We start from the raw sequence: 47693 nt of genomic DNA on the forward strand, positions 1-47693 counted from the left end.
GCCGATGGTACTGCACTCGGGAGGGTGTGGGAGAGTAGGACACCGCCGCCATTATTATTGGATCTAAGGCCCCCACTTCGGTGGGGGCCTTAGTCATATCAGCTGCAAGCTTTTCGGTTGCAGTACCTGACTGCCACCATGATGGTTCTTTCCCTGTCCATTTTCAGCGGCCGTCCTGCCGGTGGAGGATGATCCTCGTCTTGCGGCTTCCTGGACGGGAGCTTGCGGTGTTCGAGTCAACAGCCGCATATGATTTCATGGACGGCCATCATGAACTAATCTTGTATATGTCGCGTGCCGTATGGGCCGCTTTTTGAGAATTGAATGAGTGGAGATCTCTAATGTCCAACAATTTTGAAGACGGCTCTGAAGACCGTCGTAGCTCCTGGCAGTCGGCGTCTGATCGCCGCAAGGGATCCCGCTCAGGCGGCTCCGATCGGTTCAAGGACGATCGCGGAGGCCGCAAATACCAGGACCGCGGTGGCGACCGGCGCTTCAATGATCGCGATGATCGCGGGCCACGCCGTTTTAACGATCGAGACAATCGCGGTGGCGACCGCCGTTTTAACGATCGAGATAACCGTGGCAACGAGCGTCGGTTTAATGACCGTGATGATCGTCGTGGTGGCGGGCGCTTCAACGACCGTGATGATCGTGGTGGGCGTAAGTTTGACGATCGTCGTGGCGGGGGTCGCTTCAACGATCGCGATGATCGTGGACCTCGTCGTTTTGACGACCGCGACAATCGTGGTGGCAACGAGCGTCGGTTTAGCGACCGTGATGATCGTCGTGGTGGCGGGCGCTTCAACGATCGGGATAACCGAGGCGGCGAGCGTCGTTTCAATGACCGTGACGATCGCGGGCCTCGTCGTTTTGATGATCGTGATAAGCGGGATGGCGATCGTAGGTTCAACGACCGTGACAATCGTGGGCCTCGTCGTTTTGATGATCGCGATAACCGTGGTGGTAACCGTCGGTTTAATGATCGCGATGATCGTGGTGGGCGTAAGTTTGATGATCGTCGTGGCGGAGGACGCCTCAACGACCGCGACAACAGGGGTGGCGAGCGTCGTTTCAATGACCGTGACAATCGTGGGCCTCGTCGTTTTGATGATCGCGATAACCGTGGTGGTGACCGTCGGTTTAGTGACCGCGATGATCGTCGTGGCGGTGGGCGCTTCAACGATCGCGATGATCGTGGCGGGCGTAGGTTTGATGATCGTCGTGGCGGTGGGCGCTTCAACGATCGGGATGATCGTGGCGGGCGTAAGTTTGATGATCGTCGTGGCGGAGGACGCTTCAACGATCGGGATGATCGCGGTGGTCGGCGCTTCGATGAGCGGGATGGTGGTGGCAGTAGGCAGCATGCACCTCGTGCAGGTGCCGGTCGTCAGGACCGTGAGCCGGAGCCGTTTATCCCTGAGGAGATCACTGCAGAGAACCTCAGCAAGGAAGCACGTCGTCACCTTCTGTCTCTCAACAAGGATAATGCTGACCGTGTCGCACGTTTCCTTGTCATGGCTGGCTCGCTCATGGATGACAACCCCGAGCTTGCTTACGAGCACGCGAAGGCAGCTTACCGTCGTGCTTCCCGTATCGATATTGTCCGCGAGGCCCTTGGTCTCACGGCATACGCAAATGAGAAGTACGGTGAGGCTCTCCGTGAGTTGCGCACCTACCGCCGCATGTCCGGCGACATCTCCCATGCCTACCTTGAGGCAGACTGCGAGCGTGGCATGGGTAAGCCCGACCGTGTCGTTAAATACCTGGAAGACATCAATCTCCAGGAGCTTGAGCCGGCCGCACAGATCGAGCTCGCACTTGTCGTCTCGGGTGCCTACGCGGACCTTGAGGAGTCCGAGAAGGGCCTCAAGCTCATCGAGACACTGAAGGTCGATACTTTTAGTGAAGAGATGAGGGCCCCGGTTGAGCTGGTGCGTGCAGAGCGTTTGCGTGAGCTTGGCCGCGAGGAGGAAGCCGTCGCAGTAGAGGCACGATGGTCTGCGCTGTGGGATCAGGAAACCATCGAGGTGCTCACCGAAGCGATTGAATCAGAGGCTTACGCTGAGGATTCCGACGAGGACTCGTACGGCGCTGGCGACTGGGACGACTCGGCAGACTCGAGTGATTCGGCACGGTCGGTTGAGTCCGCACAGTCCGCCGATGATGCCTGGGATGATGAACGGGCCGACTCCAGCGATCGTTTCGCTGACGATGCGGCTTCCGAGGACCAGGAATCAATGGATGATCCGAAGGATGTCGAGTTTGACGAAGAGAACGTCGAATCTGACGAGGTCCTGGACGATGCCGATGTTGCCGACGATTCGGAGGACACATCCGATCTCGACGAGTCGGTTGATCCGGTCTCCACAGAGGGTGGCGACGCGAATGAAGACGAAGCGGGTGAAGCTACGGAATCCGACGAGCCACTCGATGGTCTTGAGCCCGAGCTGTTCGCGGAGGCTGATGCGGATGCTGCTGAGGATGTTGTGGAGGACGAGGTTGCTGTCGCTGAGGTAGCCGAGGAAGCCGAGACTGTCGACGAGTTTGAGCAGGATGAGGCGAACGTGGGTCCGGACGAGGTCCTGGATGATGCTCGGGACGTTCTCGAAGACACCGATGAGTCGGACGCTCGCGAGGGTGAGGATGACGATAACCTGGTACTACCCGGTCTGGAAAACCTGACCGGGGATGCCCCTGAGCAGGACGACCTGTTCTCCGAGTTCGACGAAGGTGAAACTAAATGACTCTGAAGTCATCGACCGCCCCGCTGTCGCAGGCCTACGATGCTGCGATCTACGACCTTGATGGCGTGTGCTATCGCGGTCAGGAACCGATCGAGTACGCCGGTGAGTCAATCACCGCTGCCGTGTCCGAAGGTCAAAAGGCGGTCTACCTGACGAATAATGCGGCACGTACGCCCGCGTCGATTGGTGAGCACCTGCGTAGCCTCAACATTCCTGCGAATGACTCCGAGGTATACACGGCTGCCATGGCAGGGGCTGAGCTTGCCGCGGGGGAGATCCCGGCCGGCTCGAAGGTCTTCGTTATCGGTGGAGAAGGACTCGTGTGGGCGCTGACCCAGAAGGGCTTCACCGTCGTTGACTCCGCGGACGATGATCCGGCCGCCGTTGTCCAGGGCTTTCACGCGACGGTTGGTTGGCAGGTCATGTCCGAGGGTGCGCTAGCGATCCGGAAGGGCGCGGTCTTTATTGCAACCAACCTGGACGCGACACTTCCCCAGGAACGTGGCTTCATGCTGGGCAACGGTGCACTCGTCAAGGCAGTTGAGCACGCCACGGGCGTGGTTCCGCTCGCCACCGGCAAGCCGCTACCGAGGGTTTTCGAGCAGGCAGCAAATGCTGTCGACGCGAAGAATCCGATCGCTGTCGGCGACCGTCTCAACACCGACATCCGTGGCTCCGTTGCGGCAGGCGTTGACTCGTTGCATGTTCTCACGGGCGTGAGCGATGCTCGGGACGTTGCCCTTGCCGTTCCCGAAGAGCGTCCCACGTTCCTCGCGAAGGATCTGCGGGGTCTCAACGAGGCGCACGAGGCACCGGTGACCCAGGATGGCCGGGCAGAGCTTGGCTCGGAGTGGGCAGAGGTTGTTGACGGCAAGCTGACGACCTCCGGTTCGCTGCCTGGGGCGTCGATGGATCTCTACCGCTGTGTCGTTGCCGCTTGTTGGGCGGCGGTGGACGACGGGACCCGCCGAGAGGATCTCTTCGATCAGCTGACAGAACTCGTGGTCGAATAGACGCATGGAAACGACTCCTGGACGCGACCTCGAGGCGATTGTAAACGACCTGACTCCTGAAGAGCCGGTCGATTCTGAGAGCCTCGAGGCCAGCGCCCAACGCTTCGACGAGATCGCGCGTGTGCTATCCGATGCTCTGAGCAAGGCTCAGGGCTGATGGGTCGCCTGCGGCGGATCGACGCGGAACTTGTTCGTAGAAAACTGGCGAGTTCACGCGAAGAGGCGAAGCAACTGATCGAATCGGGCAGGGTCCGTCTCGACGGCGCCGAGGTAACAAAACCCGCACGTCAGATGGACCCGGCCCAGGCTATCGTTGTCGACGATTCCGACCTGGACCACTATGCATCCCGTGGTGCCTACAAGCTTGCCGGTGTTCTCGACGTGCTTGGCGATCGGGCGCCCGTCATCCAGGATCGACGAATCATCGATGCTGGAGCCTCCACCGGCGGCTTCACGGACGTTCTGCTGCGCCGCGGTGCGAAAGAAGTTCTCGCGATCGACGTTGGTTACGGACTTCTCGCGTGGCGATTGCGGGAAGATCCGCGGGTGACCGTCATGGAACGCATGAATGTGCGCGCCCTCACTTCCGAGGACGTTGCCCCGGCGCCGGACATGGTGGTGGGGGACCTGTCGTTTATTTCCCTCACGCTGGTTCTCCCAGCCCTCGTGGGCGCCGTTCGTGAGGACGCAGATTTCCTGCTCATGGTGAAGCCCCAGTTTGAGATCGGCAAGGAACGACTCGGTCACGGTGGGGTTGTCCGAAACCTTGACCACCACGAAGAGACCGTGGGAACCGTTGCCAGGTGCGCACTGGAGTTAGGGCTTTCCATTGCCGATGTTGCGGCTTCGCCGCTTCCCGGACCCGCCGGGAATGTTGAATACTTCCTGTCGATGCGACGCGACCATCCGGACCCCGTTTCGGATATGACCGAGGCGATCCACAGCGCCGTGATGAATGGGCCAGCGCCCGGCCTTTTCGGTAGAGTCTGAGCGAAGGAGGCAGGATGACACGCGAGATCTACGTCGTTGCCCACAAATTTCGGCCCGATGCCCAGCAGTCGGCTGCGATGATGGCCGACCAGTTGGAAAGCCACGGATTCACGGTCCGCAAGAGCGGACCCGTTGGCGACGCCGAGATGGTTGTTGTCCTGGGCGGCGACGGAACGATCCTGTCCGCCGCTGAACTCACCCGGGGCGCGGAAATCCCTATCGTTGGTATCAATTACGGGCACGTCGGATTCCTGGCCGAAGTGGAACCCGAGGGGCTGCCTCGCGTTGTCGAACAAATCACCGAACGCCAGTGGACTCTCGATCGGAGAATGACGATCGATATTGAGGTCATGCTTCCCGATGGTTCGCGGGCCACGTCCTGGACTCTCAACGAGGCTGCCCTCGATAAGCACGGTCAGCCAATGATCGAAGTGAGCCTCGGTGTCGATGGTCGAGGAGTCTCGTCCTTTGCCTGCGACTCGGTTCTGATGGCAACGCCAACGGGGTCAACCGCATACACGTTCTCTGCCGGCGGACCGGTCGTGTGGCCCGACGTCGAGGCCATGCTTCTCGTTCCCGTTGCGGCACACGCTCTCTTTACTCGCCCCCTGGTCGTGGGGCCAAACTCTGAACTCCAGGTCGTCCTCGACTCCGATGGTGCGAAGCTCGTCTGCGACGGTAGGCGGGAGCTTCCGGTGGCCGCGGGCAGCATTATTTCCGCACGCAAGTCGGATTATCCCGTGTACCTGGCTAGGCTCAACGACACACCGTTCTCCGGCCGCCTCGTCAAGAAGTTCGATTTGCCGGTGAGAGGTTTTCGGGATCGGGGCCGTCCGTGATCGATGAGGTTCGGATCGAGAACCTCGGTGTCATCGAGGATGCAACGATCGAATTCGCTCCGGGACTCACGGCAATCACCGGTGAAACCGGTGCCGGTAAAACAATGCTCCTCAACTCCCTGGGGCTCCTGCTTGGTAAACAGTCGGACGTGTCGAAGGTCCGAATCGGTGCCGAACGCACGGTCGTCGAAGGAATCTTCGAAGTATCCGAATCCGCCAATGTCGTCGACACGGTTCGCGACAGCGGGGGAGACGTTGACACCGAAGGTGAATCGGCAGGGATAACAATTTCCCGCCAAGTACCCGCCGAAGGAAGGTCCCGATGCTTCCTGGGTGGGCGGAGTGTTCCCCGTAGCACCCTGGAATCGCTGGGCGAATCCCTCGTCACGATCCACGGGCAATCCGAGCAGATGAGGCTACGCTCTGCGGCAGCTCAGCTGCGCGCGCTCGATAGCGCAGGCGGGACGAAGGCCGCATCCGCTCTCGCCACCTACGGGGATGCATGGAATGAGTATCGCGAGGCCACGGCCACGCTTGAAGCCTTCCGACAATCCGCACGTGACATGGCGTCGAAGCGACTCGCACTGACGGCGCTCGTGGAAGCCGTTGATGAGGTGGAGCCGGAAACCGGTGAAGAAGATTCGCTGCGCGAACGCATTGAACGGCTTGACTCGATTGAGGAAACACGGAGCGGCCTGGCCGAGGCCCTCGGTGCACTATCGGGCGACGGTGAAATGATGCCCGGGGCCGCGGACCTCGTGGGGCGGGTAGCTTCAGCGATGTCTGGGCTAAAGGAGCCCGGTGCGGACGATGTTCGCAAGCGAGCAGAAGCCGCCGAGGCGGAACTGAAGGATCTGGTCCAGGTGGTGGGCGGGATGCTCTCTGGGCTTGAGACGGGGGAGCCTCTCAATGATCTGCATGCTCGTAAGGCTAAGCTCCGTTCCCTATCCCGCAAGCTCGGCATGTCGGTCGACGAAGCGATCGTTGAAGCCGAGCACGCCCGGGAAACTCTTGCCGATCTCGAGGACCCCGAGGCACGGGAGGCACAGCTAGAAGAAGAGCTCGCTGCCGCGAAAAAGAATGTCATGACGACGGGCTCTGCTTTGCGGAAGATCCGCCAGGAAACGGCCGAGGTTTTTGCGAAGCGAGTCAATGAGGAACTTGCTCAGCTAGCCCTGGGCAGAGCCGAGATCTCGGTAGCGGTGGAACCAAACGAGCCACGGGCTGACGGGATCGACAAGGTGACATTCATGTTCCGTCCGGATTCCCACGCCCCGCAGGTGCCGCTGGCCAGCTCGGCTTCGGGCGGCGAGCTGTCCCGCATCATGCTCGCCATTGAGCTTGTCTTGGCGAAGCTGGCACCCGAGGTGCCGCCAACCTTCGTGTTCGACGAGATCGATGCTGGCGTGGGCGGTGAATCGGCGAAGGCCATTGGTGCTCGGTTGGCCGGATTAGCGGAACATGCCCAGGTGATAGTCGTCACCCACCTTGCCCAGGTGGCCTCGTGGGCGGACCGACAGGTGGTCGTTGCCAGGGGCGCAACATCGACGGAAGTTCGCGCCGTTTCTGATGATGAACGGGTGCTTGAACTCGCACGAATGCTGTCCGGATCAGCGGACTTGGACTCCGCGCGTAGGCACGCCGCTGACCTACTTTCCGAGTCGACCGTGGGACGATAGTCGAGTGAAGTGGAAATTTCGTCGACGACCTGAGACAACCGAGCTGGAAGGGCTCGGGGGTTTTGCGAAGGTTGATTCACGGACGAAGAATCTGACGAAGCGCCTCGACGAGGGCGAGATCGCCGTGATCGATCACGAGGACCTCGACCGGGTCTCCGCAGAAGCCCTCGTTGCCTGCAAACCCGCTGCGGTTCTCAATGCTGCAAAGTCCACGTCCGGTCGCTACCCGAACCTCGGCCCGGGAATTCTTCTCGCTGCCGGCATTCCCCTTATCGACGATCTCGGTTCGCAGATCATGGACGTACGGGAAGGACAGCAGCTCCGCATCGAGGACGATGGGACCGTCTACACGGGCGACGTGCTTCTTGCCGACGGTGTATGGCAGACCACCGAACTGAACGAGGCCGCTATGGCGGAGGCGTCGGAGGGTATCTCCACCCAGCTGTCCGCTTTCGCTCATAACACCATGTCGTACCTCGAGCGCGAACACGACCTTATACTGAATTCCGTCGGTATCCCCGACGTCCGTACCGACTTTGACGGTAAACAGGTCCTGATTGTGGTGCGCGGCTACCACTACAAGGACGACCTCCAGTCGCTGAAGTCCTACATTCGTGACTACCGGCCCGTTCTTGTTGGCGTGGACGGTGGCGCGGATGCGATGCTTGAGCTTGGGCTTTCCCCAGACGTCATTGTTGGCGACATGGACTCGGTATCGGACACCGCGCTGACGAGCGGCGCGGAGATTATCGTTCATGCTTACCGCGATGGTCGGGCTCCGGGCGTGAAACGCGTGGAAGACCTGGGTGTTCCCTACATTGTGTTCCCTATGACGGGAACGAGCGAGGACGCCGCCATGATCCTCGCGGATTCGAAGGGCGCGAAGCTTCTTGTCGCTGTTGGTACCCACTCCTCGCTCATCGAGTTTCTTGACAAGGGCAGGGAAGGAATGGCATCGACCTTCCTGACGCGGCTCAAGGTTGGCGGCCGCCTCATCGACGCGAAGGGCGCGTCACAGCTTTATCAGTCCCGGATTTCCAACTGGCAGCTCATTGCCCTCTTTGTGGCCGGCGTGTTCGCGTTCGTCGCGGCAATCACCACGACGGACGTGGGGCAGACCATTTGGGGTCTTTTCCAGGCATGGTTCTCCGATGCTTGGAACAATGTGTTCAGCCTGTTCGGTTGAGTGAGGAAGTGTCATGGTTGATTTTCGCTACCATCTTGTCTCGCTGATCGCGGTCTTCATGGCCCTCGGCGTGGGTATCATCCTCGGTGCGGGCCCCCTGCAAAACTCGATCGGCTCGGTCCTGACGAACCAGGTCGATTCGCTACGGGAATCCCGAAATGAAGCGTGGGCGCAAGCGGAAGAAGCGGAACGCGAATCCCAGGCGTACCGCGAAGGCCTGGAATCGCTCACCACCGACATGATCACGGGGAGCCTGGACGGCCAGGCCATCGTCATTGTTGCCCTTCCGGGCGCGAGCGACGACGCAATTGCCGCACATTCCGAGAACCTGATGCTCTCCGGTGCCGAAATCCAGGGCGTTGTCGAGATCACCGATAATTTCTTCTCCCCGGCCACCGCTTCCTACCGGAACGCCCTTTCCGGTCAGCTCGGCTCCTACGTTGAGACGTCGGACAATCCGATGGAGACCCTCGTGGCCGGCTTGGAACTGATTCTCATGGCGGACGATGAGAGCGCGGGGGCTGCGACCCTTCTCGAGCTTTACCAGTCCTCCGACAATCCGCTGATCGAGGTCCGTGAATCTCTTGCCAGCCCTTCCGACGCGATCCTCGTTGTGGGCCCCACAGAGGTGGAGGTCCCGGTTGAGGGCGAAGAGGACCCGGATGCAGAGACGATTCTTGCGAACAAGGTCGAGTTCATGACCGCCATCGAAACCCCCGCTGTTCTCGTGTCGACGGGCGATAGTGGAACGCTTCTCGATGCGGTGCGGGCCGACGACAATGGCGTGTCGACGGTGGATTCCCCGGAAGACTCAACGTCGTTTATCAATGTTCCCTTTGCATTGACCCAGGAGCTGTCCGGGGCAACTGTCGCCTGGGGTATTACCGACAGCGCCGAGCTCGTGCTCGGTGAACGTGCAGAACTCGAGAACTTTGCAGCAGCCGATCCCTCCGAGTCGGAGGAAGGTGTCACCGAAGGTGAGGCTACCGAGGGTGACTCGGTTGACGGCGATGCTCCAGTCGATGGTGAAACTGTCGAGGGTGAGGCCGTTGACGGCGGCGAAGCCGGAACCGAGGGCGAGGGCACCCTCGAAGGTGTTCTTGGCTCCGAAGATCAGCAGACCGATGGCGATTCGGCCGGCGAGGATCAGCCGGCGGACGGCGAATAATGAAGAGGCTGGCTGCCGGGGTCGCAGGGTTCCTGACCTCGCGTATCCCCGGACCGTCTGGAACCGAGTGGCAGCGAACGAACTTTGCCGGTGATCCGGTGGCTCTTGCGGGTGGCGTTCGTGCCGCGGCCGGTGCGGGCGTTGCAGCTCTGGTGACCGGGGGCCGCGTTGGCGCGGCTGGTATCGCCGCGGTAACGGCGGGCGCGGTTGCCGGTTACGTCGATGATCACCGGGAAGAAGAGTTCGAAAGCGGCAAGGGGCTCACCGGCCATCTCAAACAGCTTTCGCAGGGCAATGTCACGACCGGTGTCCTCAAGATCGGTCTGATTGGCGCCGGCGCCGGAGTGGCCGCCCTTCTTCTTTGTGACCGAAGGTCGGTAACCGACTGGGTGGTTCGCTCCGTTGCGATTGCGGGAACCGCAAACCTCATTAATCTTCTTGACCTGCGTCCCGGACGTGCGCTCAAAGTGGCGGGCGCCGGCGCTTTGCTGGCGATGCCGAGGTCTGGACCAACTGCGCCGTTGCTCGCCGGCCTTGCAACTACGGTTGCGGGAAATGCTGGGGAGGACCTGGCAGGTCGGACCATGCTGGGAGACCTGGGTGCGAACGCCCTCGGTGCCGGGCTTGGTGTTGCGATGGCGGCTCACCCGAACCGTGCGGTACGGACCGTTGTTGCTGGCGCCACCGTTGGCCTGATTCTGGCTTCGGAGAAAGTGTCGTTCAGCAGGGTGATTGACAATAATTCCGTGCTGTCGGCAATTGATCGCTGGGGGCGGTAGGTGAAGGCGAGGTCGCTGATGGCGTCGGCTGCAGGAGCGGCCGGCGTTATTGCTATCCTCACTTTGCTTTCCAGAGTTGTTGGTTTTGGTCGGACCGTTGGCGAATCCTGGGTCCTTGGCGCAACACCGATGGCCGATGCATATTCGACCGCCAACAACGTTCCAAATGTGCTCTTCGAAGTCGCGGCGGGCGGTGCTTTCGCGGGTGTTGTCGTGCCGCTCCTGTCGCGGTGCATTGCTCGTAAGGACGCGGAATCAACGAATCGGGTGGCGTCGGCGCTTCTCACGTGGGTGATGGCGGTGGGGGTGCCGATCGCGCTCCTCGTCGTGGTGCTGGCCGACCCGCTTGCTCACGGGCTCCTGGGTGCGCGGGATCAGGTTGTTATCGATACGGCGGCGTTGCTGCTGAGGATTTTTGCGGTCCAGGTGCCGCTGTACGGCATGTCTGTCGTGCTGAGCGGGATCTTGCAGGCCCACCACAAGTTCGTCATGCCGGCGTTGGCGCCGATGCTGTCGTCGATCGTGGTCATCGGCGCGTTCCTCATGTTTTGGCAGACGGGTGGCAGTGACAGCGGTGACCCGGCTGAAGTCCCGGTGGCGGCTCTCATGTGGCTCGGATGGGGAACGACGGGCGGGGTTATTGCCTTCACTTTGCCGCAGCTGATTCCCGTCCTGAAGGTCGTGAAGCTGCGGCCCACGTTCCGGTTCCCGGACGGGATGGGACGCCAGGCGCTCCGCATGGCGTCCGCGGGCTTTGGTGGGTTGCTTGCCCAGCAGGCCGCGATCGTCCTTATCATGATCGTTGCGAATAATGTGGGCGGTACGGGTGCGTACCCGATCTACAAGTATGCGCAGGCTCTCTACTTCCTGCCGTACGCGATCCTTGCGGTGCCGATCGCTACGGCTTTGTTCCCGCGGGTCTCCGAGAAGGCGGCCCTGCCGGGTAGGCCGGGTCTTGCCGAGATTGCGTCGGGTTCAATCCGTCTGATTGTGATTGTGTCGGCGATCGGTGGTGCCGCCCTTGCGGCAGTTGCACCCGCGGCCGAGGAGATCTTCACGGTCGTGTATGACATGCCGGAGCTGGACCGGGTTGTCAGCGTCCTTGCTATCGGCGTGATCGGCTACTCGCTTCTCTACCACACGTCCCGCGTCCTCTATGCGGTGGGTGAGCCGGGCAGGGTCCTCAGGATTACGGTGTGGGGCTGGATGCTGGTCTGCCTCGGTATTCTCTTTGCTATCCCGCTTGCCGATAGCCGGATGGAGACTCTCGACATCCTGAGCCTCGCAACCGCGGTTGGTATGACAGCGGCGGGGATTGCAGGGGTTGTGGAATGTCGGAAGTCAATCGGTGAGGGTGTCACCGCCGGTTTGCTGAAGACGGTCACTATTGCTGTCTCAGTTTCGCTGTGTTCGGCGATTGTTGGCCGCTTGGCCTGCGGTTTCATCCTAGAATTGGGTGAAGGGGTCGCATCTGCCCTCGGCGGCGCCATTCTCGGCGCCCTTGTGGCAGTGGCGGTCCCCGTGCTCATCACGTTCCGAGCGGACCGTTCCGCGTGGAAGGTGGGGGCCTGGGTCGCGGAGGACTAAAGGGGGTGTCATGCATATTGTCCAGATCGTCCTGTCGGGTGACGGGGCTATGGCAGCCCACGTATCTCGACTTTCCTACCAGCTGAGGCTCGCTGGACACGACGTTGTCGTCGCCGCGGATGCTGGCGTTCTTGAAAGCTATGACATGGGGGATTCGATCGAGATCCCTGCCCGCCTGTCGGGTACCCAGGTGCGCCTCATTAAACGCGTTGTCCGCAACTGCGATATTGTCCACGCCCACGGAAACAACGGCGGCCTGCTCGCAGCCACGCTCCTGACGGAACGTCACCGTCCAGGTTTCATTATTTCCTGGCATGCTCGGCCGAGCGAACGGTCGTGGTTGACTGCGCGCTCCGCCGATTCTTTCGGGGTTCGAATTGCCGATGGAGTATCGGGTACCTCGCCTGACCTTGTTGCTCTGGCGAGGCAGGTGGGGGCTAAGCAGACGTGGCTGTCCTACGTTCCCAGCCCCGGCATTCCGTCCCTTCTTGAAACCGGGCGGCTTAGCGCAACCGATAGGCATAATCTTCGTACCGAGTTGCTCTCATCCCTTCCCGACGCGGCAAGCCCAGGCAGGGATATTGATCCGAAACGGCCCATGGTCCTCACCGTCTCGTCCCTGATCCCGCGGAAGAACGTCATGACGACGCTGGAGGCTGCCACCGCACTGCGGGAAGAAGTGACCTGGGTGCTTGTGGGCCGTGGAGACATGTCTATCGATGATCAGCTGAGACTCGGTGCTATCTCGTCTCGGGCGCCCCTGGTGCTTGCCGGGGAACGCTCCGATGTGGACAGGTGGCTGGCTGCCTCCGACGTGTTTGTTCTGCCATCTGTGTGGGAATCGCGTCCGCTCGCGGCCCAGGAAGCGATGGCGGCTCAGGTGCCGGTCATCGCTACCCGCACCGGAGGCATACCCGACCTCCTGGAAGGGGCGGGCCTACTCTTCGACGTCGATGATGTTGCGGCCATGGTCTCGAACGTACGCACGATCCTCTCCGACGAAACCCTGGCCAAGAGGCTCACGCGCGTCGCACGGGAAAGAATCAGTACCCAACCCCAGTCCCCAGACATCGCCCAGATCTGGATCAGCAGATACCAGATGGTGACTAGCGCACGGGAGAACACCGGATCCACATCGATCCAGTCGTAGAACAAGACGAACTCCGTAAGGCAGGTGCTGCTTTGATGACTTGGGCCAGCGGGACGTGCCCGAGGATCGGCATGAGCCTGTCGATGATATGAACCCGAGGAATGGCATAGGTCCGGGGACCGGCACGGTTCTGACGGGTGATCGGCGGGTACCGGCAGGAACGGTATACCAAGCTTGATGCCACGTGCTTGCGAGACGGTGGTGCGCCGGGCAAATGGTCGGGCGTTAAGCTGGAGTCGGATATAACAGCCACACGGCAGGAGACGACGTGACAGACCGCAAGTATGACGGACACACCCTCATAAATTCCGAGACCATCTATGAAGGCAACGTCTTCTCATTCGTTTCAGACGAAATCCGGCTCACCGGACAGGACAAGGTTCTCCGCCGCGAATACATTGCACACCCCGGTGCGGTTGCCATCGTTCCCCTCCGGGAGACCGAGAACGGACCGGAGGTGCTCATGCTCTCCCAATACCGCCACCCCGTGGGCGCGATCCTCTGGGAAGTCCCCGCCGGTCTTCTCGACAAAGAAGGTGAAGACCCACTCCTTGCGGCGCAGCGCGAACTCGCAGAAGAAGCAGGGCTCGAAGCCAAAACCTGGCATGTCCTCATCGACCAGTTCTCCTCACCCGGTTGCCTCTCCGAATCCCTCCGGATCTACCTCGCCCGCGACCTCACCGAGTCATCACTCGAGTACGAGCGAACCGAAGAAGAAGCCGATATGCAGTATCGCTGGATTCCGCTCACGCAGGCAGTGGCAGAAATCCACGCCGGGTACATCCACAATGCCACCACCATCAACGGAGTCCTCGCCGCCGCATCAGCCCTCGCCGGCTACGGGGAACTTCGAGACCCGTCAGCGTCCTGGCTACGCTAGGCCAACGCGCCACGCAAACCACCTCGCGCGGTAGCTTTCACGTGATCAACCCGTTGTCCCAGGCACGGGCTGACAAGAGATGAATTGCTGACACGCAGGCGAATCGGCCGGGGTGTAGGAACGTCAGCCGGGCAGGAACATGCAGTGAGGCATCGGGGTAGAGGACGAGACGCCGTAACTTAACGACGCGGTGCCGTTACCTCTGACTTCGCAATTGCTGCGTCTTCCCGACGCACTGCGGACGATCGAGATCCATGGTGAATTCGGTTGCCGCTAACGAAAAGAAGTCGGTCGAGAATGTCCTTAAGAATCCTCGACCGACCGTAGTGATCCGCACGGGGATTTACCGCACGGGTGTTGACCGCACGAAGGACTCTGTTACGAGTACTAGCTGTTCAAGAGAACGCTGTTGGCAATAAGCATGTCAATGCGCCGAACGTCGATCTTCTTGCCAACGCTGATCTTGATATGTCCCGCCCGGGTCCACAACTCAATCTCGGCATTCATGTCTAGTCGCCCGGCGTTCTCGGTCGACCACATATTGATGGACGAATAGGGAACGGAATAGATCTCAACCTTCTTACCCGTCATGCCCTGAGAGTCACGGACAATAAGCCGCTTAGACGTAAAAATCGCGGAATCACGGAAAGTCTTGAAAGCTGCATATGGCTCTTCCCCCTGCACAAGCAACGACGCAACGTCCGAAGGGATCGGAACCTCCTCAAAGAAAGTCCACTGAGTAACCAGAGCAGCATCCATAATAATCTCCTCATATCGAAAATGAACGTAAGCAAGACCGATCATAAGTGATGGAAGCGATCAAAAATTTACCGCACGATCCCTGACCTGCCTACGGCTCATGCAAATCCGCAGCTAATGGAGCCAAGAGCGTGACGATTGCTGAGGCGAAATGCTCTTCATGATCAGTCGCGATCCTCCGCGGTGAGCCGGAGCGTTACCCACTCTCCATCAACCACATAGCCTAGGTTCTGATTCGCCTTGAGAATTGCCGTATTTTCTTCGGCACCTCCGGTACGAAATACCCTGACCCCATCCTTCATAAGCGCAAGAACGCAAGCGGCCTTCACGGCAGACCCCAGGCGAAGCCCCCGAAATTGGGGCAGGACGACCGTAAAGTCTGTACCGGCAGAACTACCGTCGATATCAACATAGGTGACCCCCAAAGCTCTCCCTTTGTCGTCAAAAATCCCCAAGCCCCGTCTAACCGAGCTGACTTGAGCAGTGGATCCGGTGAGCGGAGTATGTGATGTTGCAGTGCCCCCGGGGTAGTCCCCAAGCGTCGCCGCGTCAAGCTCCAGAACAGTCTCAACATCGAAATCAGTAATCTCGCGGATGAGACCGTGCCCGGCGCTCCGCGCCACCGCACGATCCACGACATCCATGTCAGCGCTCGCGGCATCGAGAGATGCAACCCATGAGCGAGCAACCATGACCCACCCCTCAACCTCAAGCTTCGCGCGACGTGGGTTGTCGGCCCGCAACACAATGTCTTCTCGGACCTGATGCGGTTGAGCTTGTTTAGTCGATGGGCTGTGATCTGCCACGCCACTGGCCACCAGTGGCTCAGTCATCGTCCTGGAAGTGCTCTGTCTTTCTGGCACGCTGACCGCTCTCCCGGTCCCTCCGATGTTGCTCTCGGCCACGTGGACTTCTCACCCGGTTCTTTCGACCCAATTATCGGCTTCCTTGTTGTCACCCTGCGCCATATCAACGTCACTCACGATCGTTGTTTGTTGTGCCGATCTGGATGTCAGCGTGGGCCCGGGAATCATGAACTTCCAGGAGACCCAGTTCCTGGCTTTCCCATTCTTCCCAGTGATCCGACCAGTCGTACGGATCGCGTCGAGCAACGCGCTCGCGGCGAGTATCTCGTGGAGCATCGAGCCAAATGGCCAGATCGGAGTGGATCTGGCCAGAGCCGGAGCCGACCACGAGAATGACAGGCTTGGGCTTAAGAACGATGGGGTCCTCGAGCGTTTCCGTCCACCAGTTCCAGGTTTGGGTTTCGGTTGGGCCGCTCTGAAGCCCTTCGACAACGTCGTTGACGCGGCGGACTCCGCCAGCGAGATCACCCCACCCACGCGCCCACAGCTCGACCTCGAGGAGGAGGGTGCCGTAGCCGCGGCCGCGGCTGTTGAGCTCTCGTGCTATTCCTTCGGCGAGACTGGTTTTACCGGAACCGGAGAATCCGTCGACCGTGACAATAGTGGGGCGGTTACCCTCACGCGTGGTCAGTTCCGCAATATGGTCGACGATCCCGATCTTCATAGGCGATAGCCTAGCCTTGGATCAGTCAATCGAAGGAGTTGGAAATGGGCGTTGCGCTTCGGGTTATCCCGTGCCTCGATGTATCTGCCGGTCGAGTGGTCAAAGGAGTCCACTTCGAGAACCTGGCGGATGCTGGGGACCCGGTCGAGCTAGCCAAGGTCTATGGCGAGCAGGGTGCGGACGAACTCACGTTCCTCGACGTCTCCGCGTCGGTTGAGGACCGGGGGACAACCATGGAGGTTGTGACCCGCACGGCCGAACAGGTCTTCATCCCCCTCACCGTGGGTGGCGGCGTCCGCAGCGTCGAGGATGTTGCCCGCCTGCTCGGCGCCGGTGCCGACAAGATTTCCGTCAACACCGCAGCAATCAACCGCCCCGAGCTGCTCCGGGAAATATCGACGGAGTTCGGCAATCAGGTGCTGGTCCTGTCGGTGGATGCTCGCCGCGTCCAGGAGGATGGTTCTTCCCCTTCGGGCTACGAGGTGACCACCCACGGAGGGCGCCGCTCCGCGGGCCTCGATGCTCTGGAATGGGTGAAGCAGGCCCAGGATCTTGGGGTTGGCGAAATCCTCCTCAACTCGATGGACCACGACGGCACAACCAAGGGCTTCGATCTGGAGATGACACGCGCGGTACGCGAAATCTGCTCCGTGCCCCTCATTGCTTCCGGCGGAGCCGGAACCGTCGAGGACTTCGTCGCCGTCGCAAAAATCGGCGTGGATGCGGTTTTGGCGGCTTCCGTGTTCCACTTCGGCACTCTCACCATCGCCCAGGTCAAGGACGGCTTGCGTAGCGCTGGGATCGAGGTTCGATGATCGTCTACAACGATGCGGGACTGGTGCCCGCCATCATCCAGGACCACGAATCGGGGCGGGTGCTCATGATGGGGTGGATGAACGAAGAGGCATACACTCGAACGACGGAAACCGGCCGGGTCTGGTTCTGGTCCCGTTCCCGCCAGGAATTCTGGCGCAAGGGCGACACCTCCGGCCACAGGCAGTACGTGCGCGGTATCGAACATGACTGCGATTCCGATACTTTGCTCATCCAGGTGGAGCAGGTGGGGGCAGCGTGCCACACCGGAACCCGCTCCTGCTTTGACAATCGAACCATTGAGGCGGTGACTGACCGTGACGACACGAATCTCTGACTGGGGTGAGATCTTCCCGGGGAGGGAAGACTTCGTAACGCTGGCAGCAACAAGGCGCGTTGTGCCCGTGGCTGTGCGATTACTCGTTGACGACACATCCCCATCCAGCATCTACCGAAAGCTGGCCAAGGGCCGACCGGGCTCCTTTATCCTCGAGTCCGCAGAACAGGACTACTGGTCCAACTGGTCATTCGTGGGAGTGTCCTCCTCGGCATCCCTGACGGCACGCGACGGCCAGGCATCCTGGTCCGGAGATGTTCCCGACGGCCTGCTGACCGAAGGCTCGACCATCGAGCTCCTGTCAGACGCTCTTGCGCAACTCAAGTCGGAACCACTGGATGGCATGCCGCCCCTGACCGGCGGACTGGTCGGCGTTCTCGGATGGGATGTTCTCTATGACTGGGAGCCGACCCTGAAGAAAAACGCTCCGTCCGAGCACGGCACACCCGACGTTGCCATGTGCCTGACCGAAGAGCTCGTCGCCATCGACCACCGCAGGGGCGTCGTCTGGCTGATCGCCAATGCGGTTAACCGCAACGGACGTCCCGAAGGTGCCGAGGCGGCCTACGACCGGGCTCTCGTAAAAATCGAGGACATGAAGGCAGCGTTACAGGCTCCCGTGCCGGCGAGGGCGTACGGACGGGGTTCCACCGCGCCAGCAGAACCCGTCATGCGAGTGAGCTCCGAGGAGTTCCAGAACGCCGTCCGCCAGGGCCAGCAGCACATTACCGACGGTGATGTCTTCCAGGTGGTCCTATCGCAGCGCGCGGATATTGACTGCACAGCGGATCCGCTCGACGTTTATCTCGTCCTGCGTTCCATCAACCCGTCGCCGTACATGTACTACTTCAACCTCGAAGACGATCGCGGGGGATTCTCCGTCGTCGGTTCGAGTCCGGAGACGCTGATGGCGGTGCGGGAAGGCGTTGTGCGTACCTTCCCGATCGCCGGATCGCGCCCCCGCGGAGCCACGCCGGCAGAAGACCGGGAAATGTCCGAGGAACTGTTGAAGGATCCCAAGGAGATTTCCGAGCACGTCATGCTCGTTGACCTGTCCCGCAACGACCTGGCGAAGGTTTCGAAGCCAGGCACGGTTGAAGTCACCGAGCTCATGGATATCGCCCGCTTCTCCCACATTATGCACATTACCTCCACGGTCACAGGAGAGCTGAGGGACGGCGTGAGCGCCGTTGAGGCACTGGCCGCAACGTTCCCGGCGGGAACCCTGTCCGGTGCTCCGAAGACCCGTGCTATTGAAATCATTGACACGCTCGAGCCGGCACGGCGCGGGATCTACGGGGGAGTGGCAGGCTACTTCGACTTCGCGGGTAACGCAGATCTGGCGATCGCAATCCGTACCGCGATCATCGAAAACGGTCGCGCCTCGGTCCAGTCCGGTGCGGGAATCGTTGCCGACTCCGTACCGAAGACGGAAGACATCGAGACGAGGAACAAGGCGGCTGCCGCCGTGCGTGCCATCCAGATCGCTAACACGCTTGTCTCATAGGCGTGGCGCAGTGGCGACAGCCGAATAAATCCCCGCTAAGCTAAGTTCAGACACCGACAAAGGAGCATGATGTCGACCATGAGCGAGAACGAGACCTACACCCTGCCCCCTGCCGTTCCCTACGAGAACCACGGCCGCACGAAGGCCGGATGGACGATGGCGTGGGGCTGCTGCATCGCGGCGCTTGTTATTGGACTTGGCGTCATTTTCTCCGAGCCGCTCGCCTGGGCAGGCGTTGGCGTCCTCGTTCTTTCTCTCGCCCTTTCCTACGTTCTCCTGAAGACGGGCAAGGGCCAGCCCCGTTCGCTCACAGACACCGCCAAGGGCGGCGCCTGGTACGAAGACTGAACCGAGGCACTGCAGGGGCGCCTCGGCGCCCCTCATTTTTTACTGAAAGGTTGTCATGACTGTTCTTGACGAGATCATTGTTGGCGTGCGCGAAGACCTCGCCGTACGAGAGGCCGAGATGCCCTTGGAGCGGGTGAAGGAAGCCGCACTGGCCGCTCCGCCGGCACTCGATGCGAGGGCGGCCCTTCTTGCCCCCGGTATCTCCATCATTTCCGAGGTTAAGCGCTCCAGCCCCTCAAAGGGCGCTCTTGCCAATATCCCCGAGCCGGGGGACCTGGCAGTGGAATACCAGTCGGGCGGCGCAGCGGCAATCTCCGTCCTGACCGAGAAGCGCCGCTTCGGCGGATCGCTTGGCGATCTTGACCGCGTACGCCAGAAGGTCTCCGTACCGGTTCTGCGCAAGGACTTCGTTGTCACCGAATACCAGATCTACGAGGCCCGGGCCCACGGGGCCGATATTGTGCTTCTCATCGTTGCGTCGCTGACCGACGAAGAGCTCACCTCCTTCCTGGCACTCACCCAGGAGCTGGGCATGACGGCGCTGGTTGAGGTGCACGATGAGGAAGAGGTTGAGCGCGCACTCAAGACGAACGCCAAGGTTATTGGCATCAACGCCCGCAACCTCAAGACCCTCGATGTTGACATGTCCGTATTTGAGAAGCTTGTGTCGCTCATTCCGGACACGATTATCAAGGTTGCCGAGTCCGGTGTTTCCGGGCCGGAGGACGTTCTCGCTTACGCGAAGGCCGGTGCCGATGCTGTTCTGACCGGCGAGGCACTCGTGAAATCCGGTAACCCCCGCGAAGCGGTTTCCGAGATGATTCGGATCGTGGAGGAAGCATGAAGGCAAGCGAACTGACCGGCCCCTACTTTGGTGAATTCGGCGGCAGGTACATTCCCGAGGCGCTCATGGCGGCGCTGGACGATCTGACCGACGGGTGGGAGAAGCTCAAGGCTGACCCCGCCTTCCTCGAGGAGCTCGCCGAGCTCCAGAAAACGTACACGGGACGTCCCTCGATCATCACCGAGGTGCCGCGCTTTGCCGAGCACTGCGGCGGTGCCCGCGTCATCCTCAAGCGCGAGGATCTCAACCATACGGGTTCGCACAAGATCAACAACGTTCTTGGCCAGGCCCTTCTGACCCGCAGCCTCGGCAAGACCCGTGTCATTGCGGAGACCGGGGCCGGACAGCACGGAGTTGCCACGGCAACTGCCGCCGCCCTTCTCGGGCTTGAGTGCACGATCTACATGGGTGCCGAAGACATTCGCCGCCAGGCCCTCAACGTCGCCCGCATGCGACTCCTCGGCGCCGAGGTCGTTTCTGTCCACCAGGGTTCCTCCACGCTGAAGGACGCAATCAACGAAGCGTTCCGCGAATGGGTGGCTAGCGTCGATACGACCAGCTACATCTTCGGTACGGCCGCAGGCCCGCACCCGTTCCCGGCCCTCGTCCGCGATCTGCAGAAGATCATTGGCGAAGAGGCACGCCAGCAAGTTCTCGACCTGACCGGATCCCTGCCGGATGCCGTTCTGGCGTGCGTCGGTGGCGGCTCTAACGCCATCGGCACCTTCACGGCATTCTTGGAGGATGAGGATGTTCGCCTCATCGGTCTCGAGGCCGCCGGTGAAGGCATGGAGAGCGGCAGGCACGCGGCGCCGATCACCGTCGGTGACGTGGGCGTTCTGCACGGCGCGAAGACCTACCTGCTTCAGGACGAAGACGGTCAAACGCTCGCGTCCCATTCGATTTCCGCGGGTCTCGACTACCCGGGGGTCGGCCCCGAACACTCCTACCTGGCATCCATCAAGCGCGCCGAGTACGAGCCGGTGACGGATGCTGAGGCGATGGAAGCCTTTGCCCTGCTGTCTCGAACCGAGGGAATCATTCCCGCCATCGAATCCGCACACGCCTTGGCCGGAGCCATTCGCTTCGGTAAGGAAAACCCGGATTCCACGATTCTCGTCTGCCTCTCGGGCAGGGGAGACAAGGATGTAGCTACGGCCGCTGACTGGTTTGGGCTGGACGGTTCCGCGACGCGAGAGGTGCACTGACATGAGGGCAGCAGAGAAAATTGATGCCGCCAAGGCAAAGGGCGGGGCAGCATTCGTCGCCTATCTTCCGACCGGATATCCGTCAGTTCAGGGAAGTGCCGACGCGGCCATAGCCGTTGTCGAATCCGGTGCCGACATCATTGAGCTTGGACTGCCGTACTCGGATCCGAGCATGGATGGCCCGATCATTCAGAAGACCACCCAGGAAGCCCTCGCAAACGGCTTCAAGGTCAAGGACCTGTTCGGAGTGGTCGAGCAGGTTGCCGCCACGGGCGCAGCCGTTGAGGTCATGACGTACTTCAACCTCGTCCACCGCTACGGCGTCGATAGGTTCGCGCGTGACTTCAAGAACGCCGGCGGAGCCGGCCTCATCACGCCCGACCTCATTCCCGAGGAGGCGGGGGAGTGGATCGCAGCCTCGGACGAATACGGCCTCGACCGAATCTTCCTGGTCGCACCATCCTCGCGTCCTGAGCGCCTCAAGCTCACAGCCGATGCCTCGACCGGCTTCGTCTACGCCGCGTCAACGATGGGTGTGACGGGCGCCCGCGCGCAGGTCGATGATCGGGCACGCAAGCTGGTCGCCGATACTCGCTACGCAGGCGGGGAACGCGTCTGCGTGGGCCTTGGTGTATCGACGCGAGAGCAGGCGGCCGAGATCGCCGAATACGCGGATGGTGTTATTGTGGGCTCCGCACTAATCCATGCGCTTTCGGAGGACCCGAGCCTTCGGAAGCTCCGCGATCTGGCAACGGAACTCGCTGCCGGATCCCACCGCGAAGGGTGAGCATGCTTTCACTATCAATCCCGTCCCCGTCCGAAGGGGTGTGGATGATCGGTCCGCTACCTTTGCGGGCCTACGCCATCGCCATTCTCATTGGCATCGTTGTCGCCTGGTGGGTGCTGGAAAAGCGCTACCGCCGCAAGGGCGGCCCGGCCGAAGTCAGCCTCGATGTGGCTGTGTGGATGGTGGTATTCGGAATTGTGGGGGCCAGGCTCTACCACATCTTCACAACGCCCGACCCGTACTTTGGTGAGAACGGCGACCTCACAAAGATCTTTCGAGTCTGGGAAGGCGGGCTCGGTATCTGGGGAGCCGTCGCACTCGGTGCCGTGGGAGCCTGGATTGGGCTGAAGCGACGCGGTCTGCGAATAGCTCCCTTTGCGGATGCTCTTGCCCCCGGTATGCTTCTCGCTCAGGCGATCGGCCGACTCGGAAACTACTTCAACCAGGAGCTCTACGGTAAGCCGACAGACCTGCCCTGGGGGCTGGAGATCGACCCGGAGAACGTCGTTGGGGGATACCCGGACGGGACTCTCTTCCATCCGACGTTCCTGTACGAACTGATCTGGTGCCTCATTGGCGCCGTTGCCCTCGTGGCCCTGGAACGCAAGTTCAACCTCCGCGGTGGCCAAACCTTCTGGGCCTACATCATGATCTACACGCTGGGCCGCGTATGGATTGAAAACCTCCGCATCGACGAAGCAGAAATGGTTCTCGGGCTCAGACTCAACGTCTGGACCTCGATCATCATCTTCGCTCTCGCAGCCGTCATGTTCGCCTGGCGCACCAAGGTCGTGCGCGAACGCGACGACGCCGACGACATCTACCTGCCCGGGCACGGCCCGCAGACCGATCCGGACGCGGACTCCGCAGACAGCGCGGCCTCGGCAGAAAGTGCGTCGTCTGCTGAAGGTGCCACGGCCACCTCAGCGGACAGTCCTACCGAATCTTCGGATTCCGATAACTCGGAAGCTGAAGCGTTTGGCGAAAGCGATAGGTCAGCCAAGAACACCGCCAAACACCGGGCGTCCACCGCGACACGCGCGGAGTCGAAGGATGAAAATACGGAGACTGAGAAGTAGCAACGCGACCTGAGATGAACTCTGGTTTGGGTGCCTGGAAGGCGAGCAATCGTCATCCGGGCACTTCTAATCCGGTGCGCACATAGGTGCACTCGAGTCATCGCCTACCAGGAAATTTGCCAAATTGGGATAATGCGGGGTGAATGTGGCAGGAATTATCGTGTGTGACTGCAAATCTAGGACTTTAGTTGGGTAATGTTGGTGTCATGCGAAGAGCGAAAATTGTCTGCACCATTGGTCCTGCCACGTCCAGTAAGGAGAAGACGCGCGAACTGGTTGAAGCCGGTATGAATGTCGCGCGCATCAACGCCTCTCATGGAACGCACGCGGACCATGAGGAGACCTACCGGAACGTCCGTGCCGCGGCCGAGGAGACAGGGAAGGCCGTTGCCATCCTCGTTGACCTTCAGGGCCCCAAGATCCGTCTGGGTAATTTCGCCGACGGCTCCGTCATCCTCCGCAAGGGCGATGAGTTCACCATCACGACCGAAGACATCCTTGGCGACAAGGATATGGTCTCCACAACGTTTAAGGGACTGCCCGCCGACTGCAAGCCCGGCGACGAGATCCTGATCGACGACGGCAACATCCTCATCAAGGTGAAGGAAGTTGTTGGCCCACGCGTTATCACCGAGGTTCTGGTCGGTGGCCCGGTCTCCAACCATAAGGGCGTTAACCTGCCCGGCGTTGCCGTCTCCGTGCCGGCACTGTCCGAGAAGGACAAGATCGACCTCGAGTGGGCACTGAACCTCGGAGCCGACCTCATCGCCCTGTCGTTCGTCCGCTCCGCCAAGGACATCGGCGACGTCTACGAGGTCATGGACAGGGTCGGCCGCAAGGTTCCCGTCGTCGCAAAGATCGAAAAGCCCCAGGCTGTAGAGAACCTCGAAGAGATCGTCAACGTGTTTGACGGCCTCATGGTTGCTCGTGGCGACCTCGGCGTTGAGCTTCCGCTCGAGCAGGTCCCCACCGTCCAGAAGCGCTGCATCGATCTAGCGCGCCGCAAGTCGAAGCCCGTGATCGTCGCCACCCAGGTTCTCGAGTCGATGATCACCAGCCCGCGCCCGACGCGTGCAGAGGCATCCGACTGCGCCAACGCGATCATCGACGGTGCCGACGCTGTCATGCTGTCCGGTGAGACCTCGGTCGGTCAGTACCCGATCGAATGTGTCAACGTCATGAGCGACATCATCTCGTACACCGAGCAGCACGGCATGGAGAACATTGCACAGCTGACCGGCCTGCGCCAGACCCGCAACGGCATCATCACCCGCGCGGCCCTCGACATTGCCGAGGCGCTCGACTGCCGCTACGCCGTCACGTTCACCACGTCGGGCCTCACCGCCCGCCGCATGTCGCGCCTGCGGTCCCCGATCCCGCACCTCGTCTTCACCCCGTTCGAGTCGACAAGGAACACTCTCGCGCTCTCGTGGGGTGTTGAGGCCGTCATCGTTCCCGAGGTCGCACACACTGACGACATGGTGAACCAGGTCGATAACATCCTGCGCCAGAAGGCGCTCCTAGAGGACGACGAGCGCGTTGTTATTGTCTCGGGTATGCCCCCGGGTACCGTTGGTTCCACGAACTCGATCAGGGTCCACAAGATTGGTGAGACCATGCCGAGTAGGAACATTGTGGGAGGTCTCGACTAGAGTATCTTCCTGGGCTCGGTTCGCTGAGCCCTCAGCTCCGGTGGTGGAATTGGCAGACACACCGCACTCAAAATGCGGCGCCGAAAGGCATGCGGGTTCAAGTCCCGCCCGGAGTACCACGCCCTGATCCGTCAGTGAGCCCCAGGCCCTGCGGATCGGGGCATTTTCATGCCCACACGCGGTTCGATACCCATGCGATAGATCCGCGCATGACCATGCCCGGGTAGGGCCTCACGATTGATCCACCAGTTCGCGCATGATCTGAGGGGGACTGGGTGGTCGGGCTTTGCGCTGGAACACGAAACGACAGCATGGTGCCCCGGCAGGACGATCATCTGCCGGGACACCATACCGCCGCGGCGCCGCACTCAAGGATTGACAGGCTGCACGACGCCGAGACGGGTCTAGTCAGCCGAGTCCGCGGACTCGGGGGAGTCAGGTAAATCCGGAGACTCTGCCGAGACGGGTGAAGCCGTTGGGGCCGGGGTCGGTGCAGAGACGGGACTCTGAGCGGAAACTGGGCTCGGTGCCGATACGTGAATGGGTGCGGGTGCAGGGGCCGGCTTAGGAGCGGGAGCCGGTGCCTGGGTCCGTGCGGGCGCAGGAGCCTGGGTACGCGTAGGAGCTGGTGCCTGTGTCCGAACCGGCGTGCGCGTCACTGCAGGAGCCGGTGTCTGAGCGGATACCGGGGAGGGGACGCTCGCAGCGCCGGTCGGAGATGACGTACTGACAGCCGTCTGTGTTGACTGCGTGGTCACCGTCGAACGAGCCGATACCGTAGACGTCGCGGTTGTTGAGTTGGTCTGGCTTGGCGAGGCGGTCGTGGTTGCGGAGGCAAACTTTACGATGCCGGAGGGATTTGGGGTGTCATCGCTTCCCGCGACGGCAAAACCCGTCCCCGCGGCAATCCCAAGAACGCCAAGAGTTCCGGTCGCTACCCAGAGTTTGCGCGACATATCTAATCCTTACCTATTTCCGACTATGAAGTAGCCGGTTGAGTTACTTAACTATCAGTAAAAGTGCCGGTTATGACATGAAGAGGAGAGAGTTATGGGAGTTCTCTAATCTAAGAACTAAAAGAGTCGGGTTGTCGCACTTTGCATCAATTTGCGGCAAGTCTGCAAAGAATCGGTAATAGAAGAGTATCGAGGATGAATGGCAAGTGGAAGGCATGCCTGCTCTGTCTTCTTATGGGGCGTACCTATGGAGAGCTGCGACAAACTTTATTGTCGATAGACGTTACTCGCGTAGAACCTTGCTGAATAGGGCTTTTCCCATGTCGGCGCCCGACGTATGTGTCCGTTCCATGTGCACTCGAGTGGGCCTTGTGGGGCCGCGGGACCACGCGCTTGTGAGACACAGTAAGAGGATTCACAAAGTGGTAGTTTCGTTGCAGAAATATTGAAACGACGCGGGTTTCTTAGGCAATTTCCTGTCGAAATATCTGAAAGACCGTGCAAGCGTGCGATTAGATATGACGAAACCTCAGCGGGACCGATAATCTTGGGGCGATAATGTCCATGGGCAATGGATGGCCCAAGCGCCGTATCGTGCCAAAGGAGTCCGCGGTGGTAAAGAAAGAAGACAGCTCTCTCGATGACCTCGAGATCAACGCTGACGTCGTTGTCGGCGAGAACGAGGAGCGCCACTATCGTGCGCTCGTCGTTGAAGACGAGGCTCTCATTCGCCTCGATATTGTTGAAACCCTGACCGATGCTGGAATCGATGTCGTTGGTGAAGCAAGCAATGGCGAAGAGGCCATTGAAAAGGCCAAGGAACTCGAACCGGACGTTGTTGTCATGGACGTGAAGATGCCGGGCATGGACGGGATCACCGCCGCCGAGCAGATTCTCGCCAACCGCACCTGTGCGGTCGTCATGCTGACCGCATTCTCGCAGTCCGAGCTTGTGGAGCGAGCACGCGATGCTGGCGCCATGGCATACGTGGTCAAGCCGTTCACGCCGGCCGACCTGATCCCGGCAGTCGAGATCGCAGTATCCCGCTTCAAGGAGATCGTCTCGCTCGAGAGCGAGGTCGCTAACCTCACCGAGCAGTTCGAGACCCGCAAGCAGGTGGACCGTGCGAAGGGCCTCCTCATGTCGAAGATGGGACTGACGGAACCCGAGGCGTTCCGCTGGATCCAGAAGACGTCCATGGACCGCAGGCTCACCATGAAGGAAGTAGCCGACGCCGTCATCGACCAGGTCGGACGCGCAGACTAAAACAATCCTCGTGCCGCGAGCCGCTTGCGGTATCGTCACGGCGACATGGACAGAGAAGGACCGGGCCCAGCTTGATGCTAGGCCCGGTCCTTTGAATCCGTTATCGTGTTGGCTTGACCGTGGTTGGCTTGTCTGCTTGACGTGTCTGTTGCCGACCTGCCCGCGGTTGGCTTATCTCCTCCTGGCTTGGCTCAACCGCTGACGACGGGGTTCAGCCCCGCGCAGTGATGGGTCGAGCGAGCGATGGTGCCCTGCCTTTAGATCCGGGGCGTGACGAACCGGAGGGTGAGCGAGCCAAAGGCGGTGAGGCGCTCACCTGAGAAGATTTCCACGCGGACCCAAATTGAGCCCTTGGATTTCGACTGGAGGGTGGCGACCGCTCGGACCGAGTCGGCGGTTGCGGGGGAGACATGCGAGACGTGTAGGTCGGTTCCCACGGGGACAAGGTCGGGCGGGCAGTGCCTCATGGCGAGTCCGGAGGCGAGGTGTTCAACGAGGAAACCATTCATTCCGCCGTGCAACAGGCCATATGGCTGCGTGTTTCCTTCGACCGGCATCGTTGCTTCGGCGGAAGTATCGGTCATGGAATGAAAGACGACGCCGAGCTTATCGGCAAGGGGCCCGTGTCCCCGCTTGAGATGATCCATGCGCACCAGGATAACCGGTTACTGAATTTATCTGGACCGCCACGTACTCTAGTCTTGTGAATCAACGACTCCTTCTTCTCGACGGCCACTCCCTCGCGTTCCGTAGCTTCTTCGCACTTCCGAAAGATGCCTTCCGGACCGACCAGGGACAGTACACGAACGGAATTCACGGATTCCTCAACACCCTGCTAAAGCTGTACGCCGATGTTCAGCCCACGCATGTTGCGGTTGCTTTCGATCTGTCGGGAGGGACGTTCCGCACAAAGGAGTACGCGCCCTACAAGGGCGGCCGAGCCGAAACCCCCGAAGAGTTCAAGGGCCAGATCCCGCTGATTCAGGAAGTTCTCGACACGCTCGGGATCGCCTGGATTACGAAAGACCAGTACGAGGCCGACGACATCGTGGCCACGCTTTCGGCCTGGGGTGTTGATGAGGGGATGGATGTGGTGATCTCGTCGGGAGACAAGGACACCTACCAGCTCGTCAACGACAACGTGACCCTGCTGTACCCGATGCCGAGATCGCAGATGTTGGAGATGACACCGGATGTCGTCAAGGAACGCGCAGGTGTCACCCCCGAGCAGTACCCGGACCTTGCAGCCCTGGTGGGCGAGCAAGCCGACAACCTGCCCGGAGTTCCCGGCGTGGGACCGAAAACGGCACAGAAGTGGATCAACCAATACGGGAATCTCGACGGAATCATCGAGCATGCGGACGAGATCGGCGGCAAGGTCGGTCAGAGCCTGCGCGATAACCTTGACCAGGTAAAGCTCAACAGGAAGCTCAACCATCTGCTGAGAGACATGCCTCTCGAGGTGGGCTTCGAGGACCTTGTGCCCAGGGGCGTGAACCGCGAAGCGGTCCACCAGCTCTTCGACCTTCTCGATTTCACCTCGCTCCGCCCGCGAGTCCTGGCAGAGCTACCGCTCGCCGATGGTGACACCGAGCAGGCCGGGGACGCCATGGAGGCGCTCGAGGCCGCGGCGGCAAGCGCCGGCGACATTGATGACTGGCTCAATGAGTTTGGTTCAGAGACCATCGGACTGTTCCTTGAAGGCGCCGGCAGCCCGCACCGCGGTGACATCACCCGGATCTCGCTCGCGCTTGACTCCGGGCAGGCTCTTGTTGCGGACCGCACGGACCTCAGCCCCGAAGACGAGAAAGCTATTGTTGCCTGGATTGAGGACCCCGAGGCTAAGAAGATCATCCACGGCGCGAAGTGGACGTGGCATGCGATCAAGGGGTCGTTCGGTGCAGAGCTTGCCGGTGTTGAGGTGGACACGGAGCTGGCCGCCTACATCCTCCACCCGGACCAGCGCAGCTACGATCTTCCCGACCTCGTGGTCCGCCACATTGGTGTTACTCTGCCCGAGATCGAGGCCGCTGAGCTCGACCTGGGGCTCGGGCTTGGCGGAGCTGGCGTGGAAGGCCCGGCAAGCAGAGCATGGTCGCTGCTTCCGCTTTCGTCCATCCTGCTGGACGAGGTCGAGAAGCGGGGTTCCACGGACCTCCTGCAGGTCATTGAAACGCCCCTCATGACCATCCTGGCGCGTATGGAGGACATTGGAATTGCTTCCGACAAGGCCGTCTTCGACGATCTCTTCAAGGAGTTTGACGGCCGGGTGAACCGCGCCGCCGACTCCGCGTATGCCGCAATTGGCCACGAGGTGAATCTGTCGAGCCCCAAGCAGCTCCAGGGCGTGCTCTTTGACGAGCTCGGCTTACCCCCGACGCGTAAGACCAAATCGGGATACACGACGAACGCGGAGGCCCTCACGGATCTCTACACCCAGCTCGCGTTCCGCGAGGACGACCAGGCTGTTGCCGGGCGTGAGTTCCTGGGCCAGCTCCTCGAGCATCGCGATGCAATCAAGCTGAAGCAGTCCGTTGAAGGACTCGCCAAGTCCGTCCTGGACGATGGGCGGATTCACACCTCCTTCCAGCAGACGGTGGCAGCCACCGGCCGCCTGTCGTCGACCGAACCGAACCTGCAAAACATCCACGCCCGCACAGAGGAGGGCCAGCGGATCCGCGAGGCCTTTATCCCCGGTCCTGGCTACGAGTCGATCATGACCGTGGACTACTCGCAGATCGAGATGAGGCTCATGGCCCACCAGTCGGGCGACGCCGCTCTCATCCAGGCCTTCATTGACGGGGAAGACCTCCACTCGTACGTGGCCGGGCACGTCTACGGTATTGCGCCCGAGGAAGTCAGCCCGACCCAGCGAAACAAGATCAAGGCCATGAGCTACGGGCTAGCCTACGGCCTGTCCGCATTCGGGCTGTCCCGACAGCTCCGCATCGAACGTAGCGAGGCCCAGCAGCTCATGGACGACTACTTCGAACGGTTCGGAGCGGTACGCAACTACCTCGAGTCCGTTGTCGCCCAGGCACGGAAGGACGGTTACACGTCAACGATCTTGGGACGCAGGCGCTACCTGCCCGACCTGACATCCGACAATCGTCAGCGCCGGGATGCTGCGGAGCGGATGGCGCTCAACGCACCAATCCAGGGATCGGCTGCCGACATCATCAAGATCGCCATGCTCGGCGTCGACGAGGCCCTGACGACCGCGAAGCACACCTCGCGCGTTCTCCTCCAGGTCCACGACGAACTTGTCCTGGAGATTGCTCCCGGCGAGGAAGCGGACGTCCGCGCACTCGTTGAGGAGAAGATGGGGGCGGCCGTTGACCTGTCGGTCCCGCTTTCCGTCGGCGTCGGTGTTGGGCCTAACTGGCGGGCCGCCGCGCACTGACAATAAGGGTGCCGGGGAGCATCGCTCCCCGGTCGGGACCCCACGCGCCCCACGTCTCGGCATTGGCCACCGGCCACGCAGGTTCGAGGATGTCGTCGATTGCGAAGCCTGCTCGGACGAGGCCGTTGATGTGATCGGAAAGCGTGTGCGGGAACTCTGCGTAGGACGTGCCTGCACGATCTGATTCGACGTAGGCCTCCCTCTTCCCGTAGGGGCGGATCACCTTGAGGTCATCCGTATAGGGCGAATCGGGGAACACCCACGAGAACGGGTGGGTGACGGAGTAGGCCCACAGGCCGCCGGGGGAGAGGACACGAAAAACTTCCGCGAAGGCAGGGCCGAGGTCAGGGATAAAGCTGAGGGCCCCAAACGACGTGAATACCGTGTCGAAGGACGAATCGCCGAAAGGCATAGCGTCAATGCTGGAGTGGATGAGCGGGAACGCGATCCCGGTCTTCTCGTTGAGTAGCTCCGCGGCCGACAGCATGCCCTTCGAGATGTCTGAAGCGGTGACGTTGTGCCCCTTCGAGGCAAGCCAGCGGGAGCACTGAGCGGCGCCAGCACCGACCTCGAGAATACGTCCCGGCGCTGCTGGGAGAATTTGCAGATCCTCTTCCGTCCAGCCTTCCGGCCCCCACTGAAATCGAACGTCACCGAGCGACGGATGTTCGGCGAGATATTGTTTGGCGTTTGCGGACCACCATTTTTCCGCAACCGATTGCGGATCGGGTACGTCAGCGGACGGTCTGAAGGCGGGTTCCATGGTGATAGTTTCCCACGCGCCAGGGTAACGAGCAGGTGAACGGGTCGTAGCCATTGATCCCCCATGGGTAGTTCTCGTCACAGGTCCGGGGAAAACTGGCTGTTCTCTCTGGCAAATGGGCCAACATCGCGTTATTGTGGTTTCTTGGATGTCCTTCGGGATATCCGCAATAACTGTCCAATCTATTTCTACTGTCCCATCGGAGACTACAACTCAATGACAACTACCACGCCCGAGCAGCCGACCACCCCGCAGGTCGCCGTCAACGATATTGGCTCGAAGGAAGAACTCCTCGCAGCTGTTGACGAGACCATCAAGTACTTCAACGACGGGGACATCGTCGAGGGCACCATTGTCAAGGTGGACCACGACGAGGTCCTTCTCGACATTGGCTACAAGACCGAGGGTGTTATTCCCTCGAAGGAACTGTCGATCAAGCACGACATCGACCCCGATGAGGTCGTCGCCGTAGGAGATCGCGTCGAGGCCTACGTCCTCCAGAAGGAAGACAAGGAAGGCCGCCTTCTCCTCTCGAAGCGCCGCGCACAGCAGGAGCGTGCCTGGGCCAAGATCGAGGAGATCAAGAACACCGACGGTGTCGTCTCCGGCAACGTCATCGAGGTCGTCAAGGGTGGCCTCATCGTCGACATCGGCCTGCGCGGATTCCTTCCCGCATCGCTCGTCGAGATGCGTCGCGTTCGCGACCTGCAGCCCTACATCGGCCGCGACATCGATGCGAAGATCATCGAGCTCGACAAGAACCGTAACAACGTCGTTCTTTCCCGCCGCGCATTCCTCGAGCAGAACCAGTCCGAGACCCGCAGCCACTTCCTCAACACGCTCCAGAAGGGCCAGATTCGCGAGGGCGTAGTCTCCTCCATCGTGAACTTCGGTGCCTTCGTGGACCTCGGTGGCGTTGACGGTCTCGTCCACGTTTCCGAGCTCTCCTGGAAGCACATCGACCACCCGAACGAGGTCGTCGAGGTTGGCACCCCTGTCACCGTCGAGGTTCTCGAGGTCGACATGGCCCGCGAGCGTGTCTCCCTGTCGCTCAAGGCGACGCAGGAGGACCCGTGGCAGGTCTTCGCACGTACCCACGCCATCGGCCAGGTCGTGCCCGGCAAGGTCACCAAGCTCGTTCCCTTCGGTGCGTTCGTCCGCGTCGAGGACGGCATCGAGGGCCTCGTCCACATCTCCGAGCTCGCACAGCGCCACATCGAGCAGCCCGAGCAGATCGCAAAGGTTGGCGACGAGCTGTTCGTCAAGGTCATTGACATCGACCTTGAGCGCCGCCGCATTTCCCTGTCGCTCAAGCAGGCCAATGAGGGCGTCGACCCGGAGTCCGCGGACTTCGATGCATCGCTCTACGGCATGGCTTCCGAGTACGACGAGAACGGCAACTACAAGTACCCCGAGGGTTACGACCCGGAGTCGGGCGAATGGCTCGAGGGCTTCGAGGCCGAGCGCGAGCAGTGGGAGGCCGAGTACAACGCGGCTTACGCACTGTGGCTTGCCCACAAGGAGCAGGTTGCTCACCAGGCCGAGGTCGAGGAGCAGGCTGCAGAGGCCGCTCCGGCACCGGCACGCGAGCAGGCTCCGGCCAGCTACTCCTCGGGTACCGAGTCGACCGGCACCCTGGCATCGGATGAGGCTCTCGCAGCTCTGCGTGAGAAGCTCACCGGCCACTGATCGCACCTGATCTAACCGCGAAGGGGACCGCTACGGCGGTCCCCTTCCGCATGTTTGAGGGGTGATCAGACCCTGTTCACGACCGTTTCTCTTAACCGCGACACAGCGGCAAGTAGGTGCCGAGGGGAGTGCAAGGGGCCCAGCAATCGAGGGCGTCAAGCACGACGAGAACCGCTCTGATGAGATGAGTGTAAAGCCTGCACAGGGGCCTTTGTCTCACGCAGCCGAATGAGGCTTGCTTAGGCTTACCTAATTACCGACAATGAGCGTAATGAGTTTCGAGATACCTACCAGAGTGAAAGTCCCGCGCGAGCTGCGCGCACGCGATCTGAGCGTGAGGGATGCCAAGAGGCTCCCGGGTGGTTTCGTCCGCGTAACGCTGGGCGGCGATGAGCTTGAGGGCTTCGAGTCGACCGGACCAAGCGATCACTGCAAGCTGTTCGTTCCCGCGGCGGATGGCGAGATGACGGGGCGGCACTACACGCCCCTGCACGTCGGCGGAGGCGAGATTGCCTTCGACATCGTGGTGCACGGCGACGGCCCCGTGAGCGCGTGGGCTGATTCCTTGCCGGTTGGATCACCCGTCCGCGTGGGTGGCCCGCGTTCCAGCCTTGAGTTCCCGGTAGGAGCATCTCGGCTTGTTCTTATTGGCGATGCATCGGCATTCCCGCCGATCAGGCGCTGGCTGGCGGCACGGCCTCAGACACTTCCCACGACTCTTATCCTGCACGGTGAAGGCATCGAATACTTCGAGGATCTGGACGGGGTGGATGTTGTTCGGACGCCATTCGATCCCTCCGGCGACGGGATCGTCAAGGCGCTCAGCGAGCTCGAGCTCGACGGCGGCACCTACGTGTGGGCCGCGGGCGAGGCCGGCACGCTTATCGCTGCCCGCAGGTGGCTCCGCAACGAATCGCCCGTGGCACGGGAAGCTGTGAAGGTCGACGGGTACTGGAAGCAGGGACTGGCGGACCGCGATCACCACGCTCCCATCGATCCGAACGATGCAGAATGATCCTCATCACGGGCTTTGGGCCCTTCGGTGAGAAAGGATCGGTCGCACACCGAGAGAACCCCAGCGAGGCGTTAGCGAACGCAGCGGGGGAGAAGCTCGGTGCCCGCACGGAGATCCTGCCCGTCCGCTTCGATATTGGTGAGAAAGTACCAGAGCTTGTTTCCGGTGCTGACCTGGTGCTTTCCATCGGGGTTGCCGGCGGTCGCACCGTTCCGCGCCTCGAGAAGCTTGGAGTGAACTGGCAAGAGGCACGGACCGCAGACGTCACCGGGTCGACGCCGACCGGTCAGAAGATCTTCGATGGTGGTCCCGACTTTTTAGCCTCCGGATGGGACCTCGATAGGATTGCTTCGGAGTGCGGCATAGAAATTTCCCTCAGTGCTGGGACGTACGTGTGCAATACGCTCTCGTATTCCCTGTATCGTCATCACGGGAACTCGTGTTTTCTCCACATCCCACCCGCTGAGCATCTCGCGCTCGAGGAGGGCGTGGAACTTGTCGAAAGGATCGTGGAATGCTGTATGTCGGCCTAACTGGCGGTATCGCATCCGGTAAGTCTCTTGTCTCCGCCCGGATGGCGGAGGCGGGCATGAAGGTGATGGATGCGGATGAGATCTCCCGGGATCTGACCGCGGAAGGCGGCGCTGCAGTACCGGCGATCGGGAACACGTTCCAGGGCATGGTACAGAACGGAATTCTCGATCGGCAGAAGCTCGCCAACATGGTTTTTAGCGATCCGGAGCGGCTCGGCGAGCTCAACGCCATCATTCACCCGATGGTGCGGGACCGCATGGCGGAAATGTTCCGCGAGTACGTGTCGGCGGACCCTCGTGCCATCGTGATTGAGGACTCGCCCCTTCTCATTGAGACCGGCAGGGCCTACGTTCCGCAGTTCCTCATCGTCATTACCTCTCCCGATAATCTTCGTATTGAGCGTCTCGTGCGCGATCGGGGCATGACGGAGCAGCATGCTCAGGCGCGGATCAACACGCAGCTGGAGGATGAAGAGCGCCTGCCGTTCGCCGACGCGGTCATCGAGAACACGGGAACGGTCGAAGAACTTGAAGCGCAGGTCGACAAGATCATTGCTCGCCTCCGCGAGTTTGAAGAGAACGTCGTCACCGAGACTGTTCCCGAGGCGAAGGGTCGCCACGTCATGAACGGGGAGAGGCTTCTGGGCAAGTTGGCACACACTGGCACGGAAGCCCGCGTGGACGGCATGGATGTCGTTGTTCCGGCAGAGACCGAGGAGATGATTCTTCGCCACGTCTGCTGCGTTCCCGACGGCGATGGCTGGGTGCGACCCGACGCCGAAGCGCTCGTGCAGGTCCGCCTGGAGGAAACACGCTAGGACACTGCCCGCGCAGGGTACTAGCCTAGGACTCATGCGTCCTGTCACCGATCTCGTTCGTGCCGAAGCACCCTTCGATGTAGTTTCCGAGTTCACTCCGTCAGGCGATCAGCCAACCGCGATCGCCGACCTGACGGAGCGTATCAACGCGGGCGAGAAGGACATCGTCCTTCTCGGTGCCACCGGTACCGGTAAGTCGGCTACGACGGCCTGGCTCATCGAACAGATTCAGCGACCCACGCTCATCCTTGAGCCCAATAAGACGTTGGCGGCTCAGATGGCGTCGGAGTTCCGGGAGCTCCTCCCGAACAACGCGGTCGAGTACTTCGTCTCGTACTACGACTACTACCAGCCGGAAGCCTACGTTCCGCAGACAGACACCTTCATCGAGAAAGACTCGTCGATCAATGACGAGGTCGAGCGGCTCCGCCACTCGGCAACGAACTCCCTGCTGACCCGCCGGGACACGGTTGTCGTCGCTTCCGTTTCCTGCATCTACGGCCTCGGTACCCCCCAGGAATATGTGGACCGGATGGTGCGCCTCGAGGTGGGCCAAGAGATCGACCGGGACGAGCTACTGCGCCAGTTCGTGCAGATGCAGTACGTGCGTAACGATATTGCCTTCACTCGCGGCACGTTCCGCGTCCGGGGCGACACGATCGAGATTATTCCCGTGTACGAGGAACTCGCGATCCGGATCGAGATGTTCGGCGACGAAATCGACGAACTCTCCTACCTGCACCCGCTCACCGGGAGCGTGCTGAAACAAACCGATCACGCGCACCTGTTCCCGGCCTCCCACTACGTGGCGGGGCCCGAACGCATGCAGAAGGCGATCCAATCCATCGAGGAGGAGCTCGATGCTCGCGTTGAGGAGCTCGAGTCCCAGAACAAGCTCCTCGAAGCACAACGGCTCTCCATGAGAACCACCTACGACCTCGAGATGATGCGGAACGTCGGATCCTGCTCCGGCATTGAGAACTACTCCCGCCACATTGACGGCCGCGGACCGGGCACGGCCCCCCACACCCTTCTCGACTATTTCCCATCGGATTTCGTTCTCGTCATTGACGAGTCCCACGTGACCGTTCCCCAGATCGGCGCCATGTACGAGGGCGACATGTCCCGTAAGAGAACCCTCGTGGAGCATGGCTTCCGGCTGCCCTCGGCCATGGACAACCGGCCGCTCAAGTGGGCCGAGTTCCTCGAACGCATTGGCCAGACCGTCTACCTGTCGGCAACCCCCGGCAAGTACGAGATGGGGCAGTCGGATGGCGTTGTCGAACAGATCATTCGCCCCACCGGTCTGGTTGACCCCGAGATTGTCGTCAAGCCCGTCGAGGGCCAGATCGATGATCTTCTTGGCGAGGTGAAGGCCCGGGTGGCTCGAGACGAACGTGTTCTTGTCACGACGCTCACGAAGAAGATGGCGGAGGACCTCACCGACTACCTTGCCGAGAGAGGCGTCAAGGTGGAATACCTCCACTCCGACGTCGACACGCTCCGGCGCGTTGAGCTGCTCCGCGAACTCCGGCTCGGCCTGTTTGACGTGCTCGTCGGCATTAACCTGCTCCGGGAGGGACTCGACCTGCCAGAAGTCTCCCTCGTGGCAATTCTCGACGCTGACAAGCAGGGATTCCTCCGTTCCACGACCTCTCTCATTCAGACCATTGGCCGTGCCGCCCGTAACGTCTCCGGCCAGGTCCACATGTATGCGGACACGATCACGCCCAACATGCGTGAAGCAATTGACGAAACGAACAGGCGCCGCGAAAAGCAGATCGCCTACAACAAGGAACGCGGGATCGACCCGCAGCCGCTCCGCAAGAAGATTGCCGACGTCACCGACATGTTGGCCCGCGAGGAAATCGACACCGCGGAGCTCCTTGAAGGTGGCTATCGCAAGGCGACACCGGTTCCCCAGACCCGTGAGGAAATGGCAGGTAAAGCTACGGGCGACCTGCGCGGCCTGATCGCGGAACTCGACGAGCAGATGAAGCAGGCGGCCGAGGACCTCCGCTTCGAGCTCGCGGCGCGCCTGCGCGACGAGATCCAGGACCTCAAGAAGGAACTGCGGCAGATGGAGTCGGCAACGTCCTAGACGCCGCCCAACGCAGGAGAGTCTTTCATCGCGCAGGGCACGACGCGGTACTAGAGGAACAGTTCGGCCTCCTTCGGCTGGTCTCCACCGACTGTGGCTGGCTGAAGTCGAATTCTCTCGCTAGCCGCGTCCGTTGCACGTTTTTCTACTGCGATGTCCGTTTCTGCTGTGCGACGGTAGCGGTGCGTCCCCAGTTGGGGACGTCGCGAACCTCATAGTGACGTGCCGGGGTCTTGGGTGTCCAGATTGATTCGATTCGCGTATTGTTGCCTGTGAAGCTAGCGAAGGGGAGTATTCCCGCACAACAGTGAGCCGCCATCACGGTGCCCAAGGCACTCGGTTCACGACCGGACATCCGGTGGGAAGAGACCTTCGGTTCAACAACCCGGAGGTATGTTTTGCTGGCATCCCAGCTACCCACCCATGTCATGCTGACGCAGGCAGCGTCCACCCCGGAACAGATGCACGTCGATCTGTGGGAATGGTTCGCACTCGGCGGTATCGCCCTCGTCCTGATCCTCGTTGACCTGTTCGGACACGTCCGCAAGGCCCACGAACCCACAATCAAGGAAGCGGCCATCTGGTCCGCCTTCTACGTTGCTATTGCCCTCCTGTTCGGACTCGTTATCCTCTGGCAGCACGGCGGCACTCTCGCAGGTGAATACTACGGCGGTTACGCCGTTGAAAAGGCCCTGTCGGTCGACAACATATTTGTCTTTATCATCGTCATTGCCTCGTTCAAGGTACCCAGGCTCTACCAGCAGAAGGTCCTTCTCTACGGCATTGTTATGGCGCTCCTTATGCGCCTCGTCTTCATCCTTCTCGGTAAGGCCCTCATCGACCAGTTCGTGTGGATGTTCTTCATCTTCGGTGCATTCCTTCTCTACACCGCGATCGGCCAGGTCCGTCAGGGTGTCGATGATCCCGATGACAAACAGGATGAGATCGAGAACTACAAGCCCAACCGCATCGTCCGCTTTGCTGAGAAGACCTTCCGCGTCACCGAAGGCTTCGTGGGCCAGCGCCTCGTCGTGCGCCGCGAAGGCAAGTCGTGGATCACCCCGCTGTTCCTGTGCATCGTTGCTATCGGCACCGTTGACCTCGTCTTCGCACTCGACTCCATCCCGGCCATCTACGGCTTGACGGACGAGCCCTACATTGTATTCGCGGCAAACGTCTTCGCACTGCTTGGACTTCGCCAGCTCTTCTTCCTCGTTGATGGTCTTCTCGAGAAGCTCATCTACCTCCACTACGGCCTCGCCGTTATCCTCGGCTTCATTGCCGTCAAGCTCATCATCCACGCCTTCCACGGCTACGACATGCTCCTCGGTATTCCTGAGCCCGGCATCGGCGTTTCCCTCGGTGTCATCATCGGCGTCATCTTCATTACCGTCATCGCCTCAATCTGGGGCAATAAGAAGCGGGAAGCTCAGAAGGCTGACGAGGCGAAGACGAACCCCGTTGCGGCAACCGACAGCCAGGCTCCGAACGCACAGAATTCAGACCAAGCATCGCACGCCGGTGAGCCAAACTCGCTTAACACCGAGACCGACAACGGCCGCGGACCGCACGAAGTTTAGGAACTAACTCCTGGAGTGGACTGACAAAAATGCACTCCACGCGGTGACGTTCAAAGATCCAAAAACAGTTGAGCCTCGAGGGACATCCTCGAGGCTCAACTGTTTATGGGGACTTGCTAGTGAGGGTCGTGCCACGTCGGCCGGACTAAGCAACGGCAACCAAACGGGTCCGGGCCTTCGGGCACACTACGGCTACCGGAAGTTGGCCAGTGCCTATGAGACGGCGTATTTGCGGGTGAAGTTTGAGACGATGCGGTGGACGTCGCCGACGGGTGCCTTGGAGGTCTCGGCGATCAGCGAATCAGCCTCTTCCGGTTTGAAGTACCCGGCATTCTTGTAAATCCTGATCCGCTGGGCGATACCCGGGGCGTCGAGTTCCGGGTGGAACTGGGTGCCGTAGAGATTCTCCTTGATGCGGAACATTTGGACGGGGCAGGTATCGGAGCTGGCGAGAAGAATGGCGTGGTCGGGGAGTACCCGGCACGCTTCCTTATGTCCCACGTAGGCAGGGAAGGAGTCGGGCAGGCCGTCGAGAAGGGGATCATTGCGACCTGCCGTTGTCAGATTGATGGTGACGGCACCGACCGCTTCCGAATACGTGGAGTCGATGACTGCTCCCTGGTGGGAGAGGAGGGTGCCAACTCCGTAGCAGGCTCCGAGGAACGGGAAGTCGCGCTCGACAATGATGTCGAGCAAGTCGGAGATTTCCTTCTCCACTCGGCGCTGCGTATCGGACTTGTGTTCGGTTGGGATGGAGCCGGTGAAAGGGCTGCCGCCGACGATAACGCCCGAATAGTCATCGAGGTCGAGACTGGGCAGGGGAGCGGACTCGAGACGGATCCGCTGGAGCTCGTGCTCTTCGAGCTGACCGAACCGCAGGAGCTGCTCGTATTCGGCGTCGGCGGTCTCATCCTCGGGACGGGTCGCAATGAGTAGGAAGGGCTTCATAGTGGAAACGATAGCGCCCCTACCGGGCTACGTCCGACTCTTCACGCCCGAGCCTTGACGCAATAACCGCACACACGAGTAGCTGGATCTGGTGGAAGATAATGACCGGCACGGCAATCGGCCCGATCAAAGCGGCCGGGAAGATCGCCTGCGCCATGGGCAATCCCGTGGCGAGAGACTTCTTGGAACCGCACATGAGGACGGCAATTTGGCCGGGTCTGCCCACCTTGAGCCAAGCCGATGCATACCAGGTGAGCGCCAGAATAATGGCGAGAAGCACACCGGAAACGGCGATCAGAACAACGATCTGTAGGGGCGTGACACCATCCCACGTGTTGGCAGCGGTCGAGTCGAGAACGGCTCCGAGAACAATGACAACCACCGTGCCCTGGTCGTAGACCTTCAGTTGCTTCGGGTATTTGCGAATGCGGTCGCCCAGCTTGATCTGGAGAATCTGGCCAATGAAAAACGGCAGTAGCAGTTGGGTGAGGACGCTCGAAATCGATCCGGCCGAGGCACCCTCAATGTTCATGAAGATCAGAACGTAGAGGGGAGTGAGAAACATGCCAATGACGTTCGAGAACGTTGCCGCGCATACCGCGGCCGCCGTGTCACCTTTGGCGATCGACGTGAAGGTCACCGACGACTGGATGGTGGAGGGCAGGAAGGCCAGATAGAGGAAACCGTTCGCGAAGCCTTCACCAAGGACCGGGGTCAGCAACGGATGGATGGCGAGACCAATAAGGGGGAAAACGATGTAAGTGGAGGCAAAAATGAGCCCCTGGACCTTGACGTTCGTCAGCCCGGCCAGCACCTCGGAGGTTCGCAGGCGCAAGCCGTAGAGGAAGAACAGGATGGCGACAAGGACATCTCCGGCCCACGAGATCCCGGTGCGAACACCGTCGGGGGCGGGCCAGAGAAGACCTAGCGCGAATGCAAGAAGGATCCCAACAATGAAGGGATCAATGCGTTTCACGCCCACGGACCGTAAACGACGGTCCACTCCTTGATGTCGAGTTCGAGGACGATTCCGGACTTCATGAACGGATCGCCGCCAAGAAGATCGATCGCCTGCTGCTCGGAGTCAGCTGAAAGGATGAGAAGGGCACCGTCGCCGCGCGGACCGCTGGCAAGTAGCTTTCCATCGTCGAACAGAGTCTTGAGGTACTCGCGGTGCAGGGGGCGAACATCGTGGATGTCATCGCGCTCGGGGTCGTATGTGTATGTCGCTGCGAAAATCACCAGCGCCGTCCTTCCCATTCGGTCAGCTTCGGGCGTTCATCGCCCAAAGTCGTGGAGTCCCCGTGGCCGGGGTGGATGATCGTATCGTTGTCGAAGCGTTCGAACAGGCGATCGCGAACATCGTTGAAGAGCAGGAAGAAAGCCTGCTCTGACGGAGTTTTACCAACCCCGCCTGGGAACAGGGAGTCGCCGGTCAGGATGTGAGACCCCTCAACGACAATCGCAAGGCCGGCGGGAGTGTGGCCGCGCAGAACAATGAACTCGAGCTCAAGATCACCGAAGGACCGAACCTCGCCGTGCTTGAGGGAATCCGTTGCCTCAACCGGTAGGGCTACGCCCGTTTCCTTGGTCGCGAGAATCTCGGCTTCCGGGAACACGTGGTGAACCGTTTCGAGAGCGCCAATGTGGTCGTGATGCTCGTGGGTCGTGATAATGGCGTGAACGGTCTTGCCGGCGGCAAGCTCAGCCACCCGCTGCGGCTCGGCGGCAGCATCGACAATCACCGCATCGCCAAGGTTGTTCTCGATGAGGTAGACGTTGTTGTCCATGCTCCCCACCGACATCTTCACGATCCTTGTGTCGTCGAGGTCAATTGTTACGGGAGGGAGGCCGGCACCGGTGTGATAGGTCATACTCATGCCCTCTACACTACCGACCCCGCCGGGTTTACGGCTACCGAGCAACGGATTGCTACGAACGTAAGCATTCCGGCTACGGCGGTATAGGGGAGTCCCATGTGCCGCGTCACGCAGTGTGTTGAGGGGTACATTTGTTCGAAAGTCTCGTGGAACAGTTACAATGTCCGAGTGACTGAACATATCGTTGTCAGCGGTGCCCGTGAGCATAACCTTCAGAACGTCGACCTCGAGATCCCACGTGATCAGCTTGTGGTCTTCACCGGCCTATCCGGTTCCGGGAAGTCATCCCTAGCTTTTGACACGATCTTCGCCGAGGGTCAGCGACGCTACGTCGAGTCCCTGTCTTCGTACGCGAGGCAGTTCCTGGGACGGATGGATAAGCCCTCCGTCGACTACATTGGGGGACTGTCGCCCGCGGTCGCGATCGACCAGAAGTCGACAAGCCGCAACCCGCGTTCAACCGTTGGAACAATTACCGAGGTATACGACTACCTGAGGTTGCTGTACGCCCGTGCCGGTATCCAGCACTGCCCGGAGTGCGGTGAAGAGATCAGCTCGCAGTCTGCGGAGCAGATCGTCAACCACGTCATGGAGCTTCCCGAGGGAACACGATTCCAGGTTCTCGCTCCCGTGATCCGCGGACGCAAGGGCGAATACGGCGAACTGTTCTCCGATCTTCAGCAGCAGGGTTTCTCCCGCGCCAAGGTCGACTCCGAAATGGTTCGGCTCGACAACCCACCGACGCTCGACAAGAAGCTCCGTCACGACATTGACGTCGTCGTTGACCGCCTCGTCCGGAAGGACTCGACCCGCCGGCTCACCGACTCGATCGAGACCGCGCTGCGCCTGACCGATGGTCTGGTTGTCATCGAACGTGTGGACGTCGATGAAGACGATCCGCAGCGGTTCCGAAAGTACTCGGAGAAGCGCGCCTGCCCGAACGATCACGTGCTGACCCTCGAGGAAATTGAGCCCCGCACGTTCTCGTTCAACGCACCCTACGGCGCCTGCCCCGAGTGTTCGGGTATCGGCACCAAGCTAGAGGTGGATCCCGCGCTCGTTGTTCCCGACGAGTCAATCTCACTACGCGATGGTGCTGTCCTGCCCTGGGCTAGCAACAAGACCTACTTCACGAGGCAACTGACCGCACTCGGCAAGGAGATTGGTTTCTCCGTCGACACCCCGTGGGGTGAACTTTCCAAGGAAGTCCGCGACACGATCGTGTACGGCAAGGACTACAAGATCAAGGTCAAGTACAAGAACCGCTGGGGCCGTGAACGCACGTACGCAACCGGTTTCGAAGGTGTTCTCGACTTCGTCAAAAGGAAGCGGGAAGAGACCGAGTCCGAATGGTCGAAGGAACGTTACGAATCCTTCATGAGGGAGATCCCCTGCCAGGAGTGTCACGGCGCCCGCCTCAAGCCCGAGGTTCTCGCCGTCACCATCGGCGGCCTCTCCATCGCAGAGCTCTGCGATCTGTCGGTCGCCGAAGCATCCCTGTTCCTCAATAAGCTGGAACTCACGCCCAAGCAGCGGGCCGTGGCCGATGCTGTTCTCAAGGAAACCCAGTTCCGGCTCGGCTTCCTCGTCGACGTTGGCCTCACCTATCTCACGCTGTCCCGCGGGGCCGCCGGGCTGTCCGGCGGTGAAGCTCAGCGCATTCGACTCGCCACCCAGATCGGTTCTGCCCTGGTTGGCGTTCTGTACGTTTTGGATGAACCGTCGATTGGTCTGCACCAACGCGACAACGCGCGCCTCATTCAGACCCTTGAGAAGCTCCGCGATCTCGGCAACACCCTGATCGTTGTCGAACACGACGAAGACACGATTAAGTCCGCCGACTATATCGTTGACATTGGCCCTGGCGCGGGCGAGCGCGGGGGAGAAATCGTCTACGCAGGTGACTACAACGGACTTCTGGTGGAAAACTCGTCGATCACCGGTGCCTATCTTGCTGGACGCAGGTCTATCCCGCTTCCAACGGAACGCCGCAAAGTCGACAAGAAGAACCAGATCACGGTGAAGGGCGGCAAGGAAAACAACCTGAAGAACGTCACGGTTTCTTTCCCACGCTCCTGCTTCGTGGCCGTCACCGGTGTTTCCGGTTCCGGCAAGTCCACGCTCGTGAACTCGATTCTCTACAACTCCCTTGCCAACCAGCTGAACCGCGCACGAATTGTTCCCGGTCGTCACACGTCCGTGACGGGCCTCGACGGTCTTGACAAGGTCATCCACGTCGATCAGTCTCCGATTGGTCGTACCCCGCGCTCAAACCCAGCCACCTACACAGGTGTGTGGGACCGGGTGCGCAAGCTCTTTGCTGAGGTTCCCGAATCAAAGGTCCGCGGCTACGGCCCCGGCAGGTTCTCCTTCAACGTCAAGGGCGGTCGCTGTGAATCGTGCAAGGGTGACGGCACGATCAAGATCGAAATGAGCTTCCTGCCCGACGTGTACGTGCCCTGCGAAGTGTGCGACGGCAAGCGCTACAACCGCGACACCCTCGAGGTGAAGTACAAGGGCAAGTCCGTTGCCGATGTCCTTGAGATGACGATCTCGGAGGCCCTCGAGTTCTTCGGCCCCGTCTCCGGCATCACCCGGCACCTTTCTACCCTCGACTCCGTTGGTCTTGGCTATGTTCGACTTGGTCAGTCGGCCACCACCCTGTCCGGTGGCGAGGCCCAGCGCGTGAAGCTCGCCTCCGAGCTGCAACGTCGGAGCAACGGCCGTTCCGTCTACGTGCTTGACGAGCCAACAACCGGCCTGCACTTCGAAGATGTGTCGAAGCTCCTCAAGGTCCTCCAGGGCCTTACCGACAAGGGCAACACCGTGATCGTGATCGAACACAACCTGGACGTTATTAAATCCGCGGACTGGGTGATCGACATGGGACCCGAGGGTGGTGCCGGCGGCGGACAGGTTATCGCCCAGGGTACCCCCGAGGACATTGCGAAGGTGAAGAATTCTTACACCGGACAATTCCTTGCCCCGCTCCTAGGGTAGGTATATGGCTGACCCGTCCGTTTACCGTCCAAAGACCTCCGATATTCCCACCGATCCGGGGGTCTATCGGTTCATCGACGAGGACGACCGCGTTATTTATGTTGGTAAGGCAAAGAACCTGCGGCAACGGCTCGTCAACTACTTCCAGGACCTCGCGCTCCTACACCCGCGCACCAGGCAAATGGTCACCACTGCCGGACGGGTCGAATGGGTGGTGCTGAAGACCGAGGTTGAGGCGCTCACCCTCGAATACTCGTGGATCAAGGAATTCGACCCCCGGTTCAACGTCATGTACCGGGACGACAAGTCGTACCCGTACCTGGCGGTCACGATGTCCGAGTCGATTCCGCGAGCAGGTATCACCCGCAATTCTCATAAGAAAGGTAACCGCTACTTTGGGCCCTACACGCAGGTGTGGGCGATCCGGCACACCCTTGACTCACTTCTCCACACGTTCCCGGTACGAACCTGCTCACCGGGCGTTCTGAAACAAGCTCAACGCTCGGGGCGTCCCTGTCTGCTCGGCTACATCGATAAGTGTTCCGCACCGTGTGTGGGTCGGATCTCCGAAGAAGACCACAGGGAGCTTGCTCTCGAGCTGTGCAACTTCCTTGATGGTGACACCGGGCGTCACATTCGTTCCCGCGAACGCGACATGAAGAAGGCTGCTACCGAACTCGACTTCGAAAGGGCAGCGCGGCTCCGTGATGATGTCGAGGCACTCAAGCGCGTTGTCGAACAGAACGCGGTGGTACTCCCGGACCGAACCGATGTTGATGTCTTTGGTCTTGTCTCCGACGAACTCGAAGCAAGCGTTCAGGTGTTCCACGTGCGCGGGGGCCGCGTGCGCGGCCAGCGTGGCTGGGTGACCGAACGTGTTGAGAACTTGGACGATGCTGGGCTGGTTACCGCCCTGTTGCTTCAGGTCTATGGCGAGCAGGGCGAGAACCGCCTCCTGAAGCCGAGTCGTGAGATGCCGGAGGGGCAGGCACGGTCCGTTGACGACCGCACCCACACCCCGACAATGGCAATCCCGAGAGAAATTATCGTGCCGGTCATGCCGGACGATCCCGATGCGATCCTCGCCTGGCTGGAAGAACGCCGCGGAGCCCGCATCAACCTGCACGTGGCACAGCGCGGCGACAAGGCACGGCTCGCAGAAACAGTGCACGAGAATGCCACCCAGGCACTTGCTCGCGCCAAGGTGAAGCGCTCCGGCGACCTCACGCAACGTGCGAAGGCACTGGAAGATCTTCGGGATGTTCTCGGGCTTTCGGCCGCACCGCTCCGTATCGAGTGTTTCGACGTGTCCCACACGCAGGGCACCCACCAGGTGGCGTCCATGGTCGTCTTTGAGGACGGCATGCCCCGCAAGGCCGACTACCGCCACTACATCATTCGTGGCGAGAACGGCGAGGGCGCACGTGACGATACGGCGGCCATGGACGAGGTGCTTCGCAGGCGCCTTGCCAAGGTGAAGGAAGGCTCGCGTGATGTCGACGAAGAAGTAGCCGTATCGGGTGCCGTTGATCCGGACACCGGCAGGGTCAAAAAGTTTGCGTACCGCCCGAACCTCATCGTCGTTGATGGTGGCCTCCCGCAGGTTAATGCAGCCCAGCGTGTTGTTGATGAGCTGGGTGTCGATGTTGAAGTTGTTGGCCTAGCGAAGCGCCTCGAGGAAGTCTGGATCCCAGGGGATGACTTCCCGGTCATCTTCCCTCGTTCCTCAGCGGCCCTCCACCTGCTCCAGCATGTGCGCGATGAATCCCACCGCTTCGCCATCTCCCACCACCGGAAGCGGCGTTCGAAGGCCATGACACGCTCTGCTCTCGATGCTATTCCGGGACTTGGCCCTGCCCGCCAAAAAGACCTGCTCGACAAATTTGGGAGCGTCGCCAAGATCAAGCAGGCTAGCCCCGAAGAGCTTGCCGCCGCCCCCGGAATTGGGCCCGCCTTCGCACAGAAGATCCACGATCATTTCCATCCGGAGCCTGACGGGAGCAGTTAAATTGAGGGCAATGACGACAAAGGGTGTCGCCATGTCATGTTTTCCCGCAGTGGCGTATACACGGCAAAGTGCCGACATCTCTAGAATAGGCGGGTTCAGATGAATGGTCCCACCGTCAACCGGGAAGAAGAGATCCTCGAGTCTCTCCCAGCCCTGTTCTTCTTCCTTTCCATTAGCACAACGCGGACAGAGCTTCTCGACGGATATTTCGTGGATCCCGAGGAACTTTTGCGCAGCCCGGATCAGTCAGTCATCGACCGCCTCACTAGTGCTGTGGTGGACCGTGGCGTGCCTACCCTTCTTGGGCCGCGAGAGGACGTGCTCCTTCATCTCGGTCGCACGGCAACAGAATTGAGCTTCGGTGTTCTCACGCCCCTTAATCGTCCGGGTTACCGGCTTAGCAGATTCGCTGAGTGCTTCCGCCCCCTTGCCCGGATCGTCGCGGCTTCACCGGATTTCACTTGGTGGTGGGAAGGTGCACAAACCCACCGGGTAACCGCAAAGGACATCGGCATCTCCCACCGTGAGGACCTGACTGAACAGAGCCACTGGTCGAATCAGCCGCGAAGTGCGCAGACTATCCAGACAACACCGGGTCCTATTGAGAGTCTGGAGAGTACGATGGCGGTCTGCTTCGACAACGACACGGCTTTCGCAGGTGATAATCGGACGCTACCGCTCGCCAAGAATGACCCCTGCGGGCAGGGCCTGCGGATAACGAACCCATCCGATTGGCAAGACCTTCTGAGCGTAGCGCATACTGTTGTTACCGATGATGGGCGGCTTCACTACTGGTCAGATATGCTGGGCACCCAACGAAAGTGGGTCACGCCTGATTGGCAGAGGATTTC

At 60.7% G+C, this 47693-nt stretch carries 42 protein-coding genes, 1 tRNA gene and 1 pseudogene; 34 read left to right on the forward strand and 10 right to left on the reverse strand.

The features are described 5' to 3' along the window. Positions 1 to 341 precede the first annotated feature (341 nt). The 13 genes and pseudogenes from ACTHUY_RS09380 to ACTHUY_RS09440 all read left to right on the forward strand — a co-directional run. Positions 342 to 1331 (forward strand): annotated as a pseudogene (locus tag ACTHUY_RS09380) (hypothetical protein); the annotation flags it as partial. A 186-nt stretch (positions 1332 to 1517) separates the two neighbouring features. Beyond that, positions 1518 to 2747 (forward strand): hypothetical protein, encoded by a 1230-nt coding sequence (locus tag ACTHUY_RS09385; RefSeq protein ID WP_441654902.1) that lies wholly within the window; start codon positions 1518 to 1520, stop codon positions 2745 to 2747. Then, on the forward strand, positions 2744 to 3760 hold the full coding sequence (locus ACTHUY_RS09390; RefSeq protein ID WP_441654900.1) for an HAD-IIA family hydrolase: 1017 nt from the start codon (positions 2744 to 2746) through the stop codon (positions 3758 to 3760). The genes ACTHUY_RS09385 and ACTHUY_RS09390 overlap by 4 nt, the downstream gene beginning before the upstream one ends. A gap of 4 nt (positions 3761 to 3764) precedes the next feature. After that, positions 3765 to 3917: a hypothetical protein gene (locus ACTHUY_RS09395; RefSeq protein ID WP_441654899.1), complete on the forward strand. Its 153-nt coding sequence runs from the start codon at positions 3765 to 3767 to the stop codon at positions 3915 to 3917. Next, the gene (locus tag ACTHUY_RS09400; protein ID WP_441654898.1) at positions 3917 to 4750 is read left to right on the forward strand and encodes a TlyA family RNA methyltransferase; all 834 of its coding nucleotides are present in this window, start codon (positions 3917 to 3919) and stop codon (positions 4748 to 4750) included. The genes ACTHUY_RS09395 and ACTHUY_RS09400 overlap by 1 nt, the downstream gene beginning before the upstream one ends. Positions 4751 to 4764: 14 nt before the next feature. Continuing rightward, positions 4765 to 5589, forward strand: coding sequence for an NAD kinase (locus tag ACTHUY_RS09405; RefSeq protein ID WP_441654897.1), 825 nt, complete (start codon positions 4765 to 4767; stop codon positions 5587 to 5589). Then, on the forward strand, positions 5586 to 7268 hold the full coding sequence (gene recN, locus ACTHUY_RS09410) for a DNA repair protein RecN (protein WP_441654896.1): 1683 nt from the start codon (positions 5586 to 5588) through the stop codon (positions 7266 to 7268). The genes ACTHUY_RS09405 and recN overlap by 4 nt, the downstream gene beginning before the upstream one ends. Positions 7269 to 7272: 4 nt before the next feature. Next, on the forward strand, positions 7273 to 8454 hold the full coding sequence (steA, locus tag ACTHUY_RS09415) for a putative cytokinetic ring protein SteA (protein WP_441654895.1): 1182 nt from the start codon (positions 7273 to 7275) through the stop codon (positions 8452 to 8454). Positions 8455 to 8467: 13 nt separating this feature from the next. Continuing rightward, positions 8468 to 9622, forward strand: coding sequence for a copper transporter (locus ACTHUY_RS09420; RefSeq protein WP_441654894.1), 1155 nt, complete (start codon positions 8468 to 8470; stop codon positions 9620 to 9622). After that, positions 9622 to 10401 (forward strand): hypothetical protein, encoded by a 780-nt coding sequence (locus ACTHUY_RS09425; protein ID WP_441654893.1) that lies wholly within the window; start codon positions 9622 to 9624, stop codon positions 10399 to 10401. The genes ACTHUY_RS09420 and ACTHUY_RS09425 overlap by 1 nt, the downstream gene beginning before the upstream one ends. A gap of 18 nt (positions 10402 to 10419) precedes the next feature. Continuing rightward, a complete protein-coding gene (gene murJ, locus ACTHUY_RS09430; protein ID WP_441654892.1) occupies positions 10420 to 11988 on the forward strand; it encodes a murein biosynthesis integral membrane protein MurJ in 1569 nt (522 codons plus the stop codon). A gap of 10 nt (positions 11989 to 11998) precedes the next feature. Next, complete coding sequence (locus tag ACTHUY_RS09435; protein WP_441654891.1) at positions 11999 to 13138, forward strand: glycosyltransferase family 4 protein; 1140 nt, start codon at positions 11999 to 12001, stop codon at positions 13136 to 13138. A gap of 268 nt (positions 13139 to 13406) precedes the next feature. Then, on the forward strand, positions 13407 to 14018 hold the full coding sequence (locus ACTHUY_RS09440; protein ID WP_441654890.1) for an NUDIX domain-containing protein: 612 nt from the start codon (positions 13407 to 13409) through the stop codon (positions 14016 to 14018). 387 nt (positions 14019 to 14405) lie between these two features. Here ACTHUY_RS09440 and ACTHUY_RS09445 read toward each other — a convergent pair whose 3' ends face one another. From ACTHUY_RS09445 to ACTHUY_RS09455, 3 genes are all read right to left on the reverse strand, one after another. After that, positions 14406 to 14777, reverse strand: coding sequence for a PH domain-containing protein (locus ACTHUY_RS09445; protein WP_441654889.1), 372 nt, complete (start codon positions 14775 to 14777; stop codon positions 14406 to 14408). Positions 14778 to 14941: 164 nt separating this feature from the next. After that, on the reverse strand, positions 14942 to 15610 hold the full coding sequence (locus ACTHUY_RS09450) for a hypothetical protein (protein ID WP_441675191.1): 669 nt from the start codon (positions 15608 to 15610) through the stop codon (positions 14942 to 14944). Between the two features lie 142 nt (positions 15611 to 15752). Next, positions 15753 to 16307: a uridine kinase family protein gene (locus ACTHUY_RS09455; protein WP_441654887.1), complete on the reverse strand. Its 555-nt coding sequence runs from the start codon at positions 16305 to 16307 to the stop codon at positions 15753 to 15755. Between the two features lie 44 nt (positions 16308 to 16351). Between ACTHUY_RS09455 and hisF the strand changes: the two genes are divergently transcribed. The 10 genes from hisF (at position 16352) to ACTHUY_RS09505 (ending at position 25001) form a co-directional block, all read left to right on the forward strand. After that, positions 16352 to 17122, forward strand: coding sequence for an imidazole glycerol phosphate synthase subunit HisF (gene hisF / locus ACTHUY_RS09460; RefSeq protein WP_126703438.1), 771 nt, complete (start codon positions 16352 to 16354; stop codon positions 17120 to 17122). Then, positions 17119 to 17457 (forward strand): phosphoribosyl-AMP cyclohydrolase, encoded by a 339-nt coding sequence (hisI, locus tag ACTHUY_RS09465; protein WP_126703437.1) that lies wholly within the window; start codon positions 17119 to 17121, stop codon positions 17455 to 17457. The genes hisF and hisI overlap by 4 nt, the downstream gene beginning before the upstream one ends. Beyond that, the gene (locus ACTHUY_RS09470) at positions 17438 to 18964 is read left to right on the forward strand and encodes a chorismate-binding protein (protein ID WP_441654886.1); all 1527 of its coding nucleotides are present in this window, start codon (positions 17438 to 17440) and stop codon (positions 18962 to 18964) included. The genes hisI and ACTHUY_RS09470 overlap by 20 nt, the downstream gene beginning before the upstream one ends. A 78-nt stretch (positions 18965 to 19042) precedes the next feature. Beyond that, positions 19043 to 19312: an HGxxPAAW family protein gene (locus ACTHUY_RS09475; protein WP_441654885.1), complete on the forward strand. Its 270-nt coding sequence runs from the start codon at positions 19043 to 19045 to the stop codon at positions 19310 to 19312. 55 nt (positions 19313 to 19367) lie between these two features. Beyond that, positions 19368 to 20156, forward strand: coding sequence for an indole-3-glycerol phosphate synthase TrpC (gene trpC / locus ACTHUY_RS09480; RefSeq protein ID WP_441654884.1), 789 nt, complete (start codon positions 19368 to 19370; stop codon positions 20154 to 20156). After that, a complete protein-coding gene (trpB, locus tag ACTHUY_RS09485) occupies positions 20153 to 21364 on the forward strand; it encodes a tryptophan synthase subunit beta (RefSeq protein WP_441654883.1) in 1212 nt (403 codons plus the stop codon). The genes trpC and trpB overlap by 4 nt, the downstream gene beginning before the upstream one ends. Position 21365: 1 nt before the next feature. Next, on the forward strand, positions 21366 to 22151 hold the full coding sequence (gene trpA / locus ACTHUY_RS09490; protein ID WP_126703434.1) for a tryptophan synthase subunit alpha: 786 nt from the start codon (positions 21366 to 21368) through the stop codon (positions 22149 to 22151). A 2-nt stretch (positions 22152 to 22153) separates the two neighbouring features. Continuing rightward, positions 22154 to 23230: a prolipoprotein diacylglyceryl transferase gene (lgt, locus tag ACTHUY_RS09495; RefSeq protein WP_441654882.1), complete on the forward strand. Its 1077-nt coding sequence runs from the start codon at positions 22154 to 22156 to the stop codon at positions 23228 to 23230. Positions 23231 to 23436: 206 nt separating this feature from the next. Next, on the forward strand, positions 23437 to 24882 hold the full coding sequence (pyk, locus tag ACTHUY_RS09500; RefSeq protein ID WP_441654881.1) for a pyruvate kinase: 1446 nt from the start codon (positions 23437 to 23439) through the stop codon (positions 24880 to 24882). 34 nt (positions 24883 to 24916) lie between these two features. Beyond that, positions 24917 to 25001, forward strand: a tRNA-Leu gene (locus tag ACTHUY_RS09505). A gap of 285 nt (positions 25002 to 25286) precedes the next feature. Here ACTHUY_RS09505 and ACTHUY_RS09510 read toward each other — a convergent pair. Then, positions 25287 to 25838 (reverse strand): hypothetical protein, encoded by a 552-nt coding sequence (locus ACTHUY_RS09510; protein ID WP_441654880.1) that lies wholly within the window; start codon positions 25836 to 25838, stop codon positions 25287 to 25289. Positions 25839 to 26489: 651 nt separating this feature from the next. Here ACTHUY_RS09510 and ACTHUY_RS09515 point away from each other — a divergent pair. Next, positions 26490 to 27104 (forward strand): ANTAR domain-containing response regulator, encoded by a 615-nt coding sequence (locus ACTHUY_RS09515; RefSeq protein WP_441654901.1) that lies wholly within the window; start codon positions 26490 to 26492, stop codon positions 27102 to 27104. Between the two features lie 257 nt (positions 27105 to 27361). Here the strand turns inward: ACTHUY_RS09515 and ACTHUY_RS09520 are convergent, their stop codons facing one another. Continuing rightward, a complete protein-coding gene (locus ACTHUY_RS09520) occupies positions 27362 to 27751 on the reverse strand; it encodes a PaaI family thioesterase (protein ID WP_441654879.1) in 390 nt (129 codons plus the stop codon). Between the two features lie 56 nt (positions 27752 to 27807). Here ACTHUY_RS09520 and polA point away from each other — a divergent pair, with 56 nt between their 5' ends. Next, on the forward strand, positions 27808 to 30507 hold the full coding sequence (gene polA / locus ACTHUY_RS09525) for a DNA polymerase I (RefSeq protein ID WP_441654878.1): 2700 nt from the start codon (positions 27808 to 27810) through the stop codon (positions 30505 to 30507). On the opposite strand, the gene ACTHUY_RS09530 is transcribed toward polA, so the two are convergent. Further along, positions 30482 to 31270, reverse strand: coding sequence for a class I SAM-dependent methyltransferase (locus ACTHUY_RS09530; protein ID WP_441654877.1), 789 nt, complete (start codon positions 31268 to 31270; stop codon positions 30482 to 30484). The genes polA and ACTHUY_RS09530 overlap by 26 nt on opposite strands. 216 nt (positions 31271 to 31486) lie before the next feature. Between ACTHUY_RS09530 and rpsA the strand changes: the two genes are divergently transcribed. From rpsA to ACTHUY_RS09560, 6 genes are all read left to right on the forward strand, one after another. Beyond that, a complete protein-coding gene (rpsA, locus tag ACTHUY_RS09535; RefSeq protein WP_441654876.1) occupies positions 31487 to 32959 on the forward strand; it encodes a 30S ribosomal protein S1 in 1473 nt (490 codons plus the stop codon). Between the two features lie 271 nt (positions 32960 to 33230). Further along, entirely contained in the window at positions 33231 to 33974 is a 744-nt protein-coding gene (locus ACTHUY_RS09540; protein ID WP_441675190.1) for a siderophore-interacting protein, read from the forward strand. Further along, positions 33971 to 34507 carry a pyroglutamyl-peptidase I family protein gene (locus ACTHUY_RS09545; protein WP_441654874.1) on the forward strand — a complete coding sequence of 179 codons (537 nt, stop codon included), beginning with the start codon at positions 33971 to 33973 and terminating at the stop codon, positions 34505 to 34507. The genes ACTHUY_RS09540 and ACTHUY_RS09545 overlap by 4 nt, the downstream gene beginning before the upstream one ends. Beyond that, the gene (gene coaE / locus ACTHUY_RS09550; RefSeq protein ID WP_441654873.1) at positions 34489 to 35325 is read left to right on the forward strand and encodes a dephospho-CoA kinase; all 837 of its coding nucleotides are present in this window, start codon (positions 34489 to 34491) and stop codon (positions 35323 to 35325) included. Before ACTHUY_RS09545 ends, coaE begins: the two co-directional genes overlap by 19 nt. Positions 35326 to 35359: 34 nt before the next feature. Next, on the forward strand, positions 35360 to 37426 hold the full coding sequence (gene uvrB / locus ACTHUY_RS09555) for an excinuclease ABC subunit UvrB (protein ID WP_441654872.1): 2067 nt from the start codon (positions 35360 to 35362) through the stop codon (positions 37424 to 37426). Between the two features lie 398 nt (positions 37427 to 37824). After that, entirely contained in the window at positions 37825 to 39006 is a 1182-nt protein-coding gene (locus ACTHUY_RS09560) for a TerC family protein (protein WP_441654871.1), read from the forward strand. Between the two features lie 213 nt (positions 39007 to 39219). Here the strand turns inward: ACTHUY_RS09560 and ACTHUY_RS09565 are convergent, their stop codons facing one another. From ACTHUY_RS09565 to ACTHUY_RS09580, 4 genes are read right to left on the reverse strand one after another with little or no spacing between them, the layout of a single operon-like run. Beyond that, positions 39220 to 39954, reverse strand: coding sequence for a glutamine amidotransferase (locus tag ACTHUY_RS09565; protein WP_441654870.1), 735 nt, complete (start codon positions 39952 to 39954; stop codon positions 39220 to 39222). A gap of 19 nt (positions 39955 to 39973) precedes the next feature. Further along, complete coding sequence (locus ACTHUY_RS09570) at positions 39974 to 40930, reverse strand: bile acid:sodium symporter family protein (protein WP_441675189.1); 957 nt, start codon at positions 40928 to 40930, stop codon at positions 39974 to 39976. Further along, the gene (locus ACTHUY_RS09575) at positions 40927 to 41196 is read right to left on the reverse strand and encodes a YciI family protein (RefSeq protein WP_228201568.1); all 270 of its coding nucleotides are present in this window, start codon (positions 41194 to 41196) and stop codon (positions 40927 to 40929) included. The genes ACTHUY_RS09570 and ACTHUY_RS09575 overlap by 4 nt, the downstream gene beginning before the upstream one ends. Further along, entirely contained in the window at positions 41193 to 41834 is a 642-nt protein-coding gene (locus ACTHUY_RS09580) for an MBL fold metallo-hydrolase (protein ID WP_441654868.1), read from the reverse strand. Before ACTHUY_RS09580 ends, ACTHUY_RS09575 begins: the two co-directional genes overlap by 4 nt. A gap of 168 nt (positions 41835 to 42002) precedes the next feature. On the opposite strand from ACTHUY_RS09580, the gene uvrA reads away from it, so the two are divergent. The 3 genes from uvrA to ACTHUY_RS09595 form a co-directional block, all read left to right on the forward strand. Continuing rightward, on the forward strand, positions 42003 to 44834 hold the full coding sequence (gene uvrA, locus ACTHUY_RS09585) for an excinuclease ABC subunit UvrA (RefSeq protein WP_441654867.1): 2832 nt from the start codon (positions 42003 to 42005) through the stop codon (positions 44832 to 44834). Between the two features lie 4 nt (positions 44835 to 44838). Further along, positions 44839 to 46842 carry an excinuclease ABC subunit UvrC gene (gene uvrC / locus ACTHUY_RS09590; RefSeq protein ID WP_441654866.1) on the forward strand — a complete coding sequence of 668 codons (2004 nt, stop codon included), beginning with the start codon at positions 44839 to 44841 and terminating at the stop codon, positions 46840 to 46842. A 99-nt stretch (positions 46843 to 46941) separates the two neighbouring features. After that, the coding region (locus tag ACTHUY_RS09595; RefSeq protein ID WP_441678633.1) for a hypothetical protein at positions 46942 to 47693 on the forward strand (752 nt) is incomplete at its 3' end.

Origin of the sequence: Flaviflexus sp., from assembly GCF_052087705.1 — a bacterium.
Classification (GTDB): domain Bacteria; phylum Actinomycetota; class Actinomycetes; order Actinomycetales; family Actinomycetaceae; genus Flaviflexus; species Flaviflexus ciconiae.

Excerpts from the sequence above, each read along its gene's own strand:
- ACTHUY_RS09385 (WP_441654902.1), top strand. The coding sequence starts at position 1,518 with ATGGCTGGCTCGCTCATGGATGACAACCCCGAGCTTGCTTACGAGCAC.
- ACTHUY_RS09390 (WP_441654900.1), top strand. The coding sequence starts at position 2,744 with ATGACTCTGAAGTCATCGACCGCCCCGCTGTCGCAGGCCTACGATGCT.
- ACTHUY_RS09395 (WP_441654899.1), top strand. The coding sequence starts at position 3,765 with ATGGAAACGACTCCTGGACGCGACCTCGAGGCGATTGTAAACGACCTG.
- ACTHUY_RS09400 (WP_441654898.1), top strand. The coding sequence starts at position 3,917 with ATGGGTCGCCTGCGGCGGATCGACGCGGAACTTGTTCGTAGAAAACTG.
- ACTHUY_RS09405 (WP_441654897.1), top strand. The coding sequence starts at position 4,765 with ATGACACGCGAGATCTACGTCGTTGCCCACAAATTTCGGCCCGATGCC.
- ACTHUY_RS09420 (WP_441654894.1), top strand. The coding sequence starts at position 8,468 with ATGGTTGATTTTCGCTACCATCTTGTCTCGCTGATCGCGGTCTTCATG.
- ACTHUY_RS09425 (WP_441654893.1), top strand. The coding sequence starts at position 9,622 with ATGAAGAGGCTGGCTGCCGGGGTCGCAGGGTTCCTGACCTCGCGTATC.
- murJ (WP_441654892.1), top strand. The coding sequence starts at position 10,420 with ATGGCGTCGGCTGCAGGAGCGGCCGGCGTTATTGCTATCCTCACTTTG.
- ACTHUY_RS09435 (WP_441654891.1), top strand. The coding sequence starts at position 11,999 with ATGCATATTGTCCAGATCGTCCTGTCGGGTGACGGGGCTATGGCAGCC.
- ACTHUY_RS09445 (WP_441654889.1), bottom strand. The coding sequence starts at position 14,777 with ATGGATGCTGCTCTGGTTACTCAGTGGACTTTCTTTGAGGAGGTTCCG.
- ACTHUY_RS09450 (WP_441675191.1), bottom strand. The coding sequence starts at position 15,610 with ATGACTGAGCCACTGGTGGCCAGTGGCGTGGCAGATCACAGCCCATCG.
- ACTHUY_RS09455 (WP_441654887.1), bottom strand. The coding sequence starts at position 16,307 with ATGAAGATCGGGATCGTCGACCATATTGCGGAACTGACCACGCGTGAG.
- hisF (WP_126703438.1), top strand. The coding sequence starts at position 16,352 with ATGGGCGTTGCGCTTCGGGTTATCCCGTGCCTCGATGTATCTGCCGGT.
- hisI (WP_126703437.1), top strand. The coding sequence starts at position 17,119 with ATGATCGTCTACAACGATGCGGGACTGGTGCCCGCCATCATCCAGGAC.
- ACTHUY_RS09475 (WP_441654885.1), top strand. The coding sequence starts at position 19,043 with ATGAGCGAGAACGAGACCTACACCCTGCCCCCTGCCGTTCCCTACGAG.
- trpC (WP_441654884.1), top strand. The coding sequence starts at position 19,368 with ATGACTGTTCTTGACGAGATCATTGTTGGCGTGCGCGAAGACCTCGCC.
- trpB (WP_441654883.1), top strand. The coding sequence starts at position 20,153 with ATGAAGGCAAGCGAACTGACCGGCCCCTACTTTGGTGAATTCGGCGGC.
- trpA (WP_126703434.1), top strand. The coding sequence starts at position 21,366 with ATGAGGGCAGCAGAGAAAATTGATGCCGCCAAGGCAAAGGGCGGGGCA.
- lgt (WP_441654882.1), top strand. The coding sequence starts at position 22,154 with ATGCTTTCACTATCAATCCCGTCCCCGTCCGAAGGGGTGTGGATGATC.
- pyk (WP_441654881.1), top strand. The coding sequence starts at position 23,437 with ATGCGAAGAGCGAAAATTGTCTGCACCATTGGTCCTGCCACGTCCAGT.
- ACTHUY_RS09510 (WP_441654880.1), bottom strand. The coding sequence starts at position 25,838 with ATGTCGCGCAAACTCTGGGTAGCGACCGGAACTCTTGGCGTTCTTGGG.
- ACTHUY_RS09520 (WP_441654879.1), bottom strand. The coding sequence starts at position 27,751 with ATGGATCATCTCAAGCGGGGACACGGGCCCCTTGCCGATAAGCTCGGC.
- ACTHUY_RS09530 (WP_441654877.1), bottom strand. The coding sequence starts at position 31,270 with ATGGAACCCGCCTTCAGACCGTCCGCTGACGTACCCGATCCGCAATCG.
- rpsA (WP_441654876.1), top strand. The coding sequence starts at position 31,487 with ATGACAACTACCACGCCCGAGCAGCCGACCACCCCGCAGGTCGCCGTC.
- ACTHUY_RS09540 (WP_441675190.1), top strand. The coding sequence starts at position 33,231 with ATGAGTTTCGAGATACCTACCAGAGTGAAAGTCCCGCGCGAGCTGCGC.
- ACTHUY_RS09545 (WP_441654874.1), top strand. The coding sequence starts at position 33,971 with ATGATCCTCATCACGGGCTTTGGGCCCTTCGGTGAGAAAGGATCGGTC.
- coaE (WP_441654873.1), top strand. The coding sequence starts at position 34,489 with ATGCTGTATGTCGGCCTAACTGGCGGTATCGCATCCGGTAAGTCTCTT.
- uvrB (WP_441654872.1), top strand. The coding sequence starts at position 35,360 with ATGCGTCCTGTCACCGATCTCGTTCGTGCCGAAGCACCCTTCGATGTA.
- ACTHUY_RS09565 (WP_441654870.1), bottom strand. The coding sequence starts at position 39,954 with ATGAAGCCCTTCCTACTCATTGCGACCCGTCCCGAGGATGAGACCGCC.
- ACTHUY_RS09580 (WP_441654868.1), bottom strand. The coding sequence starts at position 41,834 with ATGAGTATGACCTATCACACCGGTGCCGGCCTCCCTCCCGTAACAATT.
- uvrC (WP_441654866.1), top strand. The coding sequence starts at position 44,839 with ATGGCTGACCCGTCCGTTTACCGTCCAAAGACCTCCGATATTCCCACC.